Annotated in this window: 35 protein-coding genes; 12 read left to right on the plus strand and 23 right to left on the minus strand. The window is 61.3% G+C overall.

Translation table 11 applies throughout. The annotated features are described in order from the left end of the window. A partial coding sequence (locus tag ACFDR6_RS36025) for a calcium-binding protein (protein ID WP_375861334.1) occupies window positions 1–1,423 on the plus strand: 1,423 nt, incomplete at its 5' end. 62 nt (window positions 1,424–1,485) lie between these two features. Here ACFDR6_RS36025 and ACFDR6_RS36030 read toward each other — a convergent pair. The 4 genes from ACFDR6_RS36030 to ACFDR6_RS36045 all read right to left on the minus strand — a co-directional run bounded on the left by ACFDR6_RS36030 (window position 1,486) and on the right by ACFDR6_RS36045 (window position 8,176). Beyond that, a complete protein-coding gene (locus ACFDR6_RS36030) occupies window positions 1,486–2,514 on the minus strand; it encodes a transglutaminase-like cysteine peptidase (RefSeq protein ID WP_375861335.1) in 1,029 nt (342 codons plus the stop codon). 227 nt (window positions 2,515–2,741) lie between these two features. Then, window positions 2,742–3,989 (minus strand): HlyD family type I secretion periplasmic adaptor subunit, encoded by a 1,248-nt coding sequence (locus tag ACFDR6_RS36035; RefSeq protein WP_375861336.1) that lies wholly within the window; start codon window positions 3,987–3,989, stop codon window positions 2,742–2,744. After that, complete coding sequence (locus ACFDR6_RS36040) at window positions 3,979–6,255, minus strand: type I secretion system permease/ATPase (protein WP_375861338.1); 2,277 nt, start codon at window positions 6,253–6,255, stop codon at window positions 3,979–3,981. Before ACFDR6_RS36040 ends, ACFDR6_RS36035 begins: the two co-directional genes overlap by 11 nt. A gap of 223 nt (window positions 6,256–6,478) precedes the next feature. Next, window positions 6,479–8,176 carry a TolC family outer membrane protein gene (locus tag ACFDR6_RS36045; RefSeq protein ID WP_317240729.1) on the minus strand — a complete coding sequence of 566 codons (1,698 nt, stop codon included), beginning with the start codon at window positions 8,174–8,176 and terminating at the stop codon, window positions 6,479–6,481. Between the two features lie 399 nt (window positions 8,177–8,575). Between ACFDR6_RS36045 and gmd the strand changes: the two genes are divergently transcribed. Together gmd and fcl are read left to right on the plus strand one after the other, a co-directional pair. Beyond that, window positions 8,576–9,646 carry a GDP-mannose 4,6-dehydratase gene (gmd, locus tag ACFDR6_RS36050; protein ID WP_317240728.1) on the plus strand — a complete coding sequence of 357 codons (1,071 nt, stop codon included), beginning with the start codon at window positions 8,576–8,578 and terminating at the stop codon, window positions 9,644–9,646. Beyond that, window positions 9,627–10,568, plus strand: a complete 942-nt coding sequence (gene fcl / locus ACFDR6_RS36055) for a GDP-L-fucose synthase (protein WP_375861339.1) — start codon at window positions 9,627–9,629, stop codon at window positions 10,566–10,568. Before gmd ends, fcl begins: the two co-directional genes overlap by 20 nt. 29 nt (window positions 10,569–10,597) lie before the next feature. Here the strand turns inward: fcl and ACFDR6_RS36060 are convergent, their stop codons facing one another. From ACFDR6_RS36060 to ACFDR6_RS36070, 3 genes are all read right to left on the minus strand, one after another. Then, window positions 10,598–10,843 (minus strand): PilZ domain-containing protein, encoded by a 246-nt coding sequence (locus ACFDR6_RS36060; RefSeq protein WP_212080798.1) that lies wholly within the window; start codon window positions 10,841–10,843, stop codon window positions 10,598–10,600. A gap of 44 nt (window positions 10,844–10,887) precedes the next feature. Continuing rightward, window positions 10,888–11,085 carry a hypothetical protein gene (locus tag ACFDR6_RS36065; protein WP_212080799.1) on the minus strand — a complete coding sequence of 66 codons (198 nt, stop codon included), beginning with the start codon at window positions 11,083–11,085 and terminating at the stop codon, window positions 10,888–10,890. Window positions 11,086–11,946: 861 nt separating this feature from the next. After that, window positions 11,947–12,210 carry a hypothetical protein gene (locus ACFDR6_RS36070; protein WP_212080800.1) on the minus strand — a complete coding sequence of 88 codons (264 nt, stop codon included), beginning with the start codon at window positions 12,208–12,210 and terminating at the stop codon, window positions 11,947–11,949. 575 nt (window positions 12,211–12,785) lie between these two features. On the opposite strand from ACFDR6_RS36070, the gene ACFDR6_RS36075 reads away from it, so the two are divergent. Next, window positions 12,786–13,052, plus strand: a complete 267-nt coding sequence (locus tag ACFDR6_RS36075; RefSeq protein WP_212080801.1) for a hypothetical protein — start codon at window positions 12,786–12,788, stop codon at window positions 13,050–13,052. Window positions 13,053–13,133: 81 nt separating this feature from the next. On the opposite strand, the gene ACFDR6_RS36080 is transcribed toward ACFDR6_RS36075, so the two are convergent. Beyond that, window positions 13,134–13,871, minus strand: coding sequence for a metallophosphoesterase family protein (locus ACFDR6_RS36080; RefSeq protein ID WP_317243986.1), 738 nt, complete (start codon window positions 13,869–13,871; stop codon window positions 13,134–13,136). 601 nt (window positions 13,872–14,472) lie between these two features. On the opposite strand from ACFDR6_RS36080, the gene ACFDR6_RS36085 reads away from it, so the two are divergent. Next, the gene (locus ACFDR6_RS36085; protein ID WP_212081817.1) at window positions 14,473–15,903 is read left to right on the plus strand and encodes an undecaprenyl-phosphate glucose phosphotransferase; all 1,431 of its coding nucleotides are present in this window, start codon (window positions 14,473–14,475) and stop codon (window positions 15,901–15,903) included. Between the two features lie 45 nt (window positions 15,904–15,948). On the opposite strand, the gene ACFDR6_RS36090 is transcribed toward ACFDR6_RS36085, so the two are convergent. The 3 genes from ACFDR6_RS36090 to ACFDR6_RS36100 form a co-directional block, all read right to left on the minus strand. Further along, window positions 15,949–16,236 carry a hypothetical protein gene (locus tag ACFDR6_RS36090; protein WP_317240724.1) on the minus strand — a complete coding sequence of 96 codons (288 nt, stop codon included), beginning with the start codon at window positions 16,234–16,236 and terminating at the stop codon, window positions 15,949–15,951. A 487-nt stretch (window positions 16,237–16,723) separates the two neighbouring features. After that, window positions 16,724–18,955 carry a Wzz/FepE/Etk N-terminal domain-containing protein gene (locus tag ACFDR6_RS36095; protein WP_212080803.1) on the minus strand — a complete coding sequence of 744 codons (2,232 nt, stop codon included), beginning with the start codon at window positions 18,953–18,955 and terminating at the stop codon, window positions 16,724–16,726. A gap of 31 nt (window positions 18,956–18,986) precedes the next feature. Continuing rightward, window positions 18,987–19,499 carry a hypothetical protein gene (locus ACFDR6_RS36100; RefSeq protein ID WP_317240723.1) on the minus strand — a complete coding sequence of 171 codons (513 nt, stop codon included), beginning with the start codon at window positions 19,497–19,499 and terminating at the stop codon, window positions 18,987–18,989. A gap of 647 nt (window positions 19,500–20,146) precedes the next feature. Between ACFDR6_RS36100 and ACFDR6_RS36105 the strand changes: the two genes are divergently transcribed. From ACFDR6_RS36105 to ACFDR6_RS36120, 4 genes are read left to right on the plus strand one after another with little or no spacing between them, the layout of a single operon-like run. Then, window positions 20,147–21,358 (plus strand): acyltransferase family protein, encoded by a 1,212-nt coding sequence (locus tag ACFDR6_RS36105; protein ID WP_317240722.1) that lies wholly within the window; start codon window positions 20,147–20,149, stop codon window positions 21,356–21,358. A gap of 7 nt (window positions 21,359–21,365) precedes the next feature. Beyond that, the gene (locus ACFDR6_RS36110; RefSeq protein ID WP_317240721.1) at window positions 21,366–22,703 is read left to right on the plus strand and encodes a hypothetical protein; all 1,338 of its coding nucleotides are present in this window, start codon (window positions 21,366–21,368) and stop codon (window positions 22,701–22,703) included. Between the two features lie 8 nt (window positions 22,704–22,711). Next, a complete protein-coding gene (locus ACFDR6_RS36115) occupies window positions 22,712–23,815 on the plus strand; it encodes an acyltransferase family protein (RefSeq protein WP_375861341.1) in 1,104 nt (367 codons plus the stop codon). Next, on the plus strand, window positions 23,812–24,900 hold the full coding sequence (locus tag ACFDR6_RS36120) for an acyltransferase family protein (RefSeq protein ID WP_375861342.1): 1,089 nt from the start codon (window positions 23,812–23,814) through the stop codon (window positions 24,898–24,900). The genes ACFDR6_RS36115 and ACFDR6_RS36120 overlap by 4 nt, the downstream gene beginning before the upstream one ends. A gap of 17 nt (window positions 24,901–24,917) precedes the next feature. Here ACFDR6_RS36120 and ACFDR6_RS36125 read toward each other — a convergent pair whose 3' ends face one another. Further along, window positions 24,918–26,033, minus strand: a complete 1,116-nt coding sequence (locus ACFDR6_RS36125) for a glycosyltransferase family 4 protein (RefSeq protein ID WP_317240718.1) — start codon at window positions 26,031–26,033, stop codon at window positions 24,918–24,920. A gap of 1 nt (window position 26,034) precedes the next feature. After that, the gene (locus ACFDR6_RS36130) at window positions 26,035–26,868 is read right to left on the minus strand and encodes a polysaccharide pyruvyl transferase family protein (RefSeq protein WP_317240717.1); all 834 of its coding nucleotides are present in this window, start codon (window positions 26,866–26,868) and stop codon (window positions 26,035–26,037) included. Window positions 26,869–26,978: 110 nt separating this feature from the next. Here ACFDR6_RS36130 and ACFDR6_RS36135 point away from each other — a divergent pair, with 110 nt between their 5' ends. Continuing rightward, the gene (locus ACFDR6_RS36135; RefSeq protein ID WP_375847650.1) at window positions 26,979–28,460 is read left to right on the plus strand and encodes a lipopolysaccharide biosynthesis protein; all 1,482 of its coding nucleotides are present in this window, start codon (window positions 26,979–26,981) and stop codon (window positions 28,458–28,460) included. A gap of 30 nt (window positions 28,461–28,490) precedes the next feature. On the opposite strand, the gene ACFDR6_RS36140 is transcribed toward ACFDR6_RS36135, so the two are convergent. The 7 genes from ACFDR6_RS36140 to ACFDR6_RS36170 all read right to left on the minus strand — a co-directional run bounded on the left by ACFDR6_RS36140 (window position 28,491) and on the right by ACFDR6_RS36170 (window position 40,860). Continuing rightward, a complete protein-coding gene (locus ACFDR6_RS36140; protein ID WP_317240715.1) occupies window positions 28,491–29,615 on the minus strand; it encodes an acyltransferase family protein in 1,125 nt (374 codons plus the stop codon). A 242-nt stretch (window positions 29,616–29,857) separates the two neighbouring features. Next, window positions 29,858–33,766, minus strand: coding sequence for an RHS repeat protein (locus ACFDR6_RS36145; RefSeq protein WP_317240714.1), 3,909 nt, complete (start codon window positions 33,764–33,766; stop codon window positions 29,858–29,860). A gap of 542 nt (window positions 33,767–34,308) precedes the next feature. Next, the gene (locus ACFDR6_RS36150; protein WP_375861343.1) at window positions 34,309–35,700 is read right to left on the minus strand and encodes a hypothetical protein; all 1,392 of its coding nucleotides are present in this window, start codon (window positions 35,698–35,700) and stop codon (window positions 34,309–34,311) included. Between the two features lie 10 nt (window positions 35,701–35,710). After that, window positions 35,711–36,988 (minus strand): glycosyltransferase family 4 protein, encoded by a 1,278-nt coding sequence (locus ACFDR6_RS36155; protein ID WP_375861345.1) that lies wholly within the window; start codon window positions 36,986–36,988, stop codon window positions 35,711–35,713. Between the two features lie 33 nt (window positions 36,989–37,021). Next, entirely contained in the window at window positions 37,022–38,362 is a 1,341-nt protein-coding gene (locus tag ACFDR6_RS36160) for a hypothetical protein (RefSeq protein WP_375861346.1), read from the minus strand. After that, the gene (locus ACFDR6_RS36165; protein ID WP_375861348.1) at window positions 38,362–39,501 is read right to left on the minus strand and encodes a glycosyltransferase; all 1,140 of its coding nucleotides are present in this window, start codon (window positions 39,499–39,501) and stop codon (window positions 38,362–38,364) included. Before ACFDR6_RS36165 ends, ACFDR6_RS36160 begins: the two co-directional genes overlap by 1 nt. A 255-nt stretch (window positions 39,502–39,756) precedes the next feature. Then, window positions 39,757–40,860 (minus strand): glycosyltransferase family 4 protein, encoded by a 1,104-nt coding sequence (locus ACFDR6_RS36170; protein WP_375861350.1) that lies wholly within the window; start codon window positions 40,858–40,860, stop codon window positions 39,757–39,759. Between the two features lie 182 nt (window positions 40,861–41,042). Here ACFDR6_RS36170 and ACFDR6_RS36175 point away from each other — a divergent pair, with 182 nt between their 5' ends. Beyond that, complete coding sequence (locus tag ACFDR6_RS36175; RefSeq protein WP_375861351.1) at window positions 41,043–41,918, plus strand: aldose 1-epimerase family protein; 876 nt, start codon at window positions 41,043–41,045, stop codon at window positions 41,916–41,918. A gap of 24 nt (window positions 41,919–41,942) precedes the next feature. Here the strand turns inward: ACFDR6_RS36175 and ACFDR6_RS36180 are convergent, their stop codons facing one another. After that, window positions 41,943–42,791, minus strand: coding sequence for an MBL fold metallo-hydrolase (locus ACFDR6_RS36180; RefSeq protein ID WP_375861353.1), 849 nt, complete (start codon window positions 42,789–42,791; stop codon window positions 41,943–41,945). Window positions 42,792–42,884: 93 nt separating this feature from the next. Then, on the minus strand, window positions 42,885–44,042 hold the full coding sequence (locus ACFDR6_RS36185; RefSeq protein WP_375861354.1) for an acyltransferase family protein: 1,158 nt from the start codon (window positions 44,040–44,042) through the stop codon (window positions 42,885–42,887). Window positions 44,043–44,313: 271 nt separating this feature from the next. Here ACFDR6_RS36185 and ACFDR6_RS36190 point away from each other — a divergent pair, with 271 nt between their 5' ends. After that, a complete protein-coding gene (locus ACFDR6_RS36190) occupies window positions 44,314–45,129 on the plus strand; it encodes a winged helix-turn-helix domain-containing protein (RefSeq protein ID WP_375861356.1) in 816 nt (271 codons plus the stop codon). A 143-nt stretch (window positions 45,130–45,272) separates the two neighbouring features. Here the strand turns inward: ACFDR6_RS36190 and ACFDR6_RS36195 are convergent, their stop codons facing one another. Then, window positions 45,273–46,409, minus strand: coding sequence for an alpha/beta hydrolase family protein (locus ACFDR6_RS36195; protein WP_375861358.1), 1,137 nt, complete (start codon window positions 46,407–46,409; stop codon window positions 45,273–45,275). Window positions 46,410–46,757 lie beyond the last annotated feature (348 nt).

Below are 46,757 nucleotides of genomic sequence, written 5' to 3' on the forward strand. Positions count from 1 at the left end.
CTCGAGCGCGGTGAACGTCGGCAGCCAGATCGTGTTCCACGACGACGGTCCGGCATTCACTATTGTCAATGACGGCAACGACGGCATCGTCAGCCTTTCGACCTTCAATCCGACAACGACAACCACCTACACCAGCCAGTTCGCAGACTGGGTCTACGGTGCCGACGGGTACAGCAATGTTACTGCAACGGGAGCAAACGTTCAGGTTTCTTCCTATTCCGCTTCACAAATCGTGCTCAACTTGTATGACGGAACGAATGTCGTTGCCGAACTGACGCTGAATGCCGACGGCACCGATTCCCTGGAGGTATTACACCGGGCAGGTACGACGACCTTTACCTCAGTTGCCACCAGCCAAGCACAGGCCGGAGGTCCGTCAAATTCGCTGATCGTGGATTTGGGGGCCGCCACCAATTTCAACATCCTTGTGTACGGCGATGACGGCGATGCGCCTTCGAATGATCCGGGCAATGATCTGGTCAATCCGAGCAATCAAGGCTGGGCGGTAAAAGGAAATCAGGGGCAAACCATCGACCAAGACGAATCCATACTTTTCAAGTTTGTCGACGATGGCAACAATACGACGCCGCACGGCATCGACGACTTCAGGTTCAAAGCCGACGGCTTTACAAGCAATATGGCGCAGGCGTCGATCACCATCAAAGTCTATCTCGATGCCAACCTGACGACCTACGACCAAGTCACAATCAACGCGACAGACGGCCAACTGCTTCAGATCAGTCAGCTCGACTGGTCTGCCAACGCCGGGACGGGCAATTATGACCTTGGTGATGCCATTTACGGTGTCAGCGTTCTCTCAAGTTCCACCAATACCGGCGGTTTCCGCCTGAATGGGGTTGAGGTTGGGACGCAGTCCACGACTCCGCCGCCGGATCTCGATTTCAATAACATCCAGCTGACGATTACCGATGGCGACGGCGACACCAAGGTACAAACCTTCAACATTCATCTCGATGGAGACACAGGGAATCTCCTGACGACTGAAGCTATCGCCGGGACTTCGGCCGCCGACAACTTGCTCGGCACGGCTGGCAATAATGTTCTGATTGGCGGTCCTGGAAACGATACTCTGACTGGCAATGGAGGGAACGACATCTTCATTCTGAAGAGCACCGCCGCTGCTAACGGCCACGACACGATCACCGACTTCAACGCCGGTGACAGCATCGTCGTTGACGTTGCCAGTCTGAACCTGAGTATCAGCAATGCGCAGCTTGCTACGTTCACGCAAGTGACGGACGCCGATCAGGCGGCGTCATGGAATGGGAGCGCGAACCAGTTCCTGTTCAATACTCAACACAACGAGCTCTGGTATTCCGCCAATGGAACGGCAGCGGCCGCTGTTGATCTTGCGCAGATGAGCACCGGTGTACCCGCGCCGACCGCGATCCACATAGCCTAGCGCGCAGTTTGCGTGAACGATGAACCGCCGGCGATAGTCTCGCCGGCGGTTTTGTTATGGGCTCAAAGCAACAATGGCAGGGTCCCGAGCGCGCCCGCGCCACCCGCATTCGCCGGCTCGGCGCCCACCCATTGGGATCCCGTCGCTGTCGCGGCCGGCGTGGCCGACATTTCTGCACCGTTCGGTTTCGCCTTCGCATAAGGTTTCGCGAACAGCTGCACTCCGTCGTGATTGATGGCGAACAGCGGCGTGAAGTTCAACTCGCCATTGTCTTCCCGGAGGCTTGACCATCGATTGTCGAGGATCAGCCAGCGGCCGTCGAGACGCGCTGCGAGGACCGCATGGTCCTGCCGGACCGCGCGGTCACGGACGAGGAGCACACGCATGTCGGCTTCCGGGAAGCCGGCTTCGCGAAGTGCGACATATTTGGCGATCGCATAATCCTCGCAATCGCCCTTCGCGCTTGCAAAGGTGGCCAGCGGCGTGCTCCAGCGGTCGAGCTCCCTGAATTGAATGACATCGCTCACATAGCGGATCGCGGTGTTGACGCCGAGATTGACCTCTTCGAGCTGCGCGCGTCCGGATTTCGCTTTGGTCGCGGCGACGAGCCGAAGAAATTGGGCGACATGGGCCGGGCAGGAGGCCGCCTCAGAGCGGCAGCGCTCGAGCACGATCTTCTCCTGGGCAAGGTCCGTTTCCACGCCGCGCCATTTGCGCCACAGCAGGCTCTCCGGTGCGCGAAATGCGGAAAGCCCAAACGGCTCGTTGCCAACGGACGGGCCGTCGGAGGAAGGGCCGCCGTCTGTCGCTGCGTCGGTGAGCGTCGTCTCGTGCGGCGTCAGGGTCGCCAGGCGAAGTGCTTTCGGTCCCCGGCCGCGCTCGCGATCGAGCTTCGCAAGGACCGCGTTGATGGTGAAGAATGTCGCCGGACCCTGCATGGCCTCCGGGGTGGGCAGAGTGACCTCGGCAGCGGATTCCTGCGGATTCCCGACCTCTGCGGCGAACGCAGTCTGGTCCGCGATGCCATCGAGGGAAATCAGCATGACTGCCGCAAACGCGAGCGTGCGCTGCCGTCCAAAACGCGACTTCATTGACCGTCCCCATATTCCGGGACGTCAGCCAGCGTCTTTGCGCGCTTGGTCTTTCATCCCGACCTGTTATGGACGCAGCATGCGCGGTCGGGCGCTTAAGGCGGGTTAAGCTGGGGGAAGAGGCGCAGAGAATGAGCCGGTGCGCTAAACAGCGCCTATCCGGAGAAGCTAAATCCTGGAACTGCAAATTTATGATTGATTAAGCAACCGGTCACGAGCACCGCCGGTTAATGCTCGCGCAGGGCCTCGTCCCGCAGGGTGCGGGCCGGCTTCAGGATGTAATCCAGCACGCTCTTCTTGCCCGTCAGAATTTCGACCGTCGTGACCATGCCGGGAATGATCGGAAGCGGACTTTGCTCTGTGCCGAGGTGATTGGTGTTCGTCCGTACCATGACGCGATAATACGTCTCCGGCCGCTGAGCCGCCTCGCCCTTGTCGTCGAGGATGGTGTCCGCGCTGATCCGTTCCACCTTGCCATTCAGATGGCCGTAGACGGACGAGTCGTAAGCGGAGATCTTGACGACCGCATCCTGGCCCGGCCGGATGAACGCGATGTCCTGCGGTCTTACCTTGCTTTCCACCAGGAGGGTGTCGTCGAGAGGAACGATGTCCATCAAGTTGGCCCCGGGCTGAACCACAGCGCCGATCGTCGTCACGTTCAGCTTGTTGACGATGCCGCGGACCGGGGAGCGCAGATCGGTTCTGCGTACTCTGTCCTGAGCAGACTTGATGTTTTCGTCAAGGACGGCAAGGTCGGTTCGCGACTTGGCGAGGTCCTCGTCCGCCTGAGCGCGGAAGGTCGATCCGATGTTCGCAATCTTCGATCTTGCTTCGGCCATTTGGCCCTTGGCCTCGGCTGATTGACGCTCCAGTCGAAGCATTTCGATCTCGGGAACAACTCTTTGTTCATACAGCCTGCGCGTCAGGGTCAACTCGCGCTCGAGCAACGCCGTTGTTTGGGTCAACCGGCCAATTTGCTGGTTGAGAACGTCAACGTCCTGGGCGACCTTTTGTGCGCGTGTCTTGAACACACTCCTCTCGGTGGCGGCCGACGCCGGTGCGAGTTCCTCGGTCTGATCGGGAAAAACGAGCTCCGTGCGTCCGTTGGCCTCGGCGCTCAGACGCGCCACGCGGGCGGCCACGGCGGCCCGACGCTCTCTTATCTCCCCGAACTCCGATGCAAACTTGGTATCGTCAATTCGCATCAGGGATTGACCCTGCTGCACCACTGCGCCCTCCTGGACCAGCAGGTCGCCAACAATTCCGCCCTCGAGCGACTGTACCACCTGAATCTGTCGTGACGGGACGACCTTGCCGTTCCCCCGCTTGACCTCTTCCAGCACGGCGAAATGCGCCCAGACAATGAACGTGGCAAATAGAGCGAGAAACGCCCACAACAGCATTCGCGACGTCTTGGGCGTTCTCAACCGGACGGCCGCGCGAATGTCGTTGGCGTAGGCAAAATCAGATGACATTGGATCTCTGCACAACTGGGGTGGTTTGCGCGGGCTTGGGCGCCGCGGCCGCAGGCTGGGGGGCGGGCGGCTTGCCCTGCAGCAGGCTCAGGACCTTGTCGCGCGGTCCATCTGCGACCAGACGACCATTGTCGAACAACAACAGGCGATCGACCATTCCGAGCAGCGACAGACGGTGCGTCGAAATGATGATGGTCATCCCGTCGTCGAGCGCTCTCAGCCGATCGAGAAATTCGCTTTCGCTCCGCACGTCGAAATGCGCGGTGGGTTCGTCCAGAAACAAGATCCTGGGTTTGCGGATCAGGACGCGGGCCAGTCCGATGGCTTGTTTTTGGCCGCCCGACAGGCTTCGGCCGCCTTCGGAGATCGGCATGTCGTAGCCCATCGGGTGTCCCGCGATGAAGCTCTCCACCCCGGCGAGGCGTGCTGCCGCCAGCACTTCCTCATCTGTCGCGGCCGGATAGCCCAGCGTGATGTTGTCGCGCAACTTGCCAAAGAAGAGGTCGGTGTCTTGCATGGAAAAACCGATTCCGGAACGCAAATCGGCAGGGTCGTATTGGCGCGAATCGACATCGTCGACGAGAATGCGACCTTCTTGGGCCTCATAGAAGTTGAGCAACAGGCGCCCTACAGTGGTCTTGCCTGAGCCAACCCGGCCGATGATCCCAACTCGTTCGCCGCGTCCGATCTTGAACGTGACTCGGTCGAGCGCCTTGCCGGGAGCATTGGGATAGGTGAACGAGATATTCTCGAAGCTGACGGTCCCGTTTTCTATCTTCCGCGCGACATAGGTCCGTTCCGGAGAGCGCTCTCGTTCGAGCGTCATGATCCGATCGATCGACTTTAGCGCCGTGAAGGTTTGTGTGCCGCGCATGATCACCGACGCGACGCCCGCGATTGGCGAAAGCACTCGACCAGCAAGCATATTTGCCGCGACCAATGCGCCGACCGTCAGGCTGCCGTTCATGATCAGGAAGACACCGATCACAATCAGCAGCAGACTGGTCAGCATTTGTGCCGAATTTGCTGCGGTAAGCGCCAGCGACGACCAGAAGTGAACAGCTTCGCCAGAACGGGCCGTCGCGGCCACCGAACGTTCCCACGCGGTTTGCATTCGCGCCTCGCCGCCTGTCGCCCGGACGGTTTCCAGTCCCGTGAGAGACTCGACGAGCACACCGTGCCGGGCCGCTGACTCCGCTTGCAGCCGCTTCATCGCCCGATTGAGCGGTCGTTGCAGTCCGATGCCGATCCCGATCATCACAGGCAGCATGAGCAGCGGCACCCAGGCCAGCGGACCGGCGACCACGAACAGTACGCCGATGAAGAGCACCGCAAAGAGCAAGTCGGTGGCTGAGACCACGCTTCCCGACGTGAAGAATTCGCGAACAGAGTCGAAGTCACGGAGCTGATTGGCAATGATACCGACCGATGCGGGCCTCTGCGCCATCTTCACGGCCATGACATGTTCGAAGATGTTGGCCGCAAGGACAACGTCGATGGTCTTGCCGGTCACATCGATCATCTTGCTCCTGACCATACGCAGGATCAGATCGAATAGGATTGCCAGGCCCATTCCGATGGAAAGAGCAATGAGTGAAGGGATTGCTCCATTGGGAATGACCCTGTCATAGACGCTCATCGTGAAGAGCGGCATGGCAAGCGCCAAGATATTGATGAGCAGGGCCGATAGAGCGATGTGGCCGTAGTTTCGCCAGTGAGCCCTCACGACCGACCAGAACCAGTGATGTCGGGGCAGATCACCGGCGGCAAGGGCCCGGGGGTCTGATTCCGCGGAGGCCCGAACAAGAAAGGCGTAGCCGGTATATCCGTCCCCGATGTCATCCAAAGAAATGATTTTTGGTGCATAGGGCCGATCCGATGGATCTAGCACCCTGATGCTCCGCTTGGCTTCATCGACGCCCAGCAGTATCAGCGCTGTCCCGTTCTTCATGATGAGGACGGCTGGAAGAACGAGAGGCGGAATGTCCGCTACGTCTCGTTGAACGGCCTCAGTTTCCAGGCTGGCGCGACGCGCAGCGCGTTCGAAAAGGGAGACCGTCAGGCGACCGTCCGTGATCGGCAGTCCGCCGAGCAACGCATCGCGCGTGACCGCCCGGCCATGGTGCGCCGCCAGGAAGACAAGCGAGTCCGTTAGGGGGTCGACGTCCCGCTCGCGGGCGGCGGGTTGAGCTGACGAGGTTGGTTCTTCGGGCGTATCAACAAGGCGCGCGCGATGATCAACCGGATGCTTTGTCTGGTAAAACAAGCTGTTATACCTTAATCAAATTGGCGAAACCGGCCCAGAAAAACGCAGTCATGATACGACAGTTCACCGGCTAATACATTCCAGCATTTTGACTTAGATGATTAACGATTAATACCTGTCCCGCTTCGAATGATACCCGTGAGATAACGGTGGCCAGCTGGACCTGTTTCCAAATGAAAAGCCGCCCGGAAGGGCGGCTTTCGCGACTTGATGGCTCTATGTGCTATTTCGGTTGAGGCGAAAACGCCGTCAGGAGCCAGTGTGGCTTCGTCTCTTTCGCATATGCAGTCCGCTGGTCGCCTTCCAGCACAACCGGACTACCCTTGGGCTCTCGTTGCGCCAGCCACTCTGATGCGCCGACAATCTTGGCCGCGGATGCCGTCTTGGTGGTGTCGCCCGACCAGCGTTCACTGAAAGCTTGGGACGCGGTAGCCGGCGCTGCCGCCGACAGGCGGACAGGGGCTGCGGCAGGGGGCTGGACCGGGACATGAAGGGGTTCGGATCCAGTCTGGGGAAGCGTCCAACGGAAATTCGGTGCGCTGTAGTTGGGCAGGCCAAACAGATTCAAGTCTGTGGGGGCGGCATCCACCGGGGGAGGCGCCTTGAGGTACTCAATGAGTGTTCCCATGGCCGCCAGCAATTGATAATCCGCAAAAACGACCACGGCCCGTGCCGACGTCAGCGACACCGAGGCGTTGAAGAACTGGTTCTGCGCGTTCAGCAGGTCGATTAGGGAGCGCTGCCCCAGTTCATATTCCTTCTGGAAGGCAGCAATGGTCTTCCTGTCCGCCTGCAGCTGATTGCTCAAGGCGGAAATGCGGGTCTGGGTTATGGTACGGGCGTTCCAAGCCTTGTCGATCGATTCATTGGCATCGCGCTGCAGCCGAGCATGCCGCATCGTGGCCTCGGTAAAGCGTTCTGCCTTCTCGGTTCGGTTCCACGCATCTTGGCCGCCGCGGAAGATGTCCCAAGACATCACCACTTTGCCGCTATAATCCTCATGCGTAACAGAACGCGCCCCTGGACTGCTCACGTAAGGAAATGAGTTGTCGTAGTGTGTGGCCCTTCCTTCCAGGTAGAACTTGGGGGCGAAAAGACCGTCCGTGCTCTTGAACGCATGCTTGGCCGCATCCGCGTCGGATTGGGCCGCGGTAATCGTTGAATTGAACCGCAGAGCAACGGCAAGGGACTCGTCGCGGCTTCCTGGCATGCCCCGCAAGGGCCCCGGGAATCGCAAGTTATACGGCTCAAGGCCGACGACCTTACGGTACTTTGCCCGCGCGTCCTCGAGGCTGCGGCGGAATTCCGCCAACGCGGCCCGGGCGTTTTCAACACGCTCTCTGGACTGCTCAAGATCACCTTCGCCGGCGCGGCCGCCGGAGAAGCGGGAGTTCACATTCGCGAAGATCTTGTCGTGGTTTGCAACGTTCTGCTCGCCGAGACTCACAAGGCGCATGTAGCGCACGACATCGACGTAGGCCTCGGCGGCATCGAGTGCGATGAGCTCGGTTCGTTCCTTGACGCGGGCGGCGGCGGCATTCACGCGAGCCGTCTGGCGCCAGACTTCGTGGATCGAGGTAAAACCGTCAAAAAGAAGCTGCCGAACGACCACCGATTCCTGACTGCCATTTCGCCAAGGCCCCGAACCCGTGGTGGGAACGGCTAAGTTGGGTGCGATGAAACCCGGCGATTGGTCGAACTTTTCCGGGCCGTAGCTGGCGTCAATGCGCACCTGCGGCAAAAGCGTGCTTTGCGTTTGCCGCAGCTCACTTTGGGTTGCCCGGCGATTTGCCGAGGCTTCTCCGACGCCCGGGTTTGTCTGCATTGCCTGGCGCAAGGCATCATTAATGGAAAATTGCTCCGCCAAAACGGGGGTTGTGGTCAAGAAAAGGCCTGCGAGGGCCAAATATACCGGCTTCATAATACTGCCCTACCCCAAATTACCAGAAATTCCCGGTAACGGCTGAAACTAACAAGTCCTCCCAGATTCACATATGACATTTCAGTCACAGGTTGCTGCAAACGAGCGGCCGGAAACGGTCCGACTGCGATTAGAATTGGTATTTTGATACCAGTACGAATGGCGCGTTTCGGATTGATCTAAGGCGAGGTTCAGGAGATCAGCGAGGTCCTGCTCCAGCTTCGTGCCTCACTATGCGGTGGTGTCAGATTGCCGGCCACCTTGGGGCAAGCGGGACGGAGCGGTTGGCAGGGTTGACCTTCAGCCATCGCCATGATCGAGAGAGATCAGGACCTTTCTCGAAGTGCGATCTGCATCGCGCATCGCGGATGACGTGCTCAGGAGAGCAGCAATTTTGACATGACCAAGCAGATCGCTCTCATCACGGGTGTAACCGGCCAGGATGGTGCCTATCTGGCCGAGTATCTGCTTTCGCTGGGCTATGTCGTACACGGCATCAAGCGGCGCTCGTCGTCATTTAATACGGCGCGCGTCGATCATCTCTATCAGGATCCGCATGTCGGCGAAGTCCCGTTCCTGATGCACTACGGCGACATGACGGATTCAACCAATCTGATCCGCCTGATGCAGCAGATCCGGCCGACCGAGATCTACAATCTCGCCGCCCAAAGTCACGTTGCCGTCAGTTTCGAGAGCCCGGAATACACCGCCAATGCCGACGCGATCGGCGTGCTGCGTCTGCTGGAGGCGATCCGCATTCTTGGGATGGAGAAGGAGACGCGGTTCTACCAGGCTTCCACCTCCGAGCTCTATGGCCTGGTGCAGGAGATCCCGCAGAAGGAGACGACCCCGTTCTATCCGCGCTCGCCTTATGGGGTGGCAAAGCTGTACGGCTACTGGATCACGGTAAACTACCGCGAAGCCTATGGCATGTTCGCCTCCAACGGTATTCTGTTCAACCATGAGAGCCCCATCCGTGGCGAGACCTTCGTGACCCGCAAGATCACGCGTGCCGTCGCGCGCATCGAGGTCGGCCTGGAAGAGACGCTCTATCTTGGCAATCTCGAAGCCAAGCGGGATTGGGGCCATGCCCGCGACTATGTCGAGGGCATGCACTTGATCCTGCAGGCCGATAAGCCAGATGACTTCGTGCTTGCCACCGGCGAGATGCATTCCGTGCGGGAGATGGTCGAACTGGCCTTCGCGCAGGTCGGCCGCCGCATCGAATGGCGGGGCGTGGGCGTCGAGGAAACCGGCGTCGACGCTGGAAGCGGCAAGACCGTGGTCCGAATCGATCCGACCTATTTTCGACCCACGGAGGTCGATCTTCTGGTCGGCGATGCCAGCAAGGCGCGCACCGAGCTCGGATGGAAGCCAAAGCGGAGCTTTGTCCAGCTGGTTGAGGAAATGATGGCGAGTGATCTGGCCGAAGCACAACGGGACGCTGCCAATGGCAACCGCTTCCTTTGAGCTGAAGGGCAAAAGCGTCTACGTCGCTGGTCATCGCGGCATGGTCGGCAGCGCGCTGGTGCGCCGGCTGGCGCACGAGGAGGTTGAACTGGTGACCGTGGATCGGCGCGAGGTCGATCTCTGCAATCAGGCCGCCGTATTCGATTGGTTCGCGAAGAGGCGGCCGCACGTCGTGTTCGTCGCCGCGGCCAAGGTCGGAGGAATTGCCGCCAATAATACGCTGCGCGCTGAGTTCATCTACGACAATATCACGATCGCGGCGAATGTGATCCATGCCGCGCATCTGAACGGCGCCGAGAAACTGATGTTTCTGGGGTCCTCCTGTATCTACCCGAAGCTGGCGCCACAGCCGCTGCGCGAGGACTCAATGTTGACCGGCCCGCTGGAGCCGACCAACGAGCCCTATGCCATCGCCAAGATCGCCGGCATCAAGATGGCGGAGGCCTATCGCACCCAGTATGGGAGCGACTTCATCAGCGTGATGCCGACCAATCTCTACGGCCCTGGCGACAATTATCATCCCGAGTACAGTCATGTCGTTGCCGCTCTAATCCGCCGCTTCCACGAGGCGAAGGTCGCGGGCGCAAAGGGGGTCGCGGTGTGGGGCACCGGCACGCCCCGGCGCGAGTTTCTCTATGTCGACGACATGGCGGATGCCTGCGTCCATTTGATGAAGACCTATTCAAGCGCGGAGCTTGTCAATATCGGCACGGGCGAGGACATCACCATCGCGGAGTTCGCGCGTATCGTAGCCGAGGTCGTCGGCTATCGCGGCGAGATTACCTTCGACGTCTCGCGCCCGGACGGGACACCGCAAAAGCTACTGAACGTTGCTCGTTTGACGGAAGCCGGTTGGAGCGCTCGGACGCCGCTTACGGCCGGACTGAAGCTCGCCTACGAGGACTATTTGCGCCGCCGTTAGGGGCGGGTCATGAACGAACCTTCTCCGCCTCAAGGTTTCTCGAACACGACTCCGATGAGATTGGCGCTCGACCAGACGAGGCGGCAGCTTCGGATGATGCGATCTTTCTCGAGCATCAGTTTGAATGTGAAATTCACGTACCGTTCCGACGGAAGCTCAATTGCTGCCCCTTGTTCCGACATGTTGACGACGCGACAGCGTAAGCTGGCGCCGTCGCCTGAAATGTAGGCGACCTCGTCCACATCGACGCGGTCGAACGTTCGACGTTCTATCATTCTATTGCAAGCCGCAACGAGCTCACGTGCCAGCGCCCCTTGTCTCAAGCATTCGAAAATTGTCGCGCGATCTGCGCTTCTAGGTCTGATCGTTGCTTGGCGAGACTCTCTCTTTGCTCAAGCATATCGTGACCGTCACGTTCGAGCACTTCAATCAAGATGGTTTGGTTTTCTATACAGAGTTGCTTGGCCGCAATTTCTCGTGCAGCGGTAGCTAGTTCATCGTCGCAATGTGAGGTCATGGGAAATCTCTTGGCTGCCGTTTGGCGAGTAAAGCTAAATCCTACCTGACCTTACCTGCGAAAAGGTTACCTGATCGGTGCTGCCCCTCGCACACACGGTACCGACGTAACTTTGGGGCGTCATGGTGAAGCATCATGATCGAAGGCGAGGCCGGCACCAACTACCTCCGAGACATCATGTTGACGCCTCTCACCCGTCGACCTGCCGCGACCGCATCATGCTTGCGTTCGACTTATCACGTGTGGGGTGACGGCGAATGCCGGGGCGGCGGACCGCGGCCATCTGCTCTCGGCTGCCGATAGTCCGCAGAGGCCCACGGCAGCATAAACCTGGCCTCGAACAGCACCGCCGAGCAGATAAGGCCGCAGCGCCCTTCGTCTCGTGGACGCGCTCCCTCCCTCAGGAAAACGTGCCCTGCAAGGTCAATCGGCACGTCTTTCGGGATATGGATCACGGCGGACTCCTGCAGGACCTCTGGCTCGAGCAAGCCAGCCCGCTCAAACTCCCTTATGAGCTGCTTGATCGCCTGGAGCTGTCTGCGAGCCGCTTTTACTTGCTATCACTTTGCCGTCGTTCGCCAGCGCGCCGGGGCTGACCAGCTCTACGTTCATCAGCGTGTGCGAGGTACCGGAGATCTCTTCGCGAAAAAGCCGCTCGACCATCGACGGCGATGTTGGTGGAGTAGAGGGCTTGATCTCCACACTCGAGTTTTAGGCAGTTCATTCCGGCTCGGGAGCCGAAGGCCAACCGGTCTTCAACTAGGGGCCCCCTCAAACGAAAACCGCCGCCACTGGTCTCAGCCCAGCATGTGCGGCGGTTTGGAATCGCATGGTGCGGCGGTCTGCCGACCGCCCCCGCGCTTACCGGACGTACCAATATCCCCACCAGCGCTGCGACACCGGCCGCGCCTGCGCCTTCATGGCCGCGACTTCCTCGACCGGGCGAAGCTGGGGACCATAGACCGCGGGCGGGTAAACGTCGTCCCACAGCACAAGCCCGCCCTGGGCGGCGGCTGCGCGATGGGGCGGAGCAACGGCGAGTTCGGCGGCCGGGGCGACGGACGTCGTCACGGTGAGCCCAAGGGCGGCCAGGGCAATGGATGGAATAAGGGCCCGAAAGTTCATTGGATTGAATCCCTCTGAAATGCGGTGAGAAATAATGCGACGGCTGCCGGACGGTTGCAAGAGTATGGCGCGACCGAACTGCCCGAAGTTCCTCGTCATGGCCAAGGTCTGCTCGGCCAATCTGCGGCCGGCGGCGGAGCGCGTCCTTCTCTCCCTCATATAGAGCGGCCGCCATACGGAGTATTGGTTGATCGTCGCCGATCGAGACGAGATGCGGCGGCGGCCAGCAGCGAGTGCACACTGGGAATGCAACCTTGAACAATCTTTCGGCGCCGATGAGTGATCGAGAACCATGATGTCGACACACTGCTCGCTCTTGATGTGAACAGGACTATCCAGGACGACTCCATGACTTCTGCGTTTGTTTCCGCTTCCATTTTCGGCGCTGGCCTCATCCTTGGATACGCGCTGCGCGTTTGGCGCGTCGAACGAAGAGGTGCGCACTCATCCTACGGCGCTTCGGACCAGACATCCCAACCCACCTCAACGTTCGGTCACCCGAGACGAGCCTTCTAGATGTCGTCGAATTCGCTGCCGGCATCCGGCCTCACACCGAAACGAAGGGGCACGACGACATGAGCGAGCCCAAGAAGGACGCTCCGCGACGCTACATCGTGGATGGCGCCGGGCAGCGCGTGCTCGTAGGTCTGACGATCTCGGAGACCGTCGAGTTTGAAGCGCTGGACAGGCCGGACACCGATCTGATTGGCGAAACGGCGCGCGTCCGTCAGGCCCAGCACGGCGAACGTTGGGTGGAGCTCTACATCAAGCACGAACGAGCCTGGAGCGACTGGATGGCGCAGACCCGTGCGCGGCTGGAGAAGCCGCCGTTGGTCAACTAGGGGTTGATTCTGGGCAGCAGACAACCACGCCATCCCCGGCGAAGCCTCCTCGCGCGTCAGTGGCAGGCGGTTGTCCTCACCTCACACCGCGAGCATGCGGCTGCCCTGAATGCTCATCAGCGTGAGATTGCCGGTCGCATAGGCGCCGGTGTCGATGTTGACGCGGTTTGCCAGGAATTCGGCGCTGCGGACCGGCGTATGTCCATGCACGATGTATTTGCCGAACTGCTCCTCGCTCCGCAGGAACTCTTCGCGAATCCAGAGCAGATCCCGCTCCGTCTGCTCAGCCAGCGGAACGCCCGGGCGAACGCCGGCGTGAACGAAGAAGAAGTCGCCGCAACTGAAGCTCAGCCGCAGATTGTCCAGGAATTCCAGATGTTCGGTAGGCATTGCCCGAATCAAATCGCGCAATATCGATGCCGGCTCGTCGCGCTTCAAGTCAGGCGGGGCGAGCCCGTAGGACATCAATGTCTGCGTCCCGCCGACGGCAATCCAGTCCTCGAACAGCGAAGGATCTTCGAACACCCTCACAAGAAACGCCTCGTGGTTTCCCTTGAGGAAAACCGCGTTACCCCGGCGGCTCCGTTCGACCAGGACGTCGAGAGTGGCGCGCGTATCCGGGCCGCGGTCGATGTAATCGCCCATGAAGACCTCGATCGCATAGCGCGGCCGGCTGCAAGCGACGTCGGCATCGATCACCCGCAACATCGGCTGGAGCAAATGCGCGCATCCGTGGATATCGGAGATCGCGTAGATGCGAACTCCCTCCGGCAATCGCGGTTTGGGGATGGGCGGACGTGGTCTGGCGAGAGATATCATGGCGCTCAATCGATTGGGTCGTCGAAAAGTTTCCCCAAGTCGCCGGCACCGGAGGGCTTCCATCCAACACGAACGAGGCGAGTTCGGCGAGGGAGCGTCCCTGTTCTCCGGCCCGATCACGCCAAAAGAAGGGCGGCATTTCTTGCCCACCTTGGGCAGCGCGAACAACTGGTCCGCAGGAATTGCATCGCCGAATGCGACGGTGCGGCAAAGTTGCATGCCTGCACGAAATTTCGCGACGCACGCCCAGATAGAATTCCCTCGAAATTCTCGCGAATGATCCGCCGCGCATCATCAGAAAATTGAATCGCCCGAAAGATGAGCGGCGATGCGCTCGCGCGACGAGCAGGCATTGCACGGAGCGTGGAACTTGATTCAAAATGGGGCAACTCGTTCGCTCATATGTCATCACTGTGACGACTTTTTCAGCGCATCGAATTTCGCTGCGCATTTCAACATCGCGTATCATCCGTGCGCCGCAAAAGTTTTGCGTGCGGCGCCACAATCTCGCTGCGATCAACCAACACTTTCAGTGCGGGGATTGACGAGTCTTCAGCATCACGATGAGCGTCAGACACTCTCTCGATTGACAGAGGTACGAATGGCTGTTGCAACTTATGGTTCTGAAAACACTCACGCGCTGTCGTCGATGCGCGGCAGCTCACTTCAGAGGCCGTTTCAGATCGTCGTCATGGCTGCGGACTTTCTGCTGATCCTGCTGAGCTATGCCGCGGGAGCTTCGCTGTACGGTGCGGCCGTCGCTTCGCCCACCGATGGCGCTTCGGTGGGAGCGGGGTTGTTTGTCGGCGTGGTGTTCGTTGCGGTCGCTTATTTCCGGGATGTCTATGCCACGCACCGCCTGCTCAATGTCGTATGGCAGCTTCGAAAGGCGGTCTTTATCTGGCTGACGTCTCTGACGATCCTTGCCGTTGCGGCCTTCCTGCTGAAATCGACGGACAATCTCTCCCGGGGCACCGTCATCGTGTTCGCCGTGATCGGCGGACTTGGCCTGATCAGCCTTCGCTTCGTCTGGCAGGCCGTGTTCGGCACGAGCTTTGCTAGAAGTCGGCTGGTCGATCGCAAGGTGATCCTGCTCAGCCTCAAGCCGCTCGATTTCACCTCGAGCCGCTTCAAGGATCTGCGGAGGAATGGCTTCGATGTCACGCGCCATTTCGTGCTCGGCGCCGATCGGGACGACGGCCAATGGGAGCGGCAGATTCGCGACGTGATCCGTCAATCGCGCTCGGCTGATGTCGACGAATATCTGCTTGCGATCGACTGGAACGAATTGCCGATGCTCCGCAAGCTGGGACACCATTTGCGCGCCGTCCCGCAGCCCATACGCCTGCTGCCGGATGACCCGGTCGCTGATCTGGTGGCCCGTCCCTTTCTTCCCGTCAGTGGAACCGTAGCGGTCGAAATCCAGCGGCCGCCTCTCAATATTATCGAGCGGTTGCAAAAACGCTGTCTCGACGTGGGTGTCGCCCTGTTCGCGCTTGTGATGCTGACACCGCTGCTGCTGACCGTTGCCCTGCTGATCAAGCTGGATTCCCCGGGAACCGTTATATTCCGGCAGTCGCGCCGCGGCTTCAACGGCAGGCCCTTCGAGATCTGGAAATTTCGCACGATGACCGTCAGCGAGAATGGCGAGACGGTAACGCAGGCGACAAAGAAGGATGCCCGGGTCACCAAGATCGGGCGGTTCCTTCGCATGACCAGCATCGACGAACTGCCGCAGCTCTGGAACGTGCTGCGCGGGGATATGTCACTGGTGGGGCCGCGTCCTCACGCTCTCGCCCATGACAATTATTATGACGAGCTCATCAGCAAATACGTCTACCGGCACCACATGAAGCCGGGTCTGACTGGCTGGGCGCAGGTGAACGGGTTCAGAGGGGAAACGCCGACGATCGATCTGATGGAGAAACGGGTCGAGTACGACGTGTGGTACGTCGGCAATTGGAGTATCTGGCTCGATCTGAAGATCATGGCCCGCACCGCATCCGCAGTGATGTTCCAGGAAGCCTACTAACCACTCGATGTCTCGATGATCTGGAACGGCCGGCTCTTGAGCCAATCAGGTTCCATCCCGCCTCGACCTGCTGAAGAGCCGCACGACCGCATCGCGTAACGCGAGCAACGGCGGCACCAGCACGAAGAATGCCCCCATCGCGACGGAGACGATGACATGGCGAACCGAGAAGGGTTCGTCCTGGCCGATTTCTCGTGCGCTGGGATCGATTGGCGCAGGCGAAAGCGTCGTCGCCATCGGCTGCCGACGCGGCTTGCGTGGGGGAACCACGATCAACACGAACAGGATGTTGAGCAGAACCCAAACAGTCAAAATCGTCAGGACGATCAGCATTCCGAGCCTACCGGCAAAGAACTACAAATATGCGCCGAGGTTAGCCTGAGGGAACCCAGAAAGAAAGATGCCCAAAATTTCGGCATTTGAAGCATCGAGGACCGGATCGCCTCGTCTTATCGACAGATAATTACCAATTGGCGCACTGTCGTAGCGATCACCGCCTTCGTCAATCATTGCTTTTGGCTAGAGCAATAACTGCAAGTTGTGGATTCCGGACGAATACGGAGGCCTGAGCGGTCCGGTGGGCCTGGCGCAATCTCCGGCTTCGCGCGCGAAGGGCACATTCGATCGCCTTTCAGGGACAGTTCCGCAAGACGCGAAAAAGGCCCGCTGCCAGAACGGCAGCGGGCCCGAGGTCGTTACAATTCGGCTGCGCGCGGCGCCGCCTAAAGCATGATCCGGAAAAGTGCGCAGCGGTTTTCCGAAAAGCTCATGCTTCAACGACAACCTCAAGCGCGATGGCTATTCCCAATCGCATCGCGCTTTAGGCATGCTCGACGTAGTAGCTGTTGTGGTGCTTGCCCTTGTACGCCTCGATGCGCTTGAGCATCTTCGGGTTGGCGCGGTTGAGCACCGCGCCGAGCAGCTTCTTCTGGAGGACTTCCGACCCGGAAACCGACTCCTGAAGAGCGCTTCTTGTCGTCTGTCCCCATTCGATCACGTAGACCATGGCGTCGATCAGGAGGCTGACCGCCTTCGAGTCCGCGACCGGCATCACCGGGGCAAGATCGATCACGATGTATTCGTAGTGCTCTCTCAGCACCTTGAGCAGTTCGGCCATCGCCTTCGATCCAATCACGTCGGCCGAATTGACCATGCGGGAAGCCACGACGGACGGCAGGAAATCCAGGCCCGTTTCCTTGCTTCGCTGCACATGGTAGCCGAGGCTCGCCGGGTCGGCGAGAGCCTCCACCAGTCCGCTCTTGGCATTGGGGGCGAGCTCTCGGGTCAGCGAGCGCGTGTGCAGATCGCCGTCGATCAGGACCGTGCGATGTCCGGTGAGGGCGATCAACTGTGCGAAGTTGGCCGCCACCGTCGTCTTTCCTTCCTTGGGAAGGGAAGACACGATGCCGATCACCTTGATTTCGCGGGTCAGGCGCGCAACATCGATCGACACCTTGATGTTGCGCAGCGTCTCCGCGAACCGCGAGAACGGATGATCGACGACGTAGCGGGACAGATCGGGTGAGCCTGCTTTGCCTGACGTCGAAAGCAACGCGCCGGTCGTCATCGGCGGACGAATGTCCGGCAGGACTCCGAGGCACTTGACGCCGAGCTCCTCCTCGACCTCGGCGGGGGTCCGCAAGACGTCGCTGAGCAGTTCGCGCCCAAATGCGACGCCGAAGCCGAGGCAGAGGCCGCCCACCAGGCCGCCGACAATCGCCAGGACCGTGCGCGGCGAGCTCTTGCGATCCGGCTTGGTCGCGGTGGTGATGAGGCGGGCCTCGCTGAGCGGAAAGCTCTGATTCTGTGTCGCGCTTTGCAGTTTCTCGAGGAAGTTGTTGTAGAGGTTGCGATAGGTGTCGGCGGCGCTTTCGAGGTCGCGCAGCTTGACTGCGGCCTGGCCGGTGTCGCCGGCCTGAGCGACGAGTTCCTTCACGTTCTTATCGAGGGAGGCTTCCCGGCTCTTTGCGATCTCGTAGTCGCTGCGATAGGCGTCTGCGATCCGACGCAGTTCGTCGGCGATGTTCTTGCGCAGCTCTTCCATCTTGTTGGCCAGATTGACCGCTGCAAGATGCTGCTTGCCGTAGCGTCTCGACCAGTCGGCATACTGGGCCTGGAGGTCGAGATATTGTGCGCGCAGACGGGTGATCACTGAATTGTTGAGGGCGTCCGTCACGGTTGATTGCGCAACATCCTGATCGGAAATCGTATCGATCCGGTCAAGCCGGGCCTTGGCCTCGGCGGTCGCCGCCCGCGCTTGAACCAGTTGGGTGTTCAGGTCCGACAATTGCTGCTCGGACATCAGGCCGCGGCTGGTGCCGACGATGTTGTGCTCGGCTTTGAAGGTTTGCACGGCGCGGTCGCTGGCCGATGCCTGCTCGCTCAGCTCGATGCTGCGCTGCTGAAGCCATTCGGTCGCCCGCCTGGTGGACTGATATTTGGCTTCCAGGGCACCGACGAGGTAGGCATTGGCGATGGCGTTGACGATCTTGGCGGCCTTGTCGGGGCTTCGTGAGCGATAGCTCATCGACAAGACATACGTCGTCAGAACGCGCTCCGTCCTCAGGTTCTTCTGAACCGTCCCGACCACCGCATTTTCGAGCCGCTCCTGGGACGCCGGTTCGCCGGAGCCAAACACCGACATGATCTTGCCGAGGACGATGGACAGCAGGCCTGGATTGGAGCCATTGAATTCCGGATCGTCGGTCAGCTTCAGGCGACGGACGACCGAGAGAATCAGGTCGTTCGAATTGATGACCTCCACCTGGCTGTCGACGTAGCCGGTGTCGATGAGCGCACTGTTGGCGTTGCTGTCCTTGTCCAGCACCTGCGCCTGACGCGTATCCATCATGATCCGGGCATTCGCCGTGTACATCGGTTCCGCCGTGACCAGGTAGATCATCACCAGGGCCAGCGAAGCTCCGGTGCACGCCGCGATGATCGGCCACTGCCGGCGCAGGACGTCGGCCACGCGCTCGAAGCTGAGGACTGCTCCGCCGAATTCGATGCCGAATCGGTGTCCCGACTGGAAATGTTCTCTAGGCTGATACATGTGCTAATTCGCTGCCTTTGACGATCGCTGATCAGTTCGGAAGGGGGACGGGCTTGAACGGGTTGGCCAGCTTGGTTCTCCACTCGCCTTCGAGCAGTGCTCCGCCGCGGCCCGGCTGCGGCGAGGACTTGATTTGCGATTGGACCTGGATGCCAGAGCTGTCGTCTCCTGCGCCGGAATAACCGGCCTGCACGTTGAGATCACTGATCCGCTGCACGAAATCCCTGATCTTGCGCGAGGCGTCCGGCTTGGTCGACGTGCAACGTGCTTCGGCAATGCGCAGCGCAGCGCCGATGGACGAGCGATCGGTTGAGGCCGCGGCCGAGATTAGCGTCTGCACGGAAGGCAGCACCGACGGATTTGTGGCGACATAGCGCGCGAGCCAAAACCGCAACTTCTCCTTGTCATTGCGCAACCGCTCCAGGAGCGAGGAGGGCGACTTCACGAAGGTGTCGAGTTCGAGCTGCGAGGCGCGGTCCGAGAATTCGACGCACTGCGCGCGGCAAGCACCGGCGCTCGACACGATGAGCACAGAACCAATCAAGACACTCGCTAGCCATCGCGGCTGCGCATGACGACGTGTTAGTCCGCGGCCCATCCGTGTTCCTTGCTTCTGTTGCAATAGGAGAACAGGTGAAACTTGGCAGGTAACTGTGTCATCTTTTTGTGCGATGCAAAAGCCGGTGCAGAGGTCGTCGACTTACCAACCGCCTTGCTCCTTCTCGCTGGTTGCAGAAACAAGATCTACAATGCCTGCGAGATCGGCATGTTGCGCTCATGAATGTTGCAACTTGGAAATTTATGAGCCACTCCCGCATCCGCTCGTCGCAAAACCGACACAAGTCATGACACGCGCTTGTTGTTCCCTGGGGCCGCGAGAATTTTCGTGCGGCATCTGCACGCAGACAAATCAATGTGCTGCAAACGCCCTCGATCGCAACAGCGCCGAATTTCGCGCATACTTTCCGCGCAAATACCCGCAATCATCCCACGTTGATTGGCTTGCGCGCCGAAGCAGGCGCGCGTCGGATAAAAGTGGCATGAACTTGGCGCTCGCATGTCCGAAAAATCTGCGAGCCTTGAAATTATCGTCGGGCGTCATGCATCGAATGCCAGTCAGCGATCGCAAAGATTGAACACGCGCGCGACCTGATACACACTGCTGCGATGCAACAGGCACGGAATGTTGATGTGACGGAGTTGGTTCATCGTGAGAAGGCGCATGTCCAGCCGCTCGACAGCATCCGGGGCATCGCCGCGACTTCGGTGGTGATCCACCATCTGCTGCTGATGCCGACATTTCTCGCGGTATTCCCGCACAACGCCTGGATCGACTGCTCCTTCTTCAGGAGCGCATGGTTGCTGGTCGATCTGTTCTTTGTTCTCAGCGGAATGGTCATGGCGTTGAGCTACATCGAGAGCGACTTCACGCGCTTCTCGCTGCGCAAATTCATGATACGGCGCCTGGCGCGAGTCTACCCGCTGCATATCGTCATGCTGCTCGCAAACCTCGTCTTTCGCCTGCTGCGCATCGGCCTGGTCATGGCGGGCGTCGTGGTCGCCGCCCCGACGGCCTTCGAGGTGAACAACGCCTATTCGTTCGGCCTCAATGTTCTGCTGCTGCATTCGATGGGCTTCATCGACTATCTCAGCTGGAATGCACCGAGTTGGAGCATCAGTGTCGAGTTCTACACCTATCTGGTGTTTGGCCTGATCGTTCTGCTTGCTCTGCGCATGCGCTCGCTGTCGTGGTTTTATGTCCTCTGCGGGCTGCTCGCGGTCGGAAGTCTGGTCTTCATCATCTTCGTGCTCGAAAAGAAGAGCCTCGAGCTTCAGACGGATTTCGGTCTTCTGCGCTGCTTCGTCGGCTTTTTCCTGGGCGTGTTGATGGTGAGGATCGTCGATCGCCTGCCGGCCAAACCGGCCCCAGCCGTACAGGGCGCGTTGCAATTCGTCGCCATGATCGCAAGCGTCGCCCTGGTGTCCCTGGCGGAGACCAATCCTGCGGCGACGTTCCTTGCCCCAGTCATCTTCGCGATCTTCCTCGGCAGCTTGCTGGCCTTTCCGGATGCGCTGCTGGTGCCGCGGATCCTGGGAGCCAAGCCTCTGCTCTGGCTCGGGCGCCGTTCTTACTCCATCTATATGGTGCACGCGCTCGTGGTGCTGCTGGCTGAATATTTCGTGCGGGCCGTGGGAGCGGGGCGAATCGCCGCCCTGGATTCGAGCTGGGCAGGGCTGCCGGCTACGCTGAATCTCGTCGTCTCACTGGCCGCTGTGCTGGCGGTTTCGCACTTCACCCATCGCTATGTCGAAATTCCCGGCGGCAAGCTCCTGCGAAATGTATTTGGAAGCTCCCCGGATTTTGCGCCATCCACCGCCCGGTCGGCGCGGCTGAGCAATTGAGCCGGGCATGAGCACCTTCGCGCCGCAACCCCGCCGTATCACGCTGATCAGTCTCAACATCGAGGCGATCGCGCTCGGAGCCTATCTGGTGCGGGACGCCTTCGGCGGTCTGATGCGGTACTACACCAGCATCATGCATCTGGACACGCTTTGGTTCGTGCCAGACGGCATTGCGCTTCTGTGCCTGGTACAGTTCATCGTGCATTGTATCCTGCGCAATCGCAGTATCCTGGCTGCAGTTGTCCTGGTGCAGATCATGCTGTCGCTGGTGCTCGGCTATTTCATGCTGGGAACAGCCAACGCGGCGATGTCGTCGTTCAAGATGATGCTCCCGGTGTTCGTCGGATTTTGCTTCTGCGACACCAGTTTAGGCTCTTACAAGAAGTTGCTGTCGGTCATCGCGGCGACATTCTACCTCTCGCTGATCGGCGTGCTGCTGACGAAATTCTATCTCATGCCCTGGGTCGGCTACAAATATGAGTCCTTCGGCGCCGTGCGTGAGGCGGGCCGCCTATGGTGGGCCTATGGAGGTGACGATCAGCGTCTCACGGGCTTTGCTGCCGAAAGTACCATGGCGGCCTTCTTCATACTCGTGTCCTTCGCAATTACGTCGATCCGCAAGAGCACGATGTGGTGTCTTCTGTACGGCTCTCTTGCGATCTACATCATCCGTCTGACGACCAGCAAGACGACCATGATCGTCCTCGTGATCTACTTGGTTCTGCTGCTGTTCGTGCGGATGCTGCCGGAGAAGTCGCGCTTTCCCGCGATTCGGACCATTGCGCTGTGGTCGTTTGCCGCCATCCTCGTGCCGTTCTTCATGATCGTGCTTGCCTCCGGTACCGCCGCGGTGCCGCACACAACCCTGTTCAGCATCGTCGATCGCATCAACAACAGCTGGCAACTCCCGTTCGTCTACCTGAACCAGCTCATGCCCATCGGTCTCGTAACCGGTTGCGGCGTTGGCTGCTTCAACTATCCGCAGAAGCTGTTCTCGCCGCTTGCGCATTTCTGGGTTCCGGTCGACAATTTCTACATCGGTACGTACCTGATGTTCGGTCTCCCGTTCGTCGCCTTCATGGTGATGGTGTTCCGGGCGACGTTCGCAGCGACCGACGTCTACAAGCTGACGCTGATCTTCGTCGTCAACCTGTTCACGATCACAGTTCTGAACTACGGTCCGGCGTCCGGCCTGCTCATCATCGCGTTGAGCTTCAGCGAAGTGTTCTCGCGGCGTGCGACCTTCGCGCGGGCAGGTGACGCCGTGCCAATCATCATGCGGCCACCGATGCCGCCATTGGAAGGCTTCCGCCCGGATATACCGGCGGCGAGCGGAAGCAGGTGAGAAGAACGATGCATAAACGGCTCGCATTCATCGATACGCTTCGCGGCATTGCCGTACTGGCGGTCCTGGTCCAGCACGTCTTCGAGGTCATTCTCGAAAAGCATCCGACGGGTGTCTATTACGGGCCCCTCCACGATATATTCGGCTACTACATGAACTTTGGCCGGTTCGGCGTCGTGTTGTTTTTCTTCGTGAGCGGCTTCGTCATTCCGTTCAGCTTCCCGGACAGCGCCACGCCTGTGCGCGATTTTACGATCAGCCGCTTCTTCCGGCTCTACCCGGCATATTGGACTTCGATCGTTGTCGGGCTCACGTTGGTGCAGCTGCTGGATTCGAAGAGTTTTCCGCTGGGGCAGGTCGCCGCTAACGTGACGATGTTGCAGACTTTCGTGAACGTCCCGAATCTCTGGGTGTTCTATTGGACTCTGGCGATAGAGCTCTTGTTCTACGTCGGATGCACCATTCTCTTTGCGATGGGGCTACTCAACCAGCGCCTCACAGCGGTGACGATCGTCGTTGCCGCCGCGCTGGTGGGAACCACAGCGGCACTTCTCGTTGAGAGCAGGGCAGTCTCCTCGGTGATGGAGGTCGGCTTGAACCTCTCGGCGATGTTCCTGGGCAAGATCATCCGCGACACGGTCATTGGCGGCAAGCTGCGGTGGACCCATGTGACCGTCTGCACGCTTTTGTATGCGGTCTTCGCCGCCACCCTGTCCGACCGCCGGTTCGGCGGCGTGTATCACGAGAATTTCTTCTACAGTTATTCGATCGGATCGGCGTATATCTGCGCGGCGCTTGTCTTCATCGGCTTTGCCGTGTTCGGCGAACGTATGGCCTGGCGCCCGATGGCATTCGTCGGCGTGATCAGCTATTCGGTCTACCTGATGTCGCCGTTCGTGATCGTCTTCATCCATCGCCTCGTCTGGTTCGGCGACGGGCCGCTCGGATGGTCGATTTTCCTGGTCGTGATTCTGGCACTGTCGATCCTCGTCAGCTGGATGACATTCGCGTTCATCGAGAAGCCCAGCATTGCCTTCGGGCAGAGGTTCCGCTCGGCGCGAAGAAAGCCTATTCTCGCGCCGGCCCTCGGCACCCAGGGTGCCGCGGAGTGATCAAGGCACCGCACCAGCCGGGCGCTGCCGATCACGGATCGTTCGTTCCGTCGGTCCAGGGACTTCGGGCCATCGCGGCGCTGAGCGTGCTGATGGATCACTTCTACGACATGCCTAAAGCAGGGATGTACGACATCCCGAATCCCGGCTTCCTGCCGCCGCTCTGGCCCTGGCTGCAATCGGTCATCAATGTCGGCGGACACGGTGTCGAGCTGTTCTTCATGATCAGCGGATTCCTGATTCCGGCGAGCCTGGTGCGGCACGGCTCGCTCTCGCGGTTCTTCTACGACCGCGTGCTGCGTATCATGCCGGTGTTCGTCGTCCTGCATCTGGCGTTGTTCGTGATCGGGCCGATCGTGGCCTACAAGTTCTTCCGCGGGATCGATCTGACCAGCTATCTCACGATCTTTGCGGCCAATCTGTTCTTCGTGCAGGACGCGCTCGGCTTGCCCATTGCGCAGCAGAACGCCTGGACGTTGACCTATGAATGGGCGTTCTACATCTGGTTTGCGCTGACATTCTCGATGTGGCGCGGCGGGGGCCGGCTGCTCGCGGCGCCCCTGATCCTGCTGGGTCTGGCCTGCCTGATGCGCTGGCCCATCACTGCGTTCTTCTGCATCGGCATGCTGTTCAGTGCGACGGGATTTCGTATCTCCATTCCCGGCCGCCTCGGGCTGCTCGCGGGCGTGGTCTGCGGCGCCGCCTTGTATGCGAGCCTCGTGCTGTTTCACCCCTTCGTTGGTCTCGTTCCCGGATTTCTGCTGTTCGCCATGGTGCTCGCCCCGGAATCGGGCCTCGGCAGGACTCTGAGCACGCCGGCGCTGCAATATGTCGGCAAGATCAGCTACAGCCTCTATCTCGTGCACCCCTTCGTGCTCTTTCCCCTGCAGGTGATCGGCCAGAAGCTGGTTGCTGCCGGCGTCGACCGCTGGCCGCTGTGGGCCGCCTTCATCGGGCTCGGGCTGGTGATGTCACTCGTTGCGAGCGCGATTACTTATGAATTGATCGAGGTCAGGCTGAGGCGCCTGTTGGACGGCGCGATCCGCGGCGTGTTCTTTCGACGGCAGATCGAGCAATCGGTTTGAGAGGCAGCGGGTCGCGGTCAGCTCACGGTCCGGCCGGCCAGCCTGTGATAGGACCCGAGAAGCTGCGCGGCGATGCGATCCCAGTTCAGCAGGCCGGCTGCAGTCTGCCGTGCGCCCTCGGTCAATGTCGCGGCAAGAGGTTTTGAAGTCAGCACCCGTTCGAGTGCGTCGGCCAGTGCCGTGGCATCGCCGGGAGGAACCAGCAGCCCGTTGACGCCGTCCGTCACGACGTCGGGAATGCCGCCGGTGGCGCTGGCAACGACCGGACGGGCGTTGCCGTAAGCGGATGCAAGCACGCCGCTCTGCGTTGCATCCTTATAGGGCAGGGCAACGACGGTCGCGGATTGAAACAGCCGTCCGGTCTCCGCAGGTGAGATATAGGCGTTGATCGCCTTGACCGTCGGCATCGCCTCCATCCGCGCGCCGAGCCGTGTCATCTCGGGTCCGCGGCCGGCGACGATCGCCTCATGCGCCACGCCGCGCCGGGCCAACATGTCGATCGCATCGATGAACACGTCCAGGCCCTTGTAGGCCCACATCCGTCCGAAAAACAGGATTCGCGCGGCCTCCGGCTCGGCGAGCGCCCCCTTGGCCGGCGGAACCATGAGCACGCCGTGCATGCTGGAAACGGTCTCGCCCTTGAAGCCGGGCGAGGCGCGGCGAAAATCGGCAATACAGCTCTCGCCATGCGTCGTGACGACCGATGCGGCCGCGCGCATGCGCTCGCGCCAGGCATCTTCACGCGGCGAGGTGCCGGAGCCGCCCTCCGAATGCGGAATCGCATCGTGAACCGTCAGCACCAGGGGAATGCCAAGCGGTCGGAGCAGCTGGATCAACTTGGATGTGTAGATCTCCGGAACTTCGTGACAATGAATCACGTCCGGACGAAACGATATTATGTCGAAGAAGGACGCGGGGATCCCGATCGCGCCGCCGCGGCGCAGGCTCAGGTCGCGGATTCGGGTCTCGAACGGCGCCGCCACGGCGATATCCGCCAGTTCCCATTGCTGGTTCGCGTCCTTGGCGTTGAGCACGAGGCGGACGTCGCAATGATGTGCCAGTCCCGCTGCGAGCCGGTAGGAATATTCCGCAAAATGCGGCGCGTAGATGGCCACGCGGAGGCGCTTGGCCATGTCAGCTCTTTCCGCCCCAGAGGTCGATCGGGAATGCATTCATCAAGGCACGATGGTCAAAGCTGAGGGGCGCTGCTCCACCCATCTCGCGTCCTTCTTCAATACTTGTGGCAAACTCGACGGCGAACCGGCCGGTGCCCTCATAGTAGTCACGATACTTGAACTCGGCTTCTGCGCTGCTCAGTCGCACGTATCGAGCCGGTATCCCGAATGCCTCGGCGACGATGATGCCGTGGAGCGAGCTAGCCAGAACCAGTTCAGCTTCGAGAATGGCGTCAATTCGACGGTTCCAGGATCCCAGCGGTGATACCACTGTATCGGCGGTAGGGTCGATGAGACTCAAATCGTGCAAATTCGGAACAAACACCCACGGCTTCTTGGCAGTGGGGTGAAAGCGATTCGGAAACAGCTGAGGAAGCAGCAACGCGGGGTCTCCGAACACTTCAGGTACCACGATGCCCCGACGCTGCAGAACCTCCCGTGTACGAGGGCCGCGCACCGCTCGCACGTCCAAGTTCTGCACGCGTCGGTTGAGGTCGCCCTGCCCAAGGCGCCCGTTTACGCCGCTTCCCCAGACCACATCGCCGTCTCGCGCGTAATGGAGCACGGAGCCGATCGCGAACAAGCGTGTTTGCCGCGGCACCTCGTCGGCGAGCGTATACCCGAAATGCCGCAAGAGATGGTCAACGACGACGATCGAAAGGTAGTCGCCGAAATTTATCGTTCCGTCGTCGGGACGCCAGAAGAACAAGTCCACGTGCGGATAGGGCAGTTGATGAATAAAGTCGCAGCCGACCTCGTTGATCAGTCGCCGTAGATTGCCTCGAAAATTCATGCTGCCTCGGATCGTAGCTGCTTTCTTGCCGTAGTGTCCTCGTAAACAAGGCGACTATTGGACCATTGCAGCCAATGGCTCGTCGACGAAGGTCGGCCTAACCCGAAATAGTGACAGGCTTCCAATTGCGCCACGAGATTATCAAGCCGCGCTCGATCGTTTCGGGCGTTATTTGGTCGGCACTCGATTCTGCGGTCGGGCAGGCTCTCACGCTCGCAATCTACATGATCATGGCGCGGCTGCTGTCGCCGCAGATTCTCGGCATCGTGGCAACGGGAGCGCTGGCGCTCGAGTTCTGCCGGGCAGTCCTGATCGAGAGCATCGCGATCGCCGTCCAGGCGCGCCCCGCACCGAAGGATGAGGATTACACGGCCTCGTTTTGGCTCATCGCGGGCCTCTCCCTGTTTGCAGCGCTCGCGCTGTTCGCCTCGAGCGGCGCTATCGAACGATTCTCGGGTCTTTCGGATCTTGCCATCGTTCTCAAAGGATTTTGCATCGTGGTGGCCGTGCAAGGCCTCTCACGGACGCACGAAGCCTGGTTGACGCGCAACCAGCTCTTTCGATCCCTCGCCATTCGTTCGATTTCCTCAATCTCGGTTGGCGGGGCTGTAGGGATCGCGCTGGCGATACAGGGCTACGGGGTCGTTGCGCTGGTCGGACAGCTCGTCTCGACTTCGTTGATCTCGCTGGTCAGCCTTTGGATTCTGACGCCCTGGCGCCCCGGGCTCCGGGTCAGCCGGCAGGCCGTTATCGAACTCCTGAGCTATGCGCGCTACGTGGCGCTGACAGGAATCACCAATTTCGCCAATGCCAATGCCGATCTGATCTTTGTCACTTGGTACACCGGCGCCGCCGGCGCGGGCTTCTACAGCCTCGCCAAGCGCCTGGTCAACGCCGTGAGTACGGTGATCGGAAACGCGTTGAACCGCGTGTTCTTTTCGACCATCGCTGGCCTCCAGCATGACCGGGAAGCGTCACGTTCGACGCTGGTTGACTTCGTCATGTACACCTCGCTGCTGACGGCCCCGCTTTTCGCTGGCATAGCGGTTCTGGCGCCGGATCTCATCGTCGGCTTCTTCGGAGCCAAGTGGGGCGAGGCCGCCCCTCTGCTCGCGATCATGTCGATCACCGGATTCCTGACCACGATCGGCCTCTACAATCACTCTGTGATCCTGGCATTCGGAAAACCGCACTGGCAGACGTGGCTGACGCTGATATACGCGGTTTCGAACATAGCGATCTTCATCCTCGCTGCGCCGTTTGGCCTTGTCGCGATTGCTGTCGGCTACGTTGGTCGCGCCTTGTTGCTGTATCCCCTATCCGCGGGAGCCTCGATGCGGATACTGGCGCTCGGTATCAGGTCCTATGCCGCGGCGCTGATGCCTGCACTTGCGGGCTCTGCGGTGATGGCATGCGCGGTGGTTGCTGCCTCCGTTACCATGCCGGCCACGTCGCAATGGCTGCGTCTCGCCGCGCTCGTGCTGCTTGGTTCTTCGGTCTACCTCGCCGTTGTCATGGCTGTCGCCCGGCCGGCCGTGGTGCGGATATGCCAGGAAGTCTGGGGTCGTGTGCGACGATCGTCGAGGACCTAGCCGCAAGATCTGGCAGCACGCACCACCCGCCTAGCTTGCGTTTGCCGCCTGTCTGGTCTCGGCAAGATCGAGCGGCTCGGCCTTTGGGATCCGGGCTGATCTTGCACCGCCGGGCATAAGCCGGTTGATCAGTTTTCGAGCGGGATCTTCGACGTAGCGATAGGTCACGTCGGCAACGACTGTCAGAATGATGCAGCAGACCAATGCAAACACTGGAAACATGCTTGGTTGAAGTCCGAGATAGTGCCAGGCCGGCTTGAAAAGCAGGATCAGCAGCACTTCGTGCACCATGTAGATCGCATATGACGTGTTGCCGAGGCGGCCAAGCCAGTCAGAGCCGGGAAACCGCTTGAATGCACTTTCTCCAGTGGCTGTGACGAGGATCGCGACAGAGAACAGTATGATTGCAAGGTCGGGCTTGGCAAAAAAGTTGAGCACCAGGATCGAGATGATAAACAGCGCGATTCCGGCGAATGCGACCGGCTTCTTGCGATAGTCGCTCGAGAGCCTGAACAGGACAGTCAGGAGAATCCCGTTCAGGAAGCTCGGAAGGGCCCGTAATATTCCGAAATCGTAGGTTGCCCCGTACATCTGCGAGCGTTCCTGCCAGATCGGCAGGTGAGCATGGGCGAGGATTCCATAAGAGAGCGCGACGATGATCGCGAGCATCAGCGGCGAAATCCTGCCGGCCAGCAGCATGAACAACGGGAACAAGAGATAACAGAACAGTTCGGCGCTGATGGACCAGGACGGCGAGTTGAAGCTGAGGTGATCCGTGATGCCCCACGCCTGCACGAGGAAGAGGTTGTGAATGAAATCCGTCCAGCTCGCGTGCGAGGTCGGACCGGATATGCCCATGAGGGCAAGGATCGCGAATATCAGCAAGGTGAGCAGATGCAAGGGGTAGATTCGCGCGATCCGCCTCACGAGGAAGCGCGCATAGGAGCGCAGGCCCGTCGAGCCTGAAGGATAGGAGTAGGAGATCACGAAGCCGGACAGGATGAAGAACATGTCCACGAACAGGCCATAGGACCCGTTCCAGGCCGGCGAGATGCCCGTGTCGATCAGCTTCAGGTGGAAGATGAAGACCCCGAGCGCGGCGACGAAGCGGTAGAAGTCGAGAACGACAAAACGTCTTGCTTCACTGGCTTCCATCGGGGCTCGGTATCCTTGCGCGGTCCGTCTGCTTCTAGAGACGAATTGTGACGCAAGTTCGCAAGCACGCCGGCCGACACGGCGCAATCCGGCATTCCCTCCGAATTCATAGGGCTCATCCAATTGCGGATGGCAGTCAGCCCTCTGCTCATCGATGAGGCAGACGCCCGTGGAACGATCAGGGGCCGGGACATGGTCCCGGCCCCAGCGCCATTGGCATCCGTTCGGCAGGTCTCGCCGGCTCAGACGAATACGAAGTCGTGGCTCGTCAGGCTGGAGACATAGACGTTCTTCAGCAGGATCGAGTCATTGGCCGAGAACGTGATGAGCGCGTTCGTGCCGGATTGCATGATCTGGAGGTGGCTGTAGTCCTCCGCCAGCAGTTTCGAGATCGCGATCGTGTCGTGCGTCGTCCCGCTGCCGGCCTGGAAGTTGAGAATCTGATCGTGGCCGTGGTCGTACGCGACGGTCGTCGAGCTCGGCGCCGCCGAGAACACGTCGTTGCCGGCCCCGCCCTGGATCGTCACGCCGCTGGCGACGGCCGTGACGTTGTGGGTGCCGTCGGTCTTGGTTTGATCGAGGTACTGCAGCGCTTTTGCGGTGTCGTAGTTCTCGTGCTGCGTGAGGCCGGCCTGTCCGTTGAAGTTGAACAGGAAGACGTCCCTTGAGCCGTCGGCGTGGCTGGCGATCTCCTGGGTCTTGATGCCGGCGCTGTCATAGATGTCGGTCAGCTTGCTGCCGTCATTATTGATGACCTGGGTATAGTCCAGGGTGCCGTCGGCGTGGGTCCTTGTGATCTCGACGATATTGCCCGAGGCATCGAGGTGCTGGTGCTGCGTCGTGTAGGACTGGCCGGTGACGTTGTAGTTCCAATTGTCCGACGTGCCGTCGGCATTCTTGATGTAGGCAGCGGTTTTGATACCGGCGGTGTAGATCGTGGTGGAACTGTAGCCGTCGCTCTTGGTCGTCACCTCGCTGGTGATGATTCCTTTGGCGTCATACCAGCCCGAGGTCTTGGTGCCGTCGGCGCTCTGCACAAGGGTGAATGCCAGGCTGTCGTCGGCGTGGGTCCGCACGATGCTGGTCAGGAAACCGGTGGAATCGTAGATGTCGTGCTCTGTCGTGTAGCTCTGACCGACGACGTTGAAGAGATGGACATCCCTCGAGCCGTCCGCGTGGTAATCGGTTTGTGTCTTCTTGATGCCTGAAGCGTCGTAATTGGTCACCACGCTGCCGCCGTCACTGCCGACGACCTGGGTATAGTCGAGCGTGCCGTCAGCGTGCCAGCGGGTCACCTCCGTCGTCTTGCCGGTCGCATCGAGATGCTGGTGCTGCGTGGCATAGGTCTGACCGGAGATGTTGTAGGTGTAATTGTCTTGGCTCAGGTCGGCATTGGTGGTGTAGACCGCAGTTTTCAAGCCGTTGGTATAGACCGCTGTTGAGCTGTAACCGTCGGCCTTCGTGATCACCTCGCTGGTGAGGACCCCCTTGGCATCGTACCAGTCCGTTGTCTTGGTTCCGTCCTTGCTCTGCACCAGCTTGAATGCCATGCTGCCGTCCGCGTGCTTCCGGATCAGCGTCGTGAGGAAGCCGGTTGCATCGTAGACATCGTGTTCGGTCGTGTAGTTCTGGCCGGTGATGTTGAAGAGGTAGACGTCCTTGCTGCCATCAGCGTGGTACTCGGATTGTTTCGTCCGTACTCCCGCCGAGTCATAGATGGTGACGACGCTGCTACCGTCGTTGTTGACGACCTGGGTATAGTCGAGCGTGCCATCCGCGTGCTTGCGGATGACGGACGTTACCTTGCCGGACGGATCGATGTGCTGGATCAGCGTGGTGTAGCTCTGGCCGGTGATGCCAAAGGCATAGTTGTCCAGACTACCGTCGGCGTTCTTGATATAGGCTTTCGTCTTGACGCCATTGCTGAACAGGGTCGTCGAGGTGAAGCCGTCTGCCTTTTCGACCACCTCGCTGGTGAGGCTGCCGGCGGCATTGTACCAGTTGGTCGTCTTGGTGCCGTCGGCGGTCTTCATCAGCTCGAAGGCCAGGCTGCCGTCGGCATGCAGGCGCGTCAGGGTCGTGAGGAATCCGGTCGAATCGTAGACGTCGTGCTGGGTCGTATAGTTCTGGCCCTTGATGTTGTACGTCCAGACATCCTTGCTGCGATCGGCATGGTAGGCGGTCTCGATCAATTTCACTCCAGTGGCGCTGTACAACGTGATCACGCTGCTACCGTCACTATTGTAGACCTGGGTCGAGTCCAGCGAGCCGTCGGCATGGCTGCGGATCACCGAAACGACCTTCCCCGAGGCGTCGAGATGCTGCACCTGGGTGGTGAAGCTCTTGCCCGTGATGTTGTAGGTGTAGTTGTCCTGCGAGCGGTCGGCGTTCTTGACGTAGGCGGCGGTCTTCACCCCGTTGGTGTAGAGCGTCGTGGAGTAGTAGCCGTCGGACTTCTGGACGACTTCGCTCAGCAGGGTGCCGGCCGTGTTGTAGGTGTCCGTGGTCCGCGTTGCGTCGGTTCCGACATGAACGAATTTGGTCTGCACGCCGCCGGTGTAGCTGATCACGTCCTTGGAGCCGTCGCTGTACACGACGGTGGTCGAGGTCGGCTGCCCGCTTGAATTGAGGCCGGTGTCGGATTTCGAGAGCAGCTTGCCGCTCGAATCGAAAGTCCTCGTGCTGGTCCAGGTCGCCGCCGAATTCGTCACCGAGAACGAATATCCGCCCTGGATCTTGGAGAGCGCGTTGCCGTAATGGGCGATCATGTAGTCCATGGTCGCCTTCGACGCGACCTGCAGGACGTGGGAGTCGGTCAGCGTGATCGTCTGCAGCGCCGTCGAGTCGCTCAGGTCGGACAGTTGCGGTACGATCTCCGCAGCCGTCCCGGTGACGCTGGTCCTGGTGTCCGGCGGGACAGCCGTGGTCGGCGGTGCGTCGATCTCGATGATCACGGGGTGATCGCTGACCGGAATGGTGATGGTGCTGACGTCGGTGTAGCTGGCGATCGCCGTGGTGCCCGTCAGCGTGTCATAGACTTTCACGGTATGATGGACGCCGCCGAGGTTCACCGTGACCGTCTGGGCCGTGTTAGTCAGCTCGGTGTCGGTACCGTCGTTCCAGAGCTTCGGCTCCGCCCACACGACGAGCTCGTAGGCGCCGTTGCTCTTGCCGAGCACCATGCTGTTGCCTGTCGCGGGCATATTGCTCAGGGTGTAGTTCAGCGGATCAGTCGGCTGCTGGCCGCCCTTGCCGTCATCGGCCAGAATGGTCGTGAGGTTGTGAATCGCCGTTGCGGCGAGCTTGGGCGTTCCGTCGGAGTTGAACAGGCCGAAATTAGCTTCGGGATTGGTGTTGGCTGCAGACGAATCGCGGTCGAACAGCTCGTAGAGGTAAGTCGCACTCGCGCCGGCCTTGTAGGCGACGACCAGCGTGTTCAGGATCGATTTGGCCTGCACCGTCTCGTTGACGCCGAGATATTGGGTGTTGGTCTGGGTGGTGTAGCCGGTTTCCGTGATGACGACAGGCTTGCCGGGCGCCGCGGACATGACGGCGCTCAGCGTCGCCGCAATCGAGCTGCTGTATGTCAGGCCGGTGCTGACATAAGCGTGGGCGTTGGCGTAGTCGACCGAGCCCGACATGTTGCCGAGTTGGCTGTAGCCCTGGGGATCGTTGTAGGCCAGTGACAGATTGTAGACGGGGATGCTGGCGAGCGTCGCGTTGGCATTGACGGCCTGATAGAGCACACTCTGGAATTGGGCCGCGGCAGTGAGGCTCGAGCTGCCGTTGTAGCTGAAGGGCTGGTGATTGGCCTCGTTGAGCCCTTCGATGGCGCTGATGCTGCCCGGGTGGCTCGTCACGAATTTCTGCAGCGAGGCGATGTAGTTCTGCAGCCCGACCGTCCCTGTCTGGGGGAGTGCGGACGACACCAGGAAATCGAATTTGTAGCCGGCCGCGGCGAGACCCTCGACGACCGGTTGCGCGGCCGGGCTGGTCCCCAAGGCGTCGCGGAGATGGGTAACGCCGAGATACTCGAGGTCATCGACCATCATCGCGAGATTGTTGTAGCCGGTCCACCCGAAGCCAGCGTGCGTGTTGACGCCGATGGAGTTGATGAAGCCGCTGGCGGAGAGGATGGTCTGGTCTGACATTGCTCACTCGAGTTTCTGCGCAAGCAAAATTGCTCGCAGGGATTTGCGTTCAACCTTCTCTGTCGAGTGTGAATTTCAGATAAAAATCGAAGCTACAAGTTGCGAGTGAAATGCGGTTCCTTGCGCAGGAACACGTCGACTCGAGTCGCAGCAGAATGCTGATGCGATGCCTGCGCAGGATGGCGTGACGAAGGCACTTTCAAGATTTTCTGCATTCGCGCTGCTGAATATATGCGCAGTCCGCGCGCACTCGATCGAATGCTTGCGCTTGCCACACGCAATCGCAGCGCTCGGAGACGCGGCCAAGTGAAGCGGTCGGCTCTGAGTGCAGCGCCGAGTCGTTCATCCTCATCATCGAATTGCACAAGGAGTCGGCAGAGGGTGGACGAGTAATCTATGAGATATTAACGCGACGGTTGTGTCCGTAATTTCCCGGGTAGGCCGTTCGGTCGCGTTACAAGAGCGCAACGGTTCCGTGCAGGAACTGAAACAGAGCCGTCGTCCAGCGGCTCGATATGATCCGATGATGCCGGTGCGACGAATTAGCCGCGGCGGGCCAGCATCAGGAAGTCGCCGCGCCATCCGACGATCGCCGTCGCGATCGCTGCGATCACGATCTTGCCGGCGAGCCATGTCGCTGGCTCCGTCGGCATCGCACCGAGCGATCCGATCAGGATTGCGGCCACCAATGCCTGCATGACCAGCGACCAGCGCGGGAATGCCTCGAACCGCAGGGTTGGACCGAGCGCGACCAGGATCGTTGCGAGGGTGGCGAGCGAAGCGCAGCCGACTGCCTGTCGCGGCGAAAGTCCGGCCCATACCGCGACCAGCGCGACGGCTGCGACGATCGCAAGCTGGCCGGCCGCGACCAGCACGAGCCTGGTCGCGAGCTTTTCCAGGTGTGGAACCACCGCGACGGTCGCCTGCAGATGCGTGTGCAGGAAATAGAAGGCGGCCACCGTGGGTGCCGTCGCCAGGAAGCCGTCGAGGCTCTCGCGCGGGACCAGGATACGGGCTGCATCCGGAATGAAGCCGACCAGGCCGCCGAGCAGCACGAGGGTCGTGCAGATCATGAATTCGAACATCCGTCGCGCCGATTGAACCGACTTCACGGCGGTCCCGTGTTCGAAGTCCTTGACCAGTTCGGGATAGCTCACGGTGTGGATCGCGGCGTTGAGGACCCAGAACGGACGTTGCAGCAGGTCGAGCGCGATCGAGAATCCGGCACCTGCCCCCGTCGCGCCCAGCCGGCCGATGATGATGACACGGAGCAGCACCGGCACCGACAAATGGATGACGGATGCACCCGCCGCGAGCATGCCGTAGCCGGCGAAAGTCTTCCAATCGGTCAGCATCGTCTGCAACGATGCGCGCTCCAGCGGCGTGCGGTAGGCGACGAGCCCGGCAACGAGCCCCAGCATGTGACCCGACGCAATCCCGAGCAGCGCAGCTTCGGCCGTCCCTGAAGTCGCTCCTCCCACGACGGCCCCGGCCAGAAGCGCGGTGGCACGCAGCGCAAGAAGAGAGGACGCGACGCCCAGCCGATCCGACAGACGGACCGACAGGAAGTAGAGATCCGTCAAGCCCTGAAGGACGGATATGCCCAGACCCAACGCGATGATCCCTGCCGGGAGCGCGCTGACCATGGATGCGCAACTCCCGACAACGACGAGCGCGACCGCACTTGACAGGCCTGCCGCAAACAGCGACCACCTCAGCCGGGCCGCTTCGTTCTCTCCGGCGGCCGCCAGAAAACGCAATCCGGCGAGTTGCAGCCACTCGAACATCAGGACGCAGAGCAGTTGGCTCGAGGCAAGCGCGAGGGAGAAGCTGGTGTAGTCTGCTGCCGGCAACAGATGACTGATCGCGAAGATCAGGATGATCGCCGCGGCGCTCTGATAGACGTAGCCCGCCATCGCCAAGAAGCGTGTCATCGCAGGCGTGTCATCGCGGAATGAGGCGCTCCTTGCCGACGACCGCCGGTCCCTGCGGCGCTTCGGTCGTGGCTGCACGCAGGTGCGACATCCGTTGCTCGCGCAATTGTTCATACAGGTTCTTGTACGAAGACAGCACGTCGGCAAATATCCACTTGTTGGTATCCGCGATGAGGCGCCGGCTGATCTCGTCGATCTTGTGCGGATCGGCCGCGACCGCGAGCATGCTGTTGGCCAGGGATTGCGGATCGGCTTCAGTCAGCCAGCCCGTGATGCCGTGCTCGATGACCTCGGGCATGCCGCCAAAGCGCGTCCCGAGCAGCGGCCTGCCGGCCGCCTTGGCATCGGCGACGACGAGCGGGCCGGGGTCGTGCCAGATCGACGGTGCGATCACCACGTCCACTTGCTTGTAGAAATCGTCGGGCACCACGAAGCCCATGAACTCGATCCGTGCGTCCGGCGCCAGCGCCCTGAGGCGCCGTTGCTCCTCGTCGCTGACACGGCCGGCGATCAACATGCGGATACGGTCCGGCGGCAGCAGAGCCAGCGCCCGCATCAGATTGTCGATGCCCTTTTCCTCCGTGAGGCGGCCGATGAATCCGAACGTCACTTCCGTGGTGCAGACCGGACGAGGATAGGGCGCACGCGGCGGCTCGGTGGAGGCGTTGCGGATCACGGTACGGATCGGCGTCTCCGAGAACATGCCCATGTCGGTGTGAATGGACAGGACGCGCTCGCTCACGCCGACCACCGCGCTGAGCCAATGCGTGGCACGCTTGCGATGAAACGTCAGAATTCCGCAGCTCGTGCAGGTGTGCTCGCAAGACCGCCCCTTCTCGAAGCGCGAGCAGCGCGGGCAGGTCAGATAATAGTCGTGAAGCGTATGGAGCACGGGAACGCCGAGCTGGGCGGCAACGCGCCAGATCGCGGTGGTGAGGCCCGACAAATTGTTGGAGTGCATCACGTCCGGCTTGAAAGCCCGGATTCGCTCCGCGATCAGGGGGGCCTGCATCTGCCAATCGTCGATGGCGTGCCAGATGCTGCGCAGCGCGACGTTCTTCTGCTCGGTGAAGGGCCTGTAGATGTTCTGCACCGGCGCGGAGTAGACATTGATGCCGTTGCAGGTTTCGGGCGCCTGCTCCGGCGATGGAGCGGCGCGGATCACCTCCACCTCGTCACCGCGCTGCACCAGGCCTTCGGCGAAACGCCGCGCGAAGATCTCTGCGCCGCCGACGATCTTTGGGGCCTGAGGCGTCGGATAAAGCGTGGACGTCAAAAGAACTTTCATCGCGTCAACCTCATGTCTGCAAAAAAATCACGTCTACCGCGCCGGCCTGATCTCCAGGGCGGGAACGGCACTGTCATTGGCGGCAATCAGGACCGGCGTGCTCGAGACGGGAATCCACACGCCGCTTGCGGGCTTTGCCGTCTGGTCGCACGGCATGGCAAAGCTCGCGCCTTGCTGATCGCCCTTGATCCGGACTTCGTAACGGCGGTCCGGAGTCTCGGACCAGACCGCTATTCTGCCACCGGACGCCGTCGATGCATTGATCGACACCACTCCGCTGGCGAGTTCGCGTCGCTCGGCACTCAGGCTCGTGCGAATGAAGGCCCATGCGCCCTGAGCCGCGCAGGCGACCGGCTTCGGTGAATTGTCGAAACGATAGAGTCCGAAATTGTGCTCCAGGTCCGATGGGTCCTTTCCACTGTCCTTGAGCTCGTAGAGCCACATTCCCTTGAGCCAGCGCGTCGCGGTCGATGCCCACAGGATGAGCTGCGCCGTGTTGTCGGCCTGGGCCTGTTCGCTGACCCCGCATTTGTTGGAAGCGGCCGTGGTCCAGCCGGTCTCGGTGACATAGATCGGGAAGTCGGGGTTTCCGCTCGCCTGGCCGACCAGGCGGTGAAACGCCGTCAACCTGTCGATGATCTCGGCCGAGGTGCGTTTGCTCGGGCCCATGCAGAAGTTGTAGAGATGGATCGAAGCGCCGTCCGCATATTGAAGGATGCCGGTCCGCAGCATCTTCTCCGTCCATGCCCAGCCGAGATCGTCGCCGAGCGCCCCGACCAGGAAAGGCGCGTTCGGCGCAACCCGCTTGACCGCCGGCCGCGCGACTTGCGCGAGCGCCAGATAGTTCTCCGGCGAGAACGCGGCATCCTTCTTCGCCGCCAGGTTCCATTCGTTCCAGAGCTCGAAGAGCGGATGCTGCGCCACGACCGATTGCGCTGCCGAAGCAGCATAGTCGGCAAAGCGCTGCCGCGCTTCATCGGTCGTCGGCGGCGAGGAGTTCGGCACCAGATGATGGCCGAACGCAAGGATCAGGAGGGGACGCGCGACGCCGGATCTGACTTGGGCCTCGAGCCTGCCGAGCCTGGGCGTGAAGCCCATCCGGCGTCCGCCCACTTCAAAGTCCGACCAGGGAAAATCGTCGCGAAAAGCGTTGAGGCCGAGTTGCTTGATCTGCGCGATGTTCTCCGAGGGCACGTAGCCGCGTGCGCTCACGGGACCACCCAGCCCCTGATGCGTGCCGACCCCCAGCAGGAATCGGGCATCGAGCGGTTGAGCCTGTTGTGCGCAGACGGAAACCGGCAGGAGAATGGCTGCGATGAGGCTTGCGAGGCGAAGGCTGTCGCGAGCCAAGGTGCGTGGGAGCGGCGGAGCCATCAGAAATTCTTGGAGAGGTCCGATTGCAGCGCCGCCTTCGCCTCGACCGGTGTCCGCTCGTCCTGGAGGAGCTCGGCATAGACCTGCTGCAAATGCCCATGCGTCTTCTGAACGTCATAAAACTGCTTGAAGCGGTCGTAGCCGCGTTGTCCCAACACCTTGAGATCGAAATCGAGCGCCCGCCGGAAACCGTCGACGAGAGGCTGAACGGCGACGGGCTCGCAAAGCACGCCGGTGACGCCGTCGACGACGATCTCGGGCAATGCGCCGCTGCGGAATGCCAGGATGGGTTTTGCCGCGCGCATCGCCTCCAGGGCAACGAGACCAAAGGCCTCCCATCGTGACGGGATCACGACGAGATCGGCGGCCTCGAGCTGGGTCTCGATGGTCGGGCGGTCGAGCCAGCCCAGCATGGACACGTTGGACGGGACACTCGGGCCTTCGTACTTGTTGACGACGGAGGCGCCGATCATGCGGATATCGAGCACGTCCTCGAGCGCGCGCGCGGCTTCGATCAGGAGATCGAATCCCTTCTGGCGGTCCAGGCGTCCGATGAAGAGAACCTTGACCTTCTTGGAGGTCCAGTCCGCCGCGACGGGCTGCGGCGAGCGCGTCTTCGAGATGCCGTTATGGACGATCGTGAGGCGGTCCGCCGGAATTCCCGCGCGGACCGCTTCGTCGAACTCGTCGCCGGAGATGCAGATGATTCGGTCCGACGTCCGGGCGAGAAGGTTCTCCGCCGCCTTTGTCACGACATGGCTGAGGCGGCCGGTCTGGCGTGAAAATGCCCAGCCGTGCGGGCAATAAACCACGCGCGGACCGTCCGAGCGGGCTGCAAGCGCGGGACGGAGCACGAGGCCTGCAAACGAGGAATGCAGATGCACCACGTTCGGCTTGAAGGCGTCGAGTGCCTGCATGCTCGCGCGAAACATGTGGAATAGCCCGGCGACGCCGCGGCCGGATCGTTCGAACGTCGTAATCCGGCTGTCATCGACTGCCGGAAGATCGCGGCGATGATCCGAGGGCACGACATAGTGCACGTTCTCGGCGCCGAAGCTGGCCTGTTGCTGTGGATGCAACTCGTTCAGGTAGCTCGCAATCCCGCCCCGAATGGTCTCGGCGATGTGCAGCACTTTCATCGTTTGCCTCGCATAAGGCTGCGTCGGAGAGCCGGACATCGTCTATCCCTGTTCGGTGTTCGCTAGTGCGAGATACAGTTCCTCGAATACGTAGCGATAATGGGGCAGCGATGTGGTGATGTTGCGCCAAGCTCATTGCGCGCGCGAGATCACTTCCAAAAACAAAAAACTTTCATGGAACCATGTGCCGGGCGGGGGAGTTGCGACACGTTTGCGCTGGACCTTTTGCGCGCGAAAGGCGAGTTGCGTCCTATTTCAAGCGGCGGTGGCGACGTTGGCCGGCCCTGCGAGATGATCGAGCAGGGCCTTCGCCGATTTCTTCCACGAAAAGAATGCAACGCGATCCTGCTGCCTCATGCGCTCCTGATCAGAGATGGCGCCGATTGCCAATCTTTCGAGCATGAGCTGCTTCAAAGCGTCGGCATCGCTGGCGCGAAAATACGCAGCCGCATCACCGCACGTCTCAACGACCGCATCGGCGGTCGAGGCGATGACCGGGCAGCCGAAGATCATGGCTTCGAGCGGCGGCACGCCAAAGCCTTCGTAGAGCGAGGGAAACACGAATGCCGATGCATGCGCATAGAGCGCTGCGATCTCGCCGTCCGTCAGACGCCCGGCCAGCAGCAGGCCGGCGGCGCCGTCGCCTGAATTGTCCTGGAATACCTTGCTGTTGTCGCCGCCGACGATCACCAGCGGAACGTCAGGGCGGTCGAGCAGCTGGACGGCACGAATCGCGACTGAAAGATTCTTGTTCTTCGTCCGCGAGCCCACATAGAGAAAGAATTTCCGCGGCTGAATCCCAAGTCTGCCAATGATGCCGGGATCAGGCTTCGTCTTGGCGAAATGTTCTGCGCTGTTGGGGAAGACAGGGATCGCCGTTGCCGACAGATTCAGCACTTCGGCAAGCTCTTTGCGCGAAAAGCCCGACACTGTTGCGATGCTTGCCTGTCGGGCGAGCAGCCGGCCCATCGTGCGGTGAACTGCCAGATAGCGCCAGCTGAAGAAGTCCGGCCTGCGAAAGACCTGTGCGTCGTGGATCACGACAATATGGTCGCGATGGAACACCGGGCCCGAATTGGCCAGGCTGATCAGGCGGCCGCCCGCAGCAGCGCGCGCCAGGTCGATTTGATCCCAGGCGTGCCCGCGCAGGCGGCCGACGGTACGAATCTTGATTCGCTCGAGGTGAAGGTCTTCGCTTGCATCCGCGGGCGTCAGCAACTGCCAGTCTGCGTTCCGCAGCGACGCCGGCGTTTGCTCCGACGCCAGCTCCGCGTCGATCGCCTTGACGATTTCGGCGGCATAGCGCTGAACGCCGGTGAGCTTTTGCGACAGAAAGCGGCCGTTGATGAAGAATTTCAATTGGCTACCAGAATTGTTCTTGGGGACCCGGGCCGCGTTTCCGACAAGGCTGGCGGCGGACGAACCGCAAATGAGCAACCGTTAGGTACGGAAATATGACGCTGCCCTGCAGGGCGCTGGGGCGCCGGCTGCATGGCTGGCGCCGCCTTGCTGCACGCAAGGTCGGGGTGTAGATCTCGCGCATGAGCGATGACACTTTCACTCTTCGCAGCGGCCGGCTCACCGCCACGGTCAAGGCGCACGGCGCCGAACTATGTTCGTTCAAGGACGGCGTCACCGAGTTCGCCTGGCAGGCGGGGCCGGAATGGCCGCGCCATGCGCCGTTGCTGTTTCCGATCGTCGGGCGCCTCGCCGGGGACGAATTGCGGCACCGGGGCAAGACGTATCGCATGACCCAGCACGGCTTTGCCCGCGACAACCGCTTTGCCTGGGTCGAACGCGGCGAGAGCTGCTGCACCCTGGTGCTCGAAGACAGCGAGACGACGCGTGCGCTCTATCCATTCGCGTTCCGGCTGACGACAATCTATACGCTCGATGATGCCGGCCTCGACCTGACGCTAGTGATCGCCAACACTGGCAAGGAAACGTTGCCGGCTTCGATCGGCGGTCATCCCGCGTTCAACTGGCCGCTTCAGCCGGGACTTGCCAAGGAGAGCTATGCGCTGACCTTCACCCGCGCGGAGTCCTCTCCCGTCCGCCGTCTCGAGGGCGGATTGCTGCGCGCGGCAACGGAGCCGAGCCCCGTCAAAGGCACCGTGCTCCCCTTGTCCGAATCCCTCTTCACCGAAGATGCCGTCATCTTTGACCGGATGGAGAGCGACGCGGTCCGCTATGCCGCCTCCGGTGGCCCCTGGCTCAAAATGTCCTGGCGCGGCTTTCGCGAGCTCGGCGTCTGGTCGAAACCGTCAGGCGCGCCGTTCCTCTGCATCGAGCCCTGGCGCGGCTACGCCAGTCCGGACGGATTTGACGGCGAGTTCGGTGACAAGCCGGGCCTGATGCACATTGCGCCGGACGCGGAAGAGCGGTTGTCGTTCCGGATCGAGGTCGGATCGTCCTGAGACCGAAGTCGAGCTGATCGGCCCTCAAATCTCGATCCGCGTGAGATCCTCGCCGAGCACGACGGGACCCGTATAGTCCTGCCTGACATCCGCAAGCAGCGCGTTCAGCATCGCATCGTCGGTGCGCGGTCGGTGGTGGGTCAGCGCGAGCTTCTTGACGCCGGCCTTGGCCGCGATCTTGCCGACCGTGTCGCCGCAGGCGATCGTGAATTTCGCAAGGCGGCGAAGGTGCTCGTTGTTGATCTCCGGCGTCGCGAGGAAGCAGCACTGAACCAGCAGGTCGGCTCCGTGCGCCAGCCGCTCGAGCCCGGGGCAGGGGACAGTGTCGCCGGAAATCGCAATGACCTTGCCCTCCGCTTCGAAGCGGTAGCCGAGACACATCCATCGCGCGAGGAAGGCCGGTGGCATGTCGAGGCCATCGCCATGCGACACCAATTCGGCGCTGATCTTCCAGCGCCCGGTGTCGAGGACGGGACCCGGTACGACGTCCGTTGCGAGGACGGGTTTCCAGCCGCCGAAGGTGGGTTCGCCCTTATCCCGCCAGGTGATGTCCTTGTCGTAGACCTGCGTGACCAGCGTGTGGACGAGCCGTTCGGTATCCGGCGGTCCATAGATGCGCAGCTCGTCCTTGCGCCCGTACATCCATGAATTCAGCATCACATCGTAGAGGTCGCCGATGTGGTCGAAATGATGGTGCGTGAGAAAGACCGTGTTGATGGCGCCGAGTGGAACGCCGGCCTTGCTGAGCTGGACCATGACGCCGCGGCCGGCGTCGAACAGGATATTCTCGTCGCCGAGCCTGATCAGCGTGGTCGTTGCCATGCGGCGCGGGTCCGGGCGCGGGCCGCCGGTGCCGAGCAGTATGACCTCCATAGTGCACACTCCAGCGTGAAGATACTTCACACTAGATATGAAGGCGGCAATGAAGCAAGCCGCATCGGGCCAGCAGGGACGGAGCAGCGGCGTTCAGCGCATGCCGGCTGCGGTGGCGGCAATGGTCGGCCGGAGGCTTGATCGGCCCGATCCCGCTGATGTCAGGCGATGCGCCAGGTCCTGCGCGCGCCGCTCGACCAGATGCCATGTCGCGCGCGCGACGAGATAGCTCATCGCGGCGGTGACGACATAGGCGATGAGCAGCGAGATGAGCCCATCCGCGAGCGGCCAGAGCTGACGCAGGCCCCAGATCACCGCGAAGTGCGACAGGTACATCGAATAGGAATTGCGGCCGAGCGCCTCCAGCGGCTGGAAGCGGATGGCAAGCTTGATGCACCCGACAACCAGCGCACCGAGCACGAGGTTGATCATGAGGTAGTTGAACTCATGCGAGCCGGTGGCGCGGTCGGCGGCAAAGGACAGTGCGATGAAGATGGCGTAGATCGCGGCATCGGACCTGGTGAAGCCGTCGCGCAGCGAGAAGAACAGTGCGCATCCGATCAGGAAGACCGGAAGCTGATTCAGGAAGCTGATGTGCAGCGTGGTCCAGACGAACGCCTCGTGGCCGGGGCCATAATAGGCCGAGAACAGCGCGAAGGCCCACGGCTTGAACAGGCAGACATTGACGAGATGCAGCGCGATTGCCAACGCGAGATAGAGGTGGCGGCGCGATCCGAACGCGATGATCAGAAGCGGGAAGACGAGATAGAAGGTCATCTCCGCCGCGATCGACCAGTCGCCGGGCACCACGCTGTTGACGCTGTCCGGCCAGAAGCCATGCAGGAAGGTCGCGGTCAGGATCACTTGAAACGGCCCGATGCCGTTGGGCGCGTTGTCGCTCGGTCCGGTGCCGTTGATGACGAGGTAGACCGGGATCGCGATCCAGAACAGCGGCGCGATGCGCAGGAAGCGGCGGATGTAGAATTTGCCGGTCGCATTCGTCTCGCCGCTGCGCTGCGTCCACATCAGGCACATCGTCATGGCGCTGACGAAGTAGAACACGTTGACGCCGGTCCACCCGCACATGAAAGCGAAGTCGACCGCGCGGATGTTCGACGGAAATGCCTGCGAAACGTGGATTGCCATCACCCCGACGATACCAAGGCCGCGCAGGACATCGAGCGTGTGCGAACGATTGAATGCCGTGCCTTGCTCGGTTCGACCGGCAGCCAACCGGGTCTGCCCCTGCATCACGCCTGCTCCGTGGTTTGGTATTGTGCAGGCGGGACAATAGGGGCGCAGCCGGGCTTTCCGAAGCCGAAGGCCTTTTTTACGTTAACCGCCAGTTGAGTCCGAGGCGGAATGTTAGGGAGTGGGCCTCCGCGCCCTCGGCAGCGATGATGCGCAGATTGAGAATTGTGGGGCAATTCATACTTAATAGTTGAAGACCATGAGCAATATTGTTTGCGCGTCGCAGCGCGCCTAATATTCCGGCGGCTGATTTCGGGGGCTCGAACAAGTCGTGAATGCACGTTCACATGCCGGCGCATTGCGCGACGGGCTGGATCGCCAGGTCGGGTCCCAGGCACACAGGATACCCAAGACCGTGGTTGAATCCGCACGTCAGGAAATGCGTCCCGCCGGCCGCGAGCGGCTGATCGTCGTCGAGGATGATCCGGTGACGCGGACCATGCTGGTCGGCTATTTCAGCGAGAACAATTTCGACGTGGTCGGCGCCGGCTCCTGTGCGGAATGCCGCCAGGCGCTGCGCGCGCGCACCGATCTCGTTTTCCTCGACCTGCAGCTGCCCGACGGCGACGGCTTCGAGCTCGCCAAGGAGATCCAGGCGACGAGCAATGCGGGCATCATCTTCGTGACGCGCCGCGATACCGACGTCGATCGCATTCTCGGCCTCGAGATCGCCGGCGATCACTACGTCACCAAGCCGATCAATCTGCGCGACCTGCTCGCGCGCGCACGCAGCGTGCTGCGGCGTCGCTCGCTCGATCGCAAGGCGGCGCGCAACCACAATTCGATCGCCTTCGGCGACTGGATCATCGACCTGACCCGGCGCGAATTGCTCGGCAGCGACGGCAAGCCAGTGTCGCTCACGCGCGCCGAATTCGATCTGCTCGCGGCGCTGGTCGGCGCCGACGGTCGGCCGCTCAGCCGCGACTATCTGATCGAGGTCGTCAGCAACCGCCAGGCGGAGGTCGACATCCGCACGGTCGACGCCCTGGTGGCGCGGCTGCGCCGCAAGCTCGTCGGCAGCGGTACGCCCGTGATCGCCACCGTCACCGGCGTCGGCTACAAGCTGGCGCTCAGCGAGCGGCTGTAAAGGAATTGGACCGCTGCATCGTCGTCAACGGGATGCGACGCGATTCCATCGCGCCTCGATGCGAGCCTTGATCTGGCCGACCCTCGCCTCGTGGGCGGCCCAACAGGCACGGCCGCGACCTCGGCGCCTCCGGCGCGCGGCGACTAACGCGCGCGGGCGCTCTGATCGGTGGCCGGCACTGTTGCAGGTTCAGCCAGCCGGTCGTTGATCGCATAGAGCGTGCAGGTCGGCGACCATTTCATGCAGGCGGCCAGGGAGTCACGCTGGGCCTCGTCGGTCGTGACGCGCCCCGCGCGCCAGCCATAGCCGCCGTTCGGCGATACGGCGAACGCCTTGTGCGGCAGCATGCTGGCGAGATAGCGCGCGAACTCGGCCCGCGCGGCCTCGTTGAGCTGACGCGGCGGCGGCAAGGAATCGGGCAGGCTCAGAATGTCGCGACCGAGGAGGCCGCGCTCGCGCAGGAAGGCATCGACATAGGGCGTCCATTGCGGACGGCTTGCCACCGAATAGAGGTAATGGCCGTCGTCGCCGAAGGCAGGCGCCGCGATGAATGTCGCCTTGCCGCCACCGGTGCGAAATCCGTTATGGAGACGGCGCGCGAGGTCGGGGCCGAAATACGAATCGTTGGTGGCATAGACCCAGAGCGTCGGTACGCGCGAAGTCTTGCCGAAGGTGGTGAAGGCCTGCACGAGCCCATCCGGATTGCAGACATCGTCGTCGTCGCGCGAGCCGCGGCCGCCGGCGAAGTTGATCGCGGCGACGAGTCCGGGCGGGGCCTGCGCGGTGAGCGCGATCGTTGCAAGACCGCCGGCGGAATGGCCGGCCGCGATCATGCCTGATGTCGTGACGTCATCCCGCCGCGTCATCGCATCGATCGCGGCGCGCAGGTCGGCCACCGCGACCGCGGCCGCCGGCAAATAAGCGGCTTTGGCGCAGCCGCCGACACTGTCGGCTCGCCCGCCGGGGGAGGTACCGTAGCCGCGCCGCATCACGATCAGCGCCGCGTAACCGCGCCGGGCGTATTCGAGCGCGATGCCGTAATATTTATGCGCGGACATCGTCGCGCGATCGTCGAAGCTGCGCGGCGAGCCGTGGCTGAGCAGCGCCAGCGGATAACGCTTCGCTCCCGCCGGGCGGACCAGAAAGGCCTCGAGCCCCTGCGGCCCGGCCTCGGCCATGGGGATGCGGAGGTCCTCGGTATAGAACTCCGCGGCAGGCGCCGGCGTACCGGCCACGAGAAGGCCGGCGATCAGCATAAGCAGCTTGCGCAGGAGAGCCATGGGGCGATTCGAAGGGCCTCGATGGCGGGAAGCATAGCATGATCTCCTGACTTGAACCGTGAGCTCGCCGCTATCGCCGATCACGGCAGGGCAATCGCATACGGCAGCGATCTCGCCTGTGGCCATCCTTCGAGACGCCCGCCGTTGGCGGGCCCTCAGGATGAGGACCGGGGGCGCGGCACCAGTTCTGGCGAGCACCGATGCCGCTTAGTCTCATCCTGAGGAGACCGCGAAGCGGTCGTCTCGAAGGACGAGGCGCGCGCTCAGGTCGCGCAAAGCGCCATATGCGATTGCCTTGGGGATGACGGGACGGCGCCGCCCTGTGTCGCCCCCTGTCAATCCTCTAGT

The organism is Bradyrhizobium tunisiense (assembly GCF_042263385.1).
In the GTDB taxonomy this organism is placed as follows: Bacteria; Pseudomonadota; Alphaproteobacteria; order Rhizobiales; family Xanthobacteraceae; genus Bradyrhizobium; species Bradyrhizobium tunisiense.

Bases quoted from the DNA above. Each gene is read 5' to 3' on its own strand.
- ACFDR6_RS36030 (WP_375861335.1), bottom strand. From the start codon at position 2,514: ATGAAGTCGCGTTTTGGACGGCAGCGCACGCTCGCGTTTGCGGCAGTC.
- ACFDR6_RS36035 (WP_375861336.1), bottom strand. From the start codon at position 3,989: ATGTCATCTGATTTTGCCTACGCCAACGACATTCGCGCGGCCGTCCGG.
- ACFDR6_RS36045 (WP_317240729.1), bottom strand. From the start codon at position 8,176: ATGAAGCCGGTATATTTGGCCCTCGCAGGCCTTTTCTTGACCACAACC.
- gmd (WP_317240728.1), top strand. From the start codon at position 8,576: ATGACCAAGCAGATCGCTCTCATCACGGGTGTAACCGGCCAGGATGGT.
- fcl (WP_375861339.1), top strand. From the start codon at position 9,627: ATGGCAACCGCTTCCTTTGAGCTGAAGGGCAAAAGCGTCTACGTCGCT.
- ACFDR6_RS36060 (WP_212080798.1), bottom strand. From the start codon at position 10,843: ATGATAGAACGTCGAACGTTCGACCGCGTCGATGTGGACGAGGTCGCC.
- ACFDR6_RS36065 (WP_212080799.1), bottom strand. From the start codon at position 11,085: ATGACCTCACATTGCGACGATGAACTAGCTACCGCTGCACGAGAAATT.
- ACFDR6_RS36070 (WP_212080800.1), bottom strand. From the start codon at position 12,210: ATGAACTTTCGGGCCCTTATTCCATCCATTGCCCTGGCCGCCCTTGGG.
- ACFDR6_RS36075 (WP_212080801.1), top strand. From the start codon at position 12,786: ATGAGCGAGCCCAAGAAGGACGCTCCGCGACGCTACATCGTGGATGGC.
- ACFDR6_RS36080 (WP_317243986.1), bottom strand. From the start codon at position 13,871: ATGATATCTCTCGCCAGACCACGTCCGCCCATCCCCAAACCGCGATTG.
- ACFDR6_RS36085 (WP_212081817.1), top strand. From the start codon at position 14,473: ATGGCTGTTGCAACTTATGGTTCTGAAAACACTCACGCGCTGTCGTCG.
- ACFDR6_RS36090 (WP_317240724.1), bottom strand. From the start codon at position 16,236: ATGCTGATCGTCCTGACGATTTTGACTGTTTGGGTTCTGCTCAACATC.
- ACFDR6_RS36095 (WP_212080803.1), bottom strand. From the start codon at position 18,955: ATGTATCAGCCTAGAGAACATTTCCAGTCGGGACACCGATTCGGCATC.
- ACFDR6_RS36110 (WP_317240721.1), top strand. From the start codon at position 21,366: ATGAGCACCTTCGCGCCGCAACCCCGCCGTATCACGCTGATCAGTCTC.
- ACFDR6_RS36115 (WP_375861341.1), top strand. From the start codon at position 22,712: ATGCATAAACGGCTCGCATTCATCGATACGCTTCGCGGCATTGCCGTA.
- ACFDR6_RS36125 (WP_317240718.1), bottom strand. From the start codon at position 26,033: ATGGCCAAGCGCCTCCGCGTGGCCATCTACGCGCCGCATTTTGCGGAA.
- ACFDR6_RS36130 (WP_317240717.1), bottom strand. From the start codon at position 26,868: ATGAATTTTCGAGGCAATCTACGGCGACTGATCAACGAGGTCGGCTGC.
- ACFDR6_RS36140 (WP_317240715.1), bottom strand. From the start codon at position 29,615: ATGGAAGCCAGTGAAGCAAGACGTTTTGTCGTTCTCGACTTCTACCGC.
- ACFDR6_RS36145 (WP_317240714.1), bottom strand. From the start codon at position 33,766: ATGTCAGACCAGACCATCCTCTCCGCCAGCGGCTTCATCAACTCCATC.
- ACFDR6_RS36150 (WP_375861343.1), bottom strand. From the start codon at position 35,700: ATGACACGCTTCTTGGCGATGGCGGGCTACGTCTATCAGAGCGCCGCG.
- ACFDR6_RS36155 (WP_375861345.1), bottom strand. From the start codon at position 36,988: ATGAAAGTTCTTTTGACGTCCACGCTTTATCCGACGCCTCAGGCCCCA.
- ACFDR6_RS36160 (WP_375861346.1), bottom strand. From the start codon at position 38,362: ATGGCTCCGCCGCTCCCACGCACCTTGGCTCGCGACAGCCTTCGCCTC.
- ACFDR6_RS36165 (WP_375861348.1), bottom strand. From the start codon at position 39,501: ATGAAAGTGCTGCACATCGCCGAGACCATTCGGGGCGGGATTGCGAGC.
- ACFDR6_RS36175 (WP_375861351.1), top strand. From the start codon at position 41,043: ATGAGCGATGACACTTTCACTCTTCGCAGCGGCCGGCTCACCGCCACG.
- ACFDR6_RS36180 (WP_375861353.1), bottom strand. From the start codon at position 42,791: ATGGAGGTCATACTGCTCGGCACCGGCGGCCCGCGCCCGGACCCGCGC.
- ACFDR6_RS36185 (WP_375861354.1), bottom strand. From the start codon at position 44,042: ATGCAGGGGCAGACCCGGTTGGCTGCCGGTCGAACCGAGCAAGGCACG.
- ACFDR6_RS36195 (WP_375861358.1), bottom strand. From the start codon at position 46,409: ATGGCTCTCCTGCGCAAGCTGCTTATGCTGATCGCCGGCCTTCTCGTG.